The following is a 57,671-nucleotide window of genomic DNA, read 5'->3' on the forward strand; positions in this document are numbered from 1 at the left end:
TGATGTGGATTGGGACACCAAAATCGGATACGAAAAGATGCAGCAACTGGCCGATTATGCAAAATCAAAAAACGTAGGCTTATTGCTTTGGTACAACTCGGCCGGAGATTGGAATACTGTAAAATACACGCCAAAGAATAAATTAACCACCCACGAAAACCGCTTAAAAGAATTTGCTTTATTGCAAAAAATGGGCATTAAAGGGATCAAGGTCGATTTTTTTGGTGGTGATGGACAATCGATGATCCGTTATTACCTGGAGATTTTCGATGATGCGGCAAAATTTGGTTTAAGTGTAAACTGTCATGGTGCAACCTTGCCCCGCGGATGGCAACGTACCTACCCGAATTTGGTTACGATGGAATCAATCAAAGGCATGGAATTTATCACTTTCGATCAGAATAATGCCAATGAGGAGCCATTACATGCCACAACCATTCCATTTACGAGGAATATCTTCGATCCGATGGATTTCACACCAATGAATTTATCTGTAATCCCAAAAATTAAACGGAAAACAACCCATGCATTCGAATTGGCCCTGCCAGTAATTTTTCAGTCAGGTGTTCAGCATTTGGCCGAATCTCCTGATGGAATGGCTACAGTACCTGCGTATGTAAAATCCTATTTGCAAAACTTTCCTTCCAGCTGGGACGATACCAAACTTATTGACGGATACCCAGGTAAATTTGTTGTAATGGCGCGCAAGGCAGGCTCAAAATGGTATATAGCAGGGATAAATGGTGAAGGTAATGGCAAAACGGTTCAGATTGATTTATCTAAATTTAACGGTAAAAAAGCTACAATGATCACTGATGGGGAAGCAGATTTTTCATTCAGTCAAAAAGAAATCCGCAGTAAAAACCAGGCGTTTAATATGAAAGCTTTTGGCGGCTTTGTAATTGTTGTAGAACAATAAAGAATATGAAAAAACTAATATACCTGTCCTTATTATTGCTGTCAGTAATTTTAAATACGCAGGCGCAATCAAAAAAAGAAATTTATCTTTTTGCCTATTTTAAAGGCAATGGAGAAGATGGCTTGCACCTTGCCTATAGTACCGACGCCTATAAATGGGCAGCCCTTAAAAATGATCAATCCTTTCTTACCCCTACCGTAAGCAATGATAAACTGATGCGAGATCCTTGTATTATCCGCGGGGCCGATGGCTTGTTTCACATGGTGTGGACGGTTAGCTGGAAAGATAAAGGAATCGGTTACGCCAGCTCAACAGATTTAATCCATTGGAACGAACAGCAGTTTTTACCTGTTATGGCGAAAGAAGATGGTGCAAGAAATACCTGGGCTCCTGAAATTACCTACGATAACAGTACCAAAACCTATATGATTTATTGGGCCACAACCATTAAAGATAAATTTAATGAAACAGCTTCAACTGAAGAAAGTGGATACAATCACCGGATGTATTATGTTACCACAAAAGATTTTAAAACCTTTTCGGAAACAAAATTACTTTACGATCCGGGCTTTAATGTAATTGATGCCACGATTGTAAAAGAGGGTAAACAGTTTATCATGTTTTTAAAAGATGAAACCCGCGAGCCAGCACAAAAGAACATAAAAATGGCACATGCCGATCAGTTAACTGGTCCATACAGCAAAGCAGGGAATCCAATTACCGGAAATTACTGGGCCGAAGGACCAACCACATTAAAAGTAGGTAACAATTGGTTGGTATATTTTGATAAATACCGAGACCATAAATATGGAGCGATACAATCTACAGATTTAAAAAGCTGGAGTGATGTTTCTGATAAAATCTCATTACCCAAAGGTTTAAGACACGGTACCATTTTAAAAATTAAAGAAAAAGAACTTAAAACCTTGCTAAGTCAATAATATGTTCAAAAATTTCAAATTATACGGATCGGTTTTAGTGCTTTCTGTTGCCCAGCTTGTGGCAAAAGCACAAGAGAAAATAATTGTTTCAAAAGGCAATCCCATTATTACCGATAAATACACGGCTGATCCTGCTGCCTACGTTTATGGCGATTCGGTTTATTTATATACCGGACACGATGTGGCACCGGCACCAAAAAATAACTACGAAATGCACGAGTGGTTGTGTTACGCTTCAGCAGATATGATTACCTGGAAAGAACATAAATCGCCACTGAATGCAAAAGATTTTAGCTGGGCAAAAGATGATGCATGGGCTTCGCAGGTGATTGAAAGGGATGGTAAATTTTATTGGTATGTGGCCATTACGCATGGAAGTATCCACGGCAAATCTATTGGTGTGGCAGTAGCAGATAACCCAAGGGGACCATTTAAAGATGCTCTAGGAAAAGCTTTGATTACCAACGACATGACCACTGCCGTGAAGATAACCTGGGATGATATTGACCCGACGGTTATTATCGATGATGATGGACAGGCTTATTTATTTTGGGGCAATCAACAATGTTATTATGCCAGGTTGAAAAAAAACATGATTGAACTGGATGGCCCGATTCAAAAGGTGAATCTACCTGAATTTACAGAAGCTCCCTGGATACATAAACGGAAAGGTTGGTATTATCTATCCTATGCCTCGCAATTTCCAGAGAAGATTGTATATGCCATGAGCAAAAATATTAACGGTCCTTGGGAATATAAAGGTATTTTGAATGAAATTGCCGGAAATTCAAATACCAACCACCAATCGATTATTGATTTCAAAGGTAAATCGTATTTTATTTACCACAATGGCGCAATTAACAACGATGGTGGAAGTTATAGGCGTTCAGTTTGCATCGATTACTTAAATTACAATACCGATGGAACGATGAAACGTGTAGTGATGACGTCTGAAGGTGTTAAAAAAGCAAAGTAATATACTATTTATTATTTCCGTGGTTTGTGTACTCACAAACCACTTACCTCAGGCGTACGTCTTGCTGTACTTGCTTCAGCATCTTCAGTACCAATAACAATACTTTATAAAATAGATTCTGAAACATGTTCAGGAGGACGGATAAACATATACAACTCCGTGGTCTGTGTCCTCACAGACCACTCATCTCAATCATACGTCTTGCTGAAATCGTTTCAGCATCTTCAGTACCAATAACAATACGCTATCAAATAGATCCTGAAACAAGTTCAGGAGGACGAATATACGTTAATGCAATCCCGTGGCCTGTGTCCTCACAGACCACTAATCTCAGTCGTACGTCTTGCTGAACTCGTTTCAGCATCTTCAATACCAATAACAATACCTTATCAAATAGATCCTGAAACAAGTTCAGGAGGACGAATATACGTTAATGCAATCCCGTGGTCTGTGTCCTCACAGACCACCAAGCAAATAACTTAAACACTTCTTGCTGAAATCGTTTCAGCATCCTTAGCACCAATAACAATACTTTATTCACCCACACAATTAGCTTATCTCACCAACCTCACCTCGTATATGTTTGCAATTGCCGATCCCCGATCGGCTACGAATTTCACTTCCAAATCAGTAGTTAAAAGTTCTTTTGAAATTTGATATTCTTGAGTGTAAAATTCATCTCCCTTACTTCCATCTAACTTTACATTACCTATTATGCTACCGTTGATCAAAATAGAAAAACTCCTATTCTTTTCCTTTCCGTAATAAGTTATACTGAGCTTATTTGCAGATAAATCATTATTTTTAAGTACATAACTAAACCATGCTTTACCATTTCTAAAATGCCTCTCCCGGTAGGTTCCGTTATCGGTTTGTTCGCCCTTAAAATTATGATCAGATTCAGGTTGCTGCTCGCCTGGGTTAACCATATCTACTGTTTGTTGTTCAATCTTTAATTGTTTTTCTTCAGCAATTTTAATCGCATTTGCGCGCTCTGACAATGCCTCAGCACTACTATACGGAAAATAAACCACATAGCGTTTATCAGACAAAGTGTAAAAAGGAACTAACTTTAAAGATTTGTATTTTGGTTGATAAATCGCATTTTGAGCGTTGAAAGTTAAACTCTTTTTATCGGTTAGGATTATTTCGCTTTCCAAGGCATTTTTAGTTCCGGTAACCAGTGGCGCATCGCTGATTGGGAATAAAGCACCAGAAGCAATATGCCCCATTCTACTGCCGTCGGCTGTTAAATTGGGCTGATTTAAAGTATCTATAGAAGCCGCAAGTACAATCGGTCCGTGGAGAAAGGCCACCCAATCAGAGCCATCGGGCATAAACTCGGTAGTGGTATGCATCGGTAGCGAAATATTTAGCACATCGCCTGTAGCCCAAACACGGTCGATACTTGCATATCCATTTGCTTCACTTTTAGCATTTACTTTTTTCCCGTTCACCGAAAATGTCATTTTTCCTTGCGCTAGCCAGCCAGGCTGGCGGATATGCAGCGCAAAACGCTGTTTGTTTTTCAACTGAAGTTTAACCGTACTATTCTCAGCATCTGGAAAAAGTGTTTGCTGTGTAAGTTTGATGCTTTTTTCTGTCCAATTTAAAGTTGAAGGAATAAAAAGGTTTATATATAAATCGTTTTTATTGTGTGCGTAAATCAATTCTCCATATTTGCCATGATTTTCCAATCCCGAGCCAACACAACACCAAAAACTTTCCTGCGGACTTGAATAGGTTCGGTAATGCCCCGGACGCATGGGCGTAAAATACACAAAACCACCTTCAGGCCTTTGCGACGAAAGGATATGATTATAAAGTGTACGTTCGTAATAATCGAGATAGGCGTTAGAAGGATCAGCCAAAAACAACTGTTTGGTTAGCTTCAACATATTGTAAGAATTGCAGGTCTCCGGGCCCTCACGCGATTCAATCATCGAAGAAAAGTTATTGGCCGGGTGAAAATGTTCCCTCACACTGTTTCCACCAATGGCAACTGTACGGTGCTCTACTACGGTTTTCCAAAAGAAAGCTGCAGCGTCCGCCCAGTCGGTATTTTTACTTTGCAAAGCAATTTCCTCAAAACCAATTACCTTAGGAATTTGTGTATTTGCATGCAAGCCATTTAAGGCATCAGTATTTTTTAGCAACGGATTTAGGATAGATTGGTCCGAAAACTGTTTTGCTAGTTTAAGATATTTTTGATCACCCGTTATCGCATAAACATGTGCAAAAGTTTCATTTAAGCCTCCATGCTCGCTTTTTAACAATTCTTGTACTTGCTGATCAGATAAGTTTGAAACCAGATCTAAACACCAATCCGTTAATTTAATGAGCATCTGCTTTGCCTTTGCATTGCCCGCAACCGCATAAGCATCGTAAAGGCCAGCGTAAATTTTATGGATGTTGTACAAAGGAACCCATTTTCCATTTAAAGAGAAACTTGATGATTTTATATTTCCAGCTTTGATCTCCTTCCACATTTCTTTCCCCCCTGGAATGCCCGCTAAATAACCATCGCCATTTTTTAGTTGACACTTCTCCAGTTCAGCTATCATATACGCTAACCGTTCCTTCACCCTGGCATCGCCAGTTGAAGCATACATTAAAGCCAAAGCCGATAAATAGTGCCCGCCAATGTGTCCATCCAACCCGGTATTTTCCCAATTGCCATAAGATGTGGCTTTCGGCTGAAGCCCTGCCTCTCTTAAATAAGGAGCTAAAAGCCGATCCGGATTTAAAGCAAGCATGTATTTTTTATCCGTTTCCTGAGCAAGCTTAAATGGTCCATCGAGCAGCCTTATTTCTGTTAAACTGAAGGGCTGCAGGTTGTTTTGTGCAAAGGCCGTTGAGTAAAAAGCGATAAATACGACAGCAGTAATTATTTTTTTCATCTTATTTAAATTGGCAATAAAAACGGGTACTATAGAATTTATGTTTTTTGAATGCTAAATGTGTTATTTCTGGTAAACAGGATAGTTAGCCATAAACTACTTGTTAGATTTTTTATGACTAAGTTTTTTTGCCGTTACTTCTATCTGCTTTAGAAAATCCTTTTCTACCACCGAAAGCTCGTTTTTTGTTTTTTCTTTGTATTTCTCATATTCATCATTTGCTTTTTTTAGAGCTTGCTGGTGACTTACAGTCCCTTTATTTTTTAAAACATCGTTTCCTGTCATTCTAATAAAGTCATCTAAGCGCTCATCCAGTCATTCATATACATAGGTCTTCGATTCAATGCCTGTAATTCTGCAAGCTCTAAATAGGCCGTAACCATTCTATTAAGTACATTTAGTTCATCTGTATTTAAATAGTTCTTGGCAATTTCTGTTTCTTGTTTTGTTGGGTTAACTCCTTTAATGTTTGTCAACCCAAGATTTGGTTTCATGTAATCAATGCGTTGATAGATAATCTCAGCTGCTGTATGTCCATGTGCGGCCCAATGCATTTTATTTTGAACAGTTTGGAAAAACTGGACTGATATTTCCAGTTTAGGATCATAATCAATACTTGTAGCATAAATATCGAGTACTTTTCTCCAAAATATTTTCTCCGAAGAACGGATGTCGCGAATACGGGTTAATAATTCATCAAAATAATTTCCACCACTTTCCTGCTTCAATAAATCATCATTCATTGTAAAACCTTTTACAATGTACTCCCGTAATCGGACAGTTGCCCATTGACGAAATTTTGTTCCCTGCAAACTTTTTACCCGATAACCTACAGAAATAATCACATCAAGATTATAGTAATTTGTTGGTTTGGTAGAAAAATCGGAAATTCCGATTTTTCTCATAGATTCGTCGATTTTTAGCTCATTCTCATTATAGATATTTAATATATGCTCATTTATGGTAGAGCGCGACTTTTGAAATAATGTAGACATCTGCTCAATAGTTAACCAAACCGTTTCATCTTCTAATCGGGTTCCTATTTTTGTTGTTCCGTCTTCTGTTTGATATATAATAATTTTGGTTTCTTCCATTATTAACTTTTACCTTAAGTATTTAATCAGATTTTATTGGTTAAAGTTAAGTTATTAACTTTAGTTGCAACTAAACCACCATTCAATCATTATTTAACTGCAAAGCCGAAGTTTTGTATACTAAATTTGAAATTGGAAATCCTCCATAAAACCTAATATTACCAGGTAAGTTTAGCATTATGCTTATGCTAATTCCCATCAGGTTTTACTACACTACTTTTAGGGCTCTCCGGCCAATGCCAGTTGGAAGGGTTATCAGGTTTTGCAGGATCAAATTTTGGCAAATCATCTACCAAATATTTTGCAATGCCCAATTTTTGCTCCTTAATGCCTAAAATGATGCATTGAGCGATTTCATAGGCACCGTAAGGATTAAAGTGCGTATTATCGGCCAATGCCTTATCCTGACCGGGATAACTGTTGGCTGGATAGTGAACAAATGCTTTTTTTGATGGTTCTTCGCCTAAAGCATTAAAAAGTGTCGATGTCATGGCGTTCAAGTCAATAATCGCAACTTTCTCTTCAGCGGCTACCTTGCGCGCTGCCTCAGGAAAATCCCCTAAAGAATTTACAATTTTCCCGTCAGCACCGAACGATCTTCTGCTTGTTGAAGTAACCACAACCGGGATTCCACCCTTTTTCTTCACTTCTGAAATATAGGTTTTTAACCTTTCTGTATACGATTTGTAAGCACCATCATTTGGACCTTTATCCTTTTGATCGTTATGCCCGAATTCTATAAACAGGTAATCTCCAGGCTTCATTACACTTAAAATCTTTGCTAAGCGTTTACTCCCCAAAAACGAACCAAGTGTTAAGCCCGATTCGGCATGATTGGCGATGGCAACTCCAGGTTTAAAAAAACGTGGAATCATTTGTCCCCACGATGCCCAGGGTTCATCATCCTGGTTTACCACAGTTGAATTTCCGGCCAGAAAAACAGTAACCTCATCTTCAACTTTTGTAATATCGAGTGCTTGTAATGCAGTTTGATGATCAAATTCCAGTGTAAGTTTATCATCCCAGTCGAGTTTACTGAGTTCACGAGGTTTTAGCGAAACCACTTGCCCGTCGTTAATGTGTTTATCTTTAACGTTTACAATAAAAGTTTTTGTTACCGATTGGCCAGCAGCGGTTGTTACATTCTCAAGCATCAATCTTCTTGATTCGGCCTTTACCGTGCTTAATGCACCTGTTTTTGGATCGCCAAAAGTTACCGTGATTTTATAATTGCCTTCGGGAACTGCTACCGAGAAATAAAATGGCTGATTACTTTTTACCAAATCCGATGTTAAAGAATTCTTTCCCCCGCGGTCAATCCCCTCCACTTTCGAGTCAAAATCAAAACCATAGCCTTTTTCTTTGGTGTAAGCATCGGTAGGTAAAACTTGCGTATATCCCTTGGCAACCTTTCCAGGTCCGAAATCAAATTTATAACCTGTTTTTTGCTGTGCCTGTACTAAATTGGCCATTAAACCAAGAAAAATAAATGGTTTAATAAACTTTTGAATGCTCATATGGTTTGTTTTTATTCAATCTGTTTTGGAATGAGATAATCCAGATTGCTTTCTTTTAAAATTTGGTTAAATAAACGTCTATCAGACATTTATTAACGAATATATAAAAACAATTCCCATTTAAACCCTAAGTGCACAGAACATTTAAAAATTTAATTTTATTTGTTCATAATCCTCTCAAATAAAGCAGCATTTGGAAATTATTAATACGAATTTTGTTCAAAAATTCATTTAAAATAAAAGGAGATTATTAAAAAATCTGCTCACTTCATTCATCATTCCCCCACAGGAGGGAATCTTAAAGCTAATTACGATTTCAAGTTTACTACAATTTGAATATTCAATAGAAAAATCATCCTCTCTACCAGAGCATTGGGAAGTAAAGAGATCATTAAACTATGTTATCAAATAAAAACCATTATTCCAACCAAACCATTTGTGTAAACGCACCATTGGTTGCAATATCCCAGGCCTCTACCCTAGCCCATTTACGGCCTTTCAAATTTACCGACCAACTAAAGTCCTTTTTACCAAAAGCCTTGGTATTGTTCAAATTAATGCGATCGCGGTATACCTTTACCCCATCACCCGAAACTATTTCTACAAAACTTAAAGGAAATGTCCAGTTGAGTTGCATGTTTATTGTTGCTTTACTGCTATTATCAATCTTCAAAGTTTCTCCAGCACCTTTTCCGTTAATATTAAAGCTTGGAATCAATACTTCACCAGTTGATACAAAAAACTTTCCCTTTTGCATTACATCTAAAACTGGCTGCCATCCGTCGGTATAATTAGGCACTTTATCCAACTGTAAATAATTTACATTTAAGTGCGCATACATTTCATTTTGCCCGGTAATGGTAAAGATATCCGCCTCAGAGATTACATGTTTTTTTAAACCCCAATTGGCCATATCATCCATCAGGTTCAATACCCTTTTACTTAAAGTGGGTAACGACAAATCGCCGGGAATAGCCTTCCATGCAGCACCCAGAAAAGTTTCCGATTTAAAAAAATCTTCTTCCTTGTATTTGTCCGGATAACCGGTAGATGCTTTGGTTCGCGCATGGGCAGTCCAGGCTAAACCATGTTCCTGCTCCAATAATTTAAGCATTTCTGCTTTATCATTAATGCGATAAACTTTACCATATTTTGGATCATTACTTTCGAAAGGCTGATCAGTTTTCCTCGACATAATCCAGTAAATCGGTTTAGGAAAAAATGCCAGCCAATGGCCGCCATAAAAATTATTTGCTTCTTCGCCAGGCAGCAATAAAAAATTAGGATCAGATAACCTTTTCGTTTCCTTAAACAACGCATCCAATTCTTTTAACCTTATAGAATCTGGTCCTTTTGGATGACCAGGGCCATGAAATTCAGCCAGCTTTACAATATTTAAACCCGTTTTCTTAAGTACCTCAACAAATTCGGGTTTTTCAGGAATGGGTTTCCCACTTAGCACCACATCCGAAATAAATTCATTATGAAAGTGGCTCGCCATTGTTTTATAGCCTGCTAAAGGTGCGTAAGTATCATTATGGGTAAATTTTTTAACCTCAGCTAAAGTTTCAGCTGCCTTGCCTGTGCTTAATAAACAGAAAAAATTAAGTCGCTGTTTCGTATTTGGCGGTGCATTAAACCATGGCACATAACGTTTATCGCCCAACGGATCTTGACGGATGCCTATTCCATAATCAGCTATTAAATTTAAATAATTACTCCCTTTCCAGGTAAATTTTAGGTTAAAAGCCTCATCTAAGGGATAAAAATATTGATGTGGCGCAGGAAACAATGCCAAACTACCGCCATTATTTTCGCCAATTACCGTACGGTATTTTACCTCCAGGTTTTTACTTTGATCGGTTTTAATTCCTTTTTCATGTTGAATGTTCCCCTTCACATCACTCCAGGCTACATTTGCCCATACTTCCTTTTTACTGGTTAAACCTGCATCATATAAAATAGCTGTTGAATCTTTTTCGGTAGATACCACCGCAGCAACATTAAATAAAGGACTTCCATTGTAAAAAGTAATTTCCAAATTGCCCTTAAATGGTTCACTATAAATACCGGCTATTTTTACAACAGTTTGCGCACCATGGGTAGCCACACTGGTAAGTCCTTTATTAAACTTAACAGCATTTGTGGTATACGGCCTGGTTGGCACGCGATCGAAAAACACATCCCATCCACCGCTCGAAGAGCTTAATGTACGTTTACCTACACGTAAAATAAAGGCAGGATCGAGATTAGCGGCAATTTCTTTAAAAGCATTCTTTTTACCCAGCAGCAAACGTTTAAATAATGGTTTTGAAGGGTCGAGATCTAAAACCATCTTTCCAAAGTTACCGTTACCTACTGGCCAGGTAAGCATGAGTTCCTTTTTATTTGAGGAAACCAGGGTTCCATTTTGTTTAAAAGATTTTAAATTAACCTGACCTTGTGCATTTATTACGCAGGAAAAAAATATTAAAAAGGAGAAAACAGCAATTTTCATAGGGAAAATAAGGTTTTTATTGGTTAGCGGATGAAGGGAAAGATAATGATTATGAGCAAAATATCTATTGTTCATTAAAAATCCAGTGCTTCTTGTTCATTATTTCTTTTTTTTAAAATAGTTGATAACATTCCTTATCTTGATATTAATTTAAAGCTGAGCAAATTGAATCACATACTTGAAAGAAATAATGTAAAAATTTTGGGTGAAGGCACCCAGGTAATGTTGTTTGCACACGGCTTCGGCTGTGCCCAAAGTTCATGGAAATTTATTACGGATGCTTTTCTTGCAGATTATAAAGTAATTTTATTTGATTATGTGGGTTCTGGAGATTCAGACATGAGCCAATACGACAAGCAAAAGTATGCAACTTTAGAAGGTTACGCATGCGACGTAATCGACATTATTGAAGCACTAAACCTAACGGATATTATTTTTGTTGGGCACTCAGTAAGCAGTATGATTGGTATGATTGCCGCTTTACAGATTCCTGAAGCCTTTAAAAAACTAATTTTCATCGGTCCTTCACCAAGATACCTGAACGATGGAGATTATATTGGTGGTTTTAATACCAGTGACATTGAAACCATATTTGAACACATTGCCGAAGATTATGTTGGCTGGAGTAAACAACTTGCACCAGTGGTGATGGATAATCCATCGAAACCGGAGCTATCAGACTTTTTACAGGAATGTTTCGAAGCAACTGACCCAAGCGTTGCACTTGCTTTTGCAATGGCCACTTTTAAAGCCGATTATAGAGATAAGCTAAAAAACCTTGAAATACCAAGCCTTACGCTACAAAGTTCAAACGATATAATTGCTCCCCTTTCTGCAGGAGAGTTTATCCATAAAAATACGCCAGACAATTTTTTGGTTGTAATGAAAGCTACCGGTCATTTTCCTCACATCAGTGAACCTGAGGAAACAATCAAAGAAATAAAAGATTTTATCGAAGAAATTAGCTTAAAATCAGCATCCGATCACTTATACGCCTCTTAACAATCAATTAAATATCAAAAGGGTAAAAGACCTGCAATATTTGTGTTAACGCTTTAGCATGTTCCAAATGATTAACAGCTGGTACTGGATCGTTATATTTTCTTTACCCCAACCATCAATTTAATTTAAGCTGCTAGATCAACTTCCCTATTTTCTGTTCATAAGCTGCACTTATTAATCCTGATTCTTCTAAGTTAAAGTTGAGGAAGAATTAAAAACTCCTGCCAGCTTTATCTCTTATTATAGCAATGCTTCATTTTTCCTATCAAATTATAGTAATCTGCTCAATTAATATTAGAAATCAAGCATTCAAATCATTGCTTCCTCGATATAAAATTTCAGAACACAAGTTTGTGATACACAGTACAATTATCAGATTAATATCACAAAAATGACAAAATAAAACCAGCAGGAATATTTTGCCTAAAAACTAATGAACAAAATGAATAAAATCTATATTTGCAGAAAACCATTCGCATTTTCAGCACGTATATACGCCCGTTCATCTAGGAAATTTGCTTGTCAAACCCTCAGATATAGCCCAAAAAATGAATTTAAGCTTGATTTCAATTAACACACAAAAAAACCATTATACACAAAAATCGAAAGAATAAAATGAACAAAATTAAAACTATCGCCATTGCATCACTAAGCATCCTGTCTATTTATACTGCTAAAGCACAATCTTTTAAAGAACCTGTTGGCTATAAACTTAAAAATGGCATGAACATCATTATTTCAGAAAATGACCGTTCACCAAAAGCGTATTCGAGCTTCACACTTGATAATAAAGCTTTCACTGATAAAAAAGACGGAGTTGTTGAATTGTTAAATGCGGTATTAAACGAAAACGTAACTAAAAACTCAAACATCAGTTTTAAAGATAATAGCGGTAAATTGGCTACCTCAAATGCAGATCTTGAAAAAGATTTAACCGCAATGGCAAATTTAATTGAAAACGCGACTATAGATAGAAGTACTTTCAATACTGCAAAAGCAAAATTAATTGCCAGCTTAAAATTGCAGGATTATGATTACGATCAAACTGTAAACGAAAAATCTATCAACGCATTAACACTTGCTGATGTTCAGGATTTTTATAAACAAATTACTCCAGAAAAAACTTTTCTAACAATTGCTGGTGATGTAGAATTAAGCACAGCAAAATCATCTGCTAAAAAAGCTTTTGGCAACTGGAACAAATCAGAAATTGTAGCTTCGGCTATTTCAAAATAGTATTATAATGTCGTCTATTAGCCCTTTGATTAGTCTCAAAGGGCTTTTTTATGCCCAAAATGTTACAGAAAACCTCATTTATTGCGATTTTTTTTACTGTATCATTCAATATATTAGCCTTCTGAATATTATTTTGATGAAAAAACGCTATACCTTACTATTAATTGCCTTTACAAGTTTATCTGCATCAGCACAAACCGTGGTAAACCGCAATACAGATATTGATAAAATGGTAAAATCTGTAAATCAGGATTCCTTAAAATCATATACCAGCAAAATGGTTGCTTTTGGAACAAGAAATACGCTGAGCGACATTAAAAGTAAATCGAATGGAATTGGTGCAGCGAGAAACTGGGTTGTAACTAAGTTTAACCAGTTTGCCAAACAAAGCGATGGACGGCTTACCGCATATTTAGATACCACAACCTTTAAACCAGATGGCAAAAGAGTAGATCAGCCAACGTTGCTCGGCAATGCAGTTGCCGTATTAAAAGGTACCGATCAAAATGACAAACGTGTGTATGTAGTAAGCGGGCACCTTGATAGCCGTGTTACCGATGTAATGAACAGAACCAGCAATGCACCCGGTGCCAACGATGATGGCAGTGGTGTAGCAGGTGTAATTGAGGCCGCACGGATTATGAGCCAGTACAAATTTGCTGCAACCATAATTTTTGTTGCCGTAAGCGGAGAAGAACAATCGCTATTGGGTTCAGGATTTATGGCTGCAAAAGCAAAAAAAGAAAACTGGAATATTGATGCCATGCTGAACAATGATATGATTGGCAGCAACAACAGCAGCGAAACCCAAATTATCGACAATACTAAACTGCGCGTATTTAGCGAAGGTTTACCCAGCTACGAATTGGATAAAAACGCGAAAAGCATCCGTCAGTTCGGTTTAGAAAATGATGGGAAAAGCCGTCAGTTAGCCCGATATGTTAAAGAAATTGGCGAACGCTACGTAGATCAGTTAGAAGTTAAATTAATTTATAGAAACGATAGGTTTTTACGTGGAGGCGATCATACACCTTTTGTAGAAAATGGATTTACAGCTGTACGCATTACTGAAATGAACGAAAATTTTGATCACCAGCACCAGGATCTGCGAACAGAAAAAGGTGTAAAATACGGCGATTTACAGGAATTTATGGATTTCGAATACCTCCGTAAAAACACAGGGGTAAATATCGCAGTACTGGCCAATCTGGCAAAAGCACCCACCGCACCCACCGAAGTAAAAGTGGATGTTAAAAACCTGAGTAATTCTACCTTTTTATATTGGAAAGCACCTGTTAATGGCAATGTTAAAGGTTATTATGTTTTAATGCGCGAAACCAGCAGTGCAGTATGGGAAAAGAAATTTTTTACCACCGCAACAGAAATGAAATTACCTTACAGTAAAGACAATTATTTATTTGCCGTACAAAGCGTTGGAAATGAAGATAATGAAAGCCTGCCTGTAGTACCTGGGATTGGCAGATAATAAAACTTTTAGGTTTTACCATTGTTTAAACTCAAATTTACGGCATGAAATTTAAACCACTGGCTTTTATTGTTAATATCGCCATTACTTTGAGCATTGGCGCTTTAGGCGGATGGGCAACTTTTCAATCTGTTAAAACATGGTACCCGACGTTAAATAAACCTTCTTTTAATCCGCCAGACAAGCTTTTTGGACCAGTTTGGACAACATTATATATTATTATCGGTATAGCTGCTTACCTGGTTTGGATAAAACGCGATAAAATTGTTCATTTTCCCCGTACCGTTGCGATCTATTTTATCCAGTTAATTTTAAATTTAGCCTGGTCATTTATTTTCTTCTACCTGCATGAGGTAGGATTTGCCTTAGCCGAAATTATCCTATTGTTGATTATGATTGTGATTAACGGCTTGGTTTTCTATAAAATAGATAAATGGGCAGGGCTGATTTTTATTCCATATTTACTTTGGGTAAGTTTTGCCACTATTTTAAATTATAACATTTTCATTTTGAACTGATTTTAGAAAGAAAACACCTATTTTTAGGGAGTGGTAACTTTTAAAAGATTTTTGCTGATACTTTTCGTTTTGTGCTGTAACCAATTACAAGCGCAAAAAGTAGGCCTTGTATTTAGTGGAGGTGGTGCCAAAGGTTTATCGCACATCGGTACCTTAAAAGCCCTTGAAGAAAATCATATCCCGATAGATTATATCACCGGAACATCAATGGGTGGTATTGTTGGTGCCATGTATGCTGCAGGTTACAGTCCGGCACAGATAGAAAAAATAGCCTTAAGCAGCGATTTTCAGAATTGGATAAATGGCCGTTATACGAGCGATTACACCTATTATTTCCAAAAAAATGCTCCAAATGCTTCAATGTTGACGGCAAAAGTGGCTATAGATACCGGTTTTCATTTTAGTTTCCGCTCCAACCTCATTAACGATATCCCTTTAAATTTCGCCTTTTTGGAGCTTTTCTCGCAGGCATCTGCGGTGTCTAAAGATAATTTCGATAACCTTTTTGTGCCTTACCGCTGCATGGTGGCTGATGTACTTTCGCAAAAAAGTATTACGGTAAGCAAAGGCAGTTTAGCCGAAGCTGTAAGGGCAACCATGACGGTTCCGATTATTTACCGCCCGATTAAACTGGATGGCAAATACGTGTTTGACGGCGGTTTATACAATAATTTTCCTGCTGATGTAATGGAAAGAGATTTTAAACCCGATTATGTGATCGGTGCCAATGTTTCTTCCAAAACATACAACGAATACCCAAAAAACATCGATGATCGTTTAATGAACCGCTTTTTGGTGTACATGTTTCTTTCCAAATCAGATTCTACCATGATCGGGAAAAACGGCGTTTATATTCAGCCAAATCTTGCAGCTTACAGCGTTACCAATTTTGCTCCTGTAGAAGAATTAATTAAAAAAGGTTACGATGCTACAATGGCCGATATGCCCAGAATTAAGGCTTTAATCAGCAAAAGGGTTAGCGATGAAGAACTGGCCAAAAGAAGGGAAATGTTTAATGCCAGAAAACCAGAACTTAAATTCAGTAATGTTACCGTATCGGGTGTTAATGCACAGCAAAAAAAGTATGTGGAGCGGCTTTTTAAAAGCGATAAAAGCACATTCGACCTAAAGGATATCAGGCGGGGTTATTATAAACTGGTTGCCGATCAAACCTTTGAAACTGTTTACCCCAAAATATCCTACCAGGCCGCAACCGATAGTTATACCTTTGAGGTGGTGGCACAGCCTAAAAAAAGCTTTAAATTGGATCTTGGCGGAAATATTTCAACCCGGCCGATCAGCAATGTATTTCTGGGAGCACAGTACAATTACCTCGATAGAAAATCATACACCTTCGGAACCAGTTTTTATTCGGGCCGTTTCTACGAATCAGTACAATTGAACGGACGCATAGATTATCCAACGAAATTGCCCTTGTTTTTAGCAGCCGAATTAACCTATAACCACTGGAATTTTTACAACACCAGTCAGATTTTTATCGAGAACCCCCACCCCATCTACATCGAGCAATCCGATCGAAAAATTGATCTCATGGTAGGGATGCCTTTAAATTATAATACCAAAATTGTACTCCATTCTACATTTATTAACAATAGCGATAATTATAGTCCAAACAGTACATTCGGTGTTGGCGATGTATTGGATGAAACAGTTTTTAATGGCTTTAGAGGTTCCTTTAATCTCGAAAAAAATTCCCTTAACAGGAAACAATATGCCACAAGGGGCCAAAGCTTTTCGTTAAGCTTAAATTATACCACAGGTCGCGAAAACTATAACCCGGGCAATATTTTCCGTTCTACACCAGGTTTTGTAAAAATACCGGGCAGCAGTCATTTGCGCCAATGGGGAAGTATTAAACTCACACAGGAAAATTATTTTCTGCACCTTAAAAAATACACTTTGGGTTATATTGTAGAAGGGGTAATTTCCAATCAGCCTTTGTTCAGCAATTATTACGCAACACTTCTTACCGCTCCGGCGTTTTATCCGTTACAAGATAGCAGATCCCTCTTCCTTGATAAATTTAGGGCCACTACTTATGCTGCCGGTGGTATAAAAAACATTTATAATGTTAAAAAAAATCTTGATTTTAGATTGGAAGGTTATTTATTTTTGCCTCACAAGGAATTTGAACTGAATAATTTCCAGGATGTAGATTATGCCAGGGCCATCACAAAAATACGTTATGCAGGCACTGCAGGCTTGGTTTACCATTCACCGCTCGGCCCTGTCAGTTTAAGTTATAATTTATATAATGACGCTGTTAAAAGAAATGGTGTATTATTGCATATCGGTTATTTAATTTACAATAAACGTTCTATCGAATGAAACGAATCTTACTTTTATGTACACTGTGTTTAATAGGTTTCCTGGGATCAGCACAAACCGCAGCCATTAATAATTTTCTGATAAAAGAGAATTTGCTTAAAAACAATAAACTGGCCATTATAGCAGCAGATTCACTGAACAATCCAAACGAAAATATAAATGGCACTTACACCTTTAGTGTGAGTGGATTTACGCAGATATTGAAGTTTAACGATGGTATCGCTGTGCTTCCGTTACCTATCGATAAATCTACTTTTGTTTACATTAAACACCAGAACGATACAGGAACACACAGCAAACTGGTTTATGTATATAAGAAAGATACAGATTTAACTCCTTACGCCATCAATAGCTTATGGCTTTTTATCATTCCGATTGCACTCATTATCATTGCTTTTGCTTTCCGTAAACTCATCATATTTGTGGTGATTGTGTTTTTGGTATTTGTATATTTTAACCACAGCAACGGATTAAACCTTTCTACGTTTTTTGAAAGTATTTTTGATGGCCTAAAGAACCTCGTCTGAGAAAGAGTTGTCAACTTTAAGGCTTAAGCCCACTTACGCTCAGGCTCGTTTTTAACGAGCGTGTAAATAATAATCGTTTATAACGATACGTCACACAAAACGAGCAAAAGGGCACTATTAGCCGGAATTTCCGTTAATCCTCAACACCGACAGACAGTAATCTTAAACCATTTTTTAGAAAAGCAATGCTTGTGGTGCTTCGGATATACCCGTCCCGCCCTTTGCTTAATCCCGATGAAACTAATCTATTATTATTAAAATTCATTTAAACATCGGGATAACGCTGTCGGTCGGGTTTATTGAACAGCGGAAAATCATTAGCAGATCAATAAGTGGTTAGTGGAAACCTGAACCACTGCAACAAGGTTATTTTATCCTCAATTGTAGCACTTATTAGGCCTTTTAAACGTGCTGCTAAATAAAAGCTTTTGTAACTGCTTTCTACAAAAGAAATGTTGCTTTAGCAAACGATAATTAATTTCGATTTACTAATATTTTTAGTAAATTTGAGTTATGGAAAACCTATATTTAGTTTGTTTAATACCACCAGCTTCAATAGTGGAGGATATTGACGAAATGAGGATTTATATTTCGGAGAAATTCAAAGTATACGAATCATTAAAACGGCCTGCACACATAACTTTATATCCTCCTGTTAAATTATCATCACTAGAAGCCGAGAAAAGATTTTTTAAAGCACTTGAAGATGCCGCTTATGGCATTCCTTTTACGCAGGTACTGCGAAACTTTAGTTCATTCCACGAAAAAACATTTTACCTTGATGTAGAACAAAATGAGGGTTTAATGAAGCTGGAAAAACAGATTACTAAAGAATTACAACCTTTAAAACTGATAGAGAATAAGGAGAAGTTCAATCCGCATCTAACCTTGGCTTTCAGGGATGTAAAACTACCCGTTTTTCAACAGCTTTTAGCCGAATTTAAAGACAGAAAATTCAAGCGAGAATTTCAGGTTTCATCATTTTCAGTTTACAAACATCAAGACAAAAGATGGCAACCTTTTAAAGAATTTGCGTTGAAGAATCCCGATTCAAAAGCCAGGCCACTAAGCCTGTTTGATTAATTAAAACGGCATCCCGATCCCGAAGTTATATTGTAAAAAACGATAAGTATCAGGACCATGTGTTGAGTTATAATTGTCTTTAAAATCTCTCGCTCCGGATAAGAATTTACTGATCACCCATTGATCTGATCCAACAAATTGCGGATCTTTCAGCTTTAAGCCCACATCAAACCTGAATACAAAATACTGCACGTCATACCTTAACCCCAAACCTGTACCAATAGCCAATTGCTGTACAAATTTGTTAAATTTAAACACTGTCTGCTCATCAAGTGTTGGGGTTCCAACCAAAATTGATTCGCCTTTACGGAGATTCCATACATTACCGGCATCAACAAATGCAGCACCTTTTAAGGTGGCGCCGAAAAAATTCTTGGCTACAGTAAACCGGTACTCAAAGTTTGTTTCAATACGCATGGTACCTAACTGATCCAGGCCATAAAAAGCTCTTCTTAAAGTATCACTTCTTAAAAGTCCTCTATCATAGTTTCCCGGCCCTATGGTTCTCGCCTGCCATGCCCTGATCCCACTTGATCCTCCTGCAAAAAACTGTTTCTCAAAAGGAATACCTGTTTGCACTGAATTGCCATAAGCATAGGCAACACCTGCATTTAAGCGGGCAATAAACTGCCGTTCGCCACCTAAGTGTTTATACCACCTGATATCAACTTCAGGGCGCATATACTGGTTAAATGGCAAACCTAAAATTTTAGCAGGATCGTTATTGGCAGGATCATTTTTGGCTCCGGTAAGCTTGGAAATACCTTGCAGCATATTACCTGCAATATCCATTCCTGCCCTTAAATAGACGAAAGACCTGAATTCATTCAACTTATTTGCATTTAAAGTATAGGTATACTTCATGCCCAATGTTAAATCCTTACGGCCAAGCAAAGTAGAATAATAAAGGTTATTTAAAACAGTTTGCGCATCTACATTAGGATCTAAGTTTCCAAAGCGGTATTCGAAATTTAAAGGGGTAAAAGAGTGTAATTTAGATTTAGTTTCCACCCAATCGTAAGTAATAGAATTGATAAAAATCCTTCTTACCGAAACATCTTTTTGCAAAGCATAAATGTAACTACTTGAAAATGTGGTATGTGGCATTCCGTTACCCCCAAGCGTAGGATTATAGAAAGGAATCATCAACCTCGGCACCGTAATACTGGCGCTGATCGAAAAATCGCGCTGATAAATATCGCTGAAAACCTTTGCTCCATTCCCAATTCTGGATTGCAACCCACCTTTAAGTTGTAATTCAAACCTTTCGGCCCCTCTAAACAGGTTGTTATTTGTGTAAGTATTACTAATGTTAAACCCCACCGTACCGCCATTAAAAGGCACCTCACCTTCTACCCGGTTGCTCATTACTTTCTGAGGGATAAGCTGAATTACGGCATTTACCTTATTCGAAGTGCTATCTCTTCTAAAATAATCAATTTTAACATTTTTGAAAATATTTAGCTCATATAAGCGATCGTAGGTTAAGTTCTCGTTGCGAATGTCGTAAAGTTCACCTTGCTTTAAAAAATCGTATCTCACAATCGGATTTCTTCTATATCGCTTAGAGAAATCGGTGAATACTATTCCGTTTAACGTATCCTTGCTCAATTTATAACGAACAGAATCCGGAAAACCATCCGGATTTGGTGCAATAATCATATGTGTATAACCGATATTGAACTGTTTATGCGGTCCATCTGCGGGATCGGTAACATTTAAATTCAAATCAATTTTATTGGTTTTAGAGCTGGGTTCGGCACCATAAACATCAAAATTTACATAAGGCCTTAAAAAATAGAAATAGCCGTTTTCTTTCATAATACGATAAATCTGTTCCCTTTCATAAGTTAATGAATCCTCATCGTATTGCATGCCTTTGTGCAAATGGCTCACCAACGCCTTATTCGTTTCGTAAAGATTTTTAATATTCGCATTTGGGATCGAATCTGTAAGCTTATCTATAAAATAAGCAGGCCCTGGTTTAGCACTGAATATAACTTCTGCTTTTTTATCTGCTACTTTTATGGCTGCAGCTACTTCTGCCTGCCGGTAACCTTTACTTTTTAAAAATTTCTGGATCTGGGTTCTCGAAATTTCTACCAAAGTACTATCCAGAATAGCGGGTGGCGTACCAAAAGGCTTAATATCGTTGGTTTTATACCTGCCATCTTTCGTATTGAAAAGGTTATATAACGGTACCTGAATACTTAGCTTGGAGGCAGGTCGGAGATCTTTCTGTACGTAATTATAAGCTTGCTCCTCAAATTTCGCATCTATGCTATCAATAGTAACCTTTTTCACGATCGATTGATAGTCGGCAATGTATTTAGTTGATGAACAGGCCTGAATTAAAACAATAATAAATAGTAATATTGCAGTGCTTTTCAGTTTAATATTTATTGAGTTTTGGTATGCTTTCAAAATCACAGATTAGTTTTATAAAGTCGTTACATCAAAAAAAACACCGTAAAGAACATGGGTTATTTATAGTTGAAGGTATTAAATCCATAAAAGAATTTATTCAGTCAAGCTTCCAGATCCATACGTTATTTTACAACAGCGAACAATACAATTTGTTACCCAAATTGCCTGCAAATATAAACTTATTTGAAGTAAAGAACGCTGAATTAGACAAGATTAGTGCGTTACAAACCCCGCAAGGTTTTTTAGCATTGGTTCACATCCCTAAAAACGAGGAAATAGACCTCAATGTATTAAAAAATCAGTTTACTTTAGTGTTGGATGGTGTTCAGGATCCGGGCAACATGGGTACCATTATCAGAACTGCAGATTGGTTTGGTTTTAAAAATATAATCTGCTCTTTAGATTGCGTAGAAGTATTTAATCCAAAAACAGTACAGGCCACTATGGGCTCATTGGCAAGGGTAAATATTTATGAAGCAGATTTACCGGGGCTGTTGGCTAAAAACTCCATACCTGTTTTCGGGGCTTTGTTAGATGGCGAATCGATTTACAAAACCCAATGGGGAAAAGAAGGATTGGTAATTTTGGGCAATGAAGGGAAAGGAATATCACCAGAGGTAATCAAAAAAATAAATAAGCCGGTAACCATTCCGAGAATTGGAGAAGCAGAATCGTTAAACGTGGCTGTAAGTGCTGCAATCTTTTGCGCTGAGTTAGTGAGAGTTCGAAATTAAAACGATTTTTATTGAGATATTATTTGCGGGCTAACTAATAATTGCTATTTTTGCAGCCTTGAATTTAAAAGGTCGAGTGGCCGAGTGGCTAGGCAGAGGTCTGCAAAACCTTCTACAGCGGTTCGAATCCGCTCTCGACCTCCATTTGTACAAATAAAATAATTAAAAGGTTATTACCATGGCAGTTACCAGATTAAAAAGAAAAGACAGAAGGAATAAAAATACAGCTCACCAAGAGGTAGCATTTTTAAAAAGAGCAACTAACATTGAGTTAGGAAGCCGCTCTACTCAACCTAAAAACGATCAATTGGCTAAAAACAATGCTGTTTTAGCTGGTTTAGCAAAATAGTTTTTAGGAATTCTTCTTAAAAAATTTAAAGCATCCTTCTGATCAAAGGATGCTTTTTTTTGTGGCATTATTTTTCCGAACAAAAGATAAAAAGCAAAAACATTTTTCATAACTGAAAAAGACAACTGAAATCATGATTAGCATTCCCAACAGAATAAATTTAAACACTTCATCAAAATCAGGTTAATTGTGTATCTTGACAACGCAAACAAACCATTTAACAAGTGGTAGTTAGCAATTAATTGACCTGAAGATAAAAACATAGCAAAAATACCACTGCTAAAAAATTATTTTCAATGCAGTTATTACCATATAAGATAAAAATCATGGGTTAGTTATAACCCTATTAGCACCAAAGTACATCCCAGCTTAAGGTTGCTAAAAAATTATATAATTAGCGTTAAAATAAACCGCTTTAAATGGGAACAATCAAATACATTGCGAAAACCATTACAGAAACTGCAGAAAGCATTAAATGGATTGCCACCAATGGCAATATCACATTCAATGCAGCTGGTGAAATTATTCACCAAAGCAGAGATAAAGTAACGTATGGAGAATATGAACCGATTGAAAATAATGATGTAGATTTTAAGATCACCTTTTCATTAAATAAAAGCTATCAGAGCGTAGTTCCCTTGGGTATATTAGATTTTAACAATGAATATGAAAATCCATACTTTGCATTTGATTACTCACTGAGCTTAAATGATATAGACTCACTTCAATTTCAGATTACTGATGCTGATGGAAATGTTATTTATCAGTTGAGTAACTTAGCTCCTGTTGTGGTTATTGCATCTAGAGTACCGCAGATCAACAATAAAATCAAAGACTTGTTGCCTGCTTACCCATCCAAAACATTTGATTTCGGTGCAATTCTCGATCAATTTAGCCTTCTACCTGCCGACTACACAAAAGTTGGATCATACGTGTTGTATTGGGACGGTTTTGATAATAATGAAGTTTACGACAGCACACGTTTTAACAACAAAACCCTAACTGCCCAAGTAACAGCTATTAAGGCCGGTAAGAGAAAAAACATAAAGTTGGAATTTTCCACCCGATACGAAGAGGTAGATTGGGTTGATGTAAAAATAGACCGGAAAAAAAACCGGATTGATACTACATTAAGGGTTAACCTGCAAGATGGTGGAGCAAAAGGTTTGAATTGCTGGAAAAATACTAGGAACTTTAATCCACTCTCCAATAAAAGTGAAATATGTGATTGGGATAAAATACCCGAAAACTCGATAATGTTTTATGGCGAACAACCCATAAAAAAAAGAACAAGAACTTTTGAAGAATTAAGAAATTTAGCATTACGGGGAATTAATAAATATTGGAGCAGGAAATACGAAACAACGGGAGGTGTGGGAACTATTATCAACGGTGAGAAATGGGAGATAATGACAAATACCTTACAGGATATTAATGGAATGACTGCGCCTGAAATTATATTTTTCACCAATGATGAAGAAACAAATTTCACACGTTCACGTAACTGGGAATTATCTAGGAAACTCTTCTATATAGTAGGATATACATATGATAATGATTGGAAGACAAGTAAAGAAAGCATAAGATATTTGAACAAAGGATGGTATTTCAAGAAAGAATCAAATGCTGATGAAGAATTCTTAGAAACATCAGCACATGAAATTGGTCATCAACTGCTTTTAAAATATGGAGGTCATATCCTTTCTAAAACACACAAGGGCACCTCTAATTGGAGTATGATAATCCAAGAACCGAATCAAGACACTGCTTATCCTAAAAATGGGGAAATTGATTTAATGAAATACGCTGACGATTATTATCCTGTGGATTATTATCAAAGAGTAATCATAGCACCAGAAGACTTACTAGGACTTATATGGTTAACTAAAATTAAGGTAGGATTATGAAATGGATAATAATTGTTTATTTATTCATTTTTATGAGCTGTAACTTTTCAAGTTCAACTAAAGATAATTCAAGGAAAATTACTGATTACTATCATGGGATTGTTCTGAATGAGCAATTTGAAAAAGTAACAGGTGTGAGCGTAATGATTTTAGAACCTGGAAGTCATGCTGTTGCTACAGATAAGGAAGGCCATTTTGAAATAAAAAACAAAAAATTCAACAAAATCAATATTCAACTAGAAAAAAGCATAATTTTCGCTAAAGAAGGCTATATAACAGATACAGTATCCACATTATTAATTGGCCCAAATCATTTAGGCAAGAAAAAAAGTATCAATAACTATTTCATTCATGAAATACCAGATACCATAATTTTAAGGAGGAAACTTTTCTAACTGTTTAGAATTTTATAATCCATTCGCAATATTAAGTTCATTATTATTAAGCAATAAGGCACCGTAATACAATGTATTTAAGAAAACAAAATGAAAACCATAAATAGATTATTATCAAAGCGTAATCATATCACTAAAAGAATTATTAGAACTTTTTATGGTTAACTAAAATAAACCAATTTAGATCTCAGCTAATAAGAAAAATAGCTTTTACCAATTAAACTAAACCAGTGCCTTACAAATATTTTTGATCAACCCTGGCCCCTCGTAAATGAAGCCTGTATACAACTGAACAAGACAAGCACCAGCCGCTAATTTTTCTTTTGCATCTTCTGCCGAATGAATTCCACCAACACCAATAATCGGAAATGCTTTATTTGATTTTTCTGCAAGATAACGGATAACCTCTGTAGACCTTTCTTTAACCGGTTTACCACTTAAGCCACCTGTTTCGGCTGTTAAATCCTTTTCAGTGGCCAGGTTTTCTCGGCTTATAGTTGTATTGGTAGCAATAATGCCTGCAATTTTGGTTTCGGCAACAATTTCGATAATATCATCCAATTGGGCGTTGGTTAAATCAGGTGCAATTTTTAATAAAATCGGACGTGAGATATCATTTTTACGGTTGCGCTGCTGTAAGGTATTTAAAATCTTTTTTAAGGGTTCTTTTTCCTGGAGTTCGCGTAAACCAGGTGTATTAGGTGAACTTACATTCACTACAAAATAATCTACCACATCGAACAAACGATCAAAACATTTTATATAGTCGCTTACCGCATCTTCATTTGGTGTTGCTTTGTTTTTGCCAATGTTTCCGCCAACAACAATATCAGGATGTTTATCTTTTAGCAAGCGTAAACGCTCAGCCATTACATCTACCCCTTTATTATTAAAACCCATCCGGTTAATTAACGCTTCATCATTAGGTAAGCGGAACATCCGTGGTTTATCGTTTCCGGGCTGAGGCATTGGTGTAACTGTACCTACCTCTATAAATCCGAAACCTAAATTACTAAGCGATTCTACATATTCGCCATTTTTATCAAATCCAGCAGCCAAACCAACAGGGTTTCTGAATTTAATCCCAAAAACTTCGCGTTCCAAACCTTTAATATGAACATCGAAACTGCTACGGATTATGGTTTTACCCAATGGAAATTTATCATTAAACCATTTTAACCGCTTAACTACAAAATAATGTACGTTCTCAGGGTCAAATTTGAAGAATAGTGGTTTAATTAAGCGATACATGCCACGAAGATAAGAACTTAATATAAAAAATGGAAAAAAGGTTAATTGGCTCATTCTTTCATTAGTCTATACGGCCAAATCCAATCCTGAGTACAACATTGGATCAGAGTTGATGCTCAATAGTTTCATAACCATGCCAGATAAGCAACCTGGCCAATAACTATTAGACTATAAACCATCAACTCTAGGCAATGGCCTATTTACCAATGACTAATAAGCTGCGGTAAACTGCTCCTGGTGATGTGCATTATTCTCCAATTCATCAGCAATAACAATGGCTAAATCTTCTACTGATAAAATAGAACGACCTTCCTCATTAAAAACCGGACTTGTTTTACCCAAACGGTATTTACCAGTTCTACCTGTGGTAATTCCCTGGTGCATTTCAATAGCCGGACTAAAAAACAACCAATCCAATTCTTTTTCTTCTTTCAGGATATTAAAATAATCTCTTACAGCGGTTGCTCCTGGTTTATAGTCTGCCGGAAAGTCTGGTCCGTCTACAATCTGGTGGCCGTCAATCTGCAAAGTACCTGCACCACCAATAAAAATATAACGTTTAACGCCCGATGCTTTTACAGCAGCCTGTATAGCTTTTGCGCCTTCTACGGTATCATTATATAAATTTGGATTGGTCCAGCCTGCATTAAAAGCACTTACCACGGCATCAGCCCCTTTTAATGCTTCCGTTAATTGCTCGGTATCCAAAACATCAACTGTTACCTTTTGTACTTTATCATCGGTGTTTTCAATTTTAGTGGTATCGCGTGCAATGGCGATTACTTCATTACCACGGTTTACCAGCTCATTTAAAATGGCTTTGCCTACAAATCCTGAGGCTCCAATTAGTGCTACTTTCATGCTCTTTTAATTTTAAATTAGTATTAAATGTTAAATTGTAATATTATTTATTACAGTTTTAGTTAAATTTTTTTATTTAAACCCGGCACTAAACTCTTTTAATGATTTTGTTGCCAAATTCTTAACCAAAGCATTTTCTGCCTCAGCATATAAATTATTTAAATGCTTGGTAATCTGTTTACCTACCGGACAATCAGGATTTGGTTCATTTTTACTTTCGCCCAATAAACTTTTCTGCTTTACTGCTTTATAAACATCGCCCAGGTTAATGTCTTCAGGATTTTTAGCTAAAGTAGAACCTCCACCCTTCCCTTCTTTACTTTGCACAAAACCATGTTTATGCAAATTGGCTAATTCTTTTCTCACTAAAACAGGATTACAATTGATACTACCCGCAATATATTCAGAGTTCAATAGCTGTCCTTTTACCTGATCAAGAAGAGTAAGAATGTGAAGCGAGATAGAAAAGTGACTGCTGTTCATACTGTAATTATTTTTATTACAGAACAAAGTTATGATAATTTTTACCCGTTTTAAAAAATTAACATCATTTAACCCTATCCTGACAAATGACCTAACCGTTCTACAATAAATTTTTGAAGTTATAAAGCGCAGAAAAAGCGGAATATCGAGCATCAATTAAACGGCACTTCCTAATAAACAGAATGAAAAAAGTTTTTGTTTCGCTAAAACTGTTTTTTTGTGGGTTTTCTGAAAAACCAAATACAACTTAAAATTGCTGGTTACTCCTATTTGACTTTCAAACTGAAAAAAGCCTTTAAATTTTGTACTTTTGCAGCCGAAATGATTTCAATAAATAATTTAACATTCCTGATTGGCTCGAGGGCCTTGTACGATGACGCAAACTGGCACATTAAACCTGGCGACAGGGCTGGTTTAATTGGCGCCAACGGAACAGGAAAATCAACACTGCTAAAAATAATTGTAGGCGAATATGCACCTAGTTCGGGTACAGTTTCCATGTCGAAAGATTTGAAAATTGGTTACCTAAACCAGGATTTACTTTCTTACGATTCGCACCATAGTATTTTACATGTAGCCATGGAGGCCTTTGAACGCCAAAACCAGTTGCATGATGAGATTGAAGAACTTCTAAAGAAAATCGAAACGGATTACAGCGAGGAGGTTTTATTTAAACTTAGCGATAAACAGCAAGAATTTGAAGCTTTAGACGGATACAATATCGAATATAGGGCAAACGAAATTTTAGCTGGTTTGGGCTTTAGTACTGCAGATCAACTCCGCCCGCTAAATACCTTTTCAGGAGGTTGGCGTATGCGTGTAATGCTTGCCAAAATACTGTTGCAAACTCCCGATATCCTGTTACTGGATGAGCCTACCAACCACATGGATTTACCCTCTATTAAATGGTTGGAAAACTATTTAATGGGCTTCGAAGGAGCAATTGTAATTGTTTCTCACGATAGGTATTTCCTCGATAAAATTGTAAACCGCACGGTCGAATCACGTAAAGGGAAATTAACGGTATATGCCGGCAATTACAGTTTCTATGTAGAAGAAAAGGCTTTACGTGGTGAGATTCAAAAAGGCGAGTTTAAAAATCAACAGGCCAAAATTAAACAGGAAGAGCGTTTAATTGAGCGTTTTAAAGCCAAAGCAAGTAAAGCCAAGATGGCACAATCGCGCATGAAAGCTTTAGATAAAATGGAGCGTATTGATGATGTGGATGATGATAACCCAACAGTAAATTTTGCTTTCAAATTTACTAAACCATCGGGCAGGCATGTGGTACGCATAGAACACGCCAACAAAAGCTATCCAAATGTGCATATTTTGGACGATGCCGAAGGTGTGATTGAAAAAGGGGATAAAATTGCCCTGATTGGTGCCAACGGTAAAGGTAAATCTACTTTATTGAGAATGATTGCCGGAACAGAAAAATTTGAAGGTTTTTGTGAAACCGGTCATAATGTAACCACTACTTTTTTTGCTCAGCACCAGTTAGAATCACTGCACCTTGATAATTCTATTTTAGAAGAACTGCAAGCCTTTGCACCAAAACACAGCGATACTGAGTTGCGTAGTATTTTAGGTTGTTTCCTATTTACGGGCGATGATGTTTTCAAAAAGATTAAAGTACTTTCAGGAGGTGAAAAATCACGCGTGGCATTGGCTAAATCATTAACAACTGATTCGAATTTCCTTATTCTGGATGAGCCTACCAACCACTTGGATATTCAATCGGTAAACATCCTGATCCAGGCCTTAGAGCAGTTTGAAGGTACTTTTATCGCAGTATCCCATGATAGGTATTTCTTAGATAATGTGGCTAACAAAATCTGGTTTATCGAAGGCGAAAAGATTAAACAATACCCCGGCACTTATGCCGAATATGAAGAATGGAACAGTAAAAGGGTGATTCCGGTAGCGAAGCCGATTCCGGTTAAAATGCCTGAAAAACAAAAGGAAGCACCAAAACCAGTTTCGCCGAATACTGCTAATCAATTAAAAAAGCTGAACGATGAACTGCAAAAAATAGAAAAACTGATTGCTGATTTAGAGCAAAACGTTAAAAATATTGAAGCTGAACTGGCAGATGAAAATGTTTATGGTAAAGCCGATAAATTAGCTGAAGCCAACAAACGTTATTTGGCGGTCAAACAGGATTTAGATAACAGCCAGACTAAATGGGAAACTTTAGCTGCTGAAATTATGGAGCTGGAGGGTTAGTTTTAACCATCAATAGCTATAAAGCCGTTCTGATTCACATCAGGACGGCTTTTTTGTTTTTTTTTTGCCACAAAAGCACAGAAACACGGAGAGTAATGTTTATTGTGATTCTTCGTACCTCAGCATGACAGCATGTTTAGGGTTGCCGCAAGGCGCAAAAAACACCGTGTTAAAATGATTTAAAACCGAAGAGTTGTCAACTTTCTCTCCACCTTGCTATTCAAGTTGACAACTCTTAATAAATCAATTGAACCTCAATAATCCTCCGTGTCTCCGTGTCATGATATAAAAGAGTATTCCGTATAATCCGTAGCTAATTTCAACCTTGTGTTTGGCCACTTCCCAATAAAACTCTACTTTTAACCATGCAGAAAATACTAATTACGGTTTTATGTTTCATCTCTAGTTTGGCTTTTGCACAAAACAATAACAAGTTTACCAACGAGAACAAAATTTATCTACCGAATATTAAAACTGTACTTTGCTACAATAGCAATAAAGAGCAAAGTTTGCCCGTAATTATGCTCAACTCTTCAGAAACAATTAATTTCTCATTCGATGATCTGTTAGCAGGTACTAAAAACTATTGGTACACCATTGAGCATTGCACAGCAGAATGGCAACCTTCTCAGATTTCGAGCATCGATTATTTAGGAAGTTTTAACGACGACCGCATCATCAATTACCGTTATTCATCTAATACCACACGTAAATATACCCATTACGAAATCAGCCTGCCCAACACTCAAATTCAGCCTAAAATTGGTGGCAATTATGTGTTAAAAGTATATTTAGATGGCGACAAAAATAAACCTGTTATTTCGCAGCGTTTTTATGTTCTGGATAGTCAGGTGGCTGTAGCGGCAGAGGTAACCAACTCATTACAGGTGGAGAACCGGAACTACAAACAAAAGATCAACTTCACAATTAACCACACTTTTCCAATTACAAACCCTTATCAGGATGTAAAAGCCGTGGTGATGCAGAATTTTAACGCGAATACAATCCAAATTAACACCAAGCCTTCATTTGTAAGGCCAAATCAACTGGTTTATAACGACCTTAATACCAATGATTTTTGGGGCGACAATGAATTTAGAAAATTCGATACCAGGAGTTTGCGGTACAAAGCGGATAATGTTAAAGATATTTATCGCGATAATGAATCGGTAAATGTAATGCTATTTCAGGATGCTCCCCGTACTGTTGGTGCTTTTGCCAATCAATACGATGAAAACGGCAACTTTTTTATCCGAAATACAGATGGCCGTGACGACAGAACAGAATCAGAATACATGGGGGTTTTATTTACACTGAATGCCCCTGCCCCCAGCGCAAATGGTGATGCTTACGTGGTTGGCCGCTTTAACAATTACACCATGAGCAATGAAAATAAATTGCTGTATGATACCAATAGAAAACAGTTTTATGGCAACATTATGCTTAAACAAGGCTTATACGATTATGAGTTTGCCTGGTTTAATAAGGATACCAATGTAATTGAAACCAGGGCTTTTGAAGGTGCTTTCTTTCAAACCGAAAACAGCTACCAGATTTTTGTTTATTATCGCCGCCCTGGTGCCCGCTGGGATACATTAATTGGCTATACCAACCTAAGTAATAAGGTTACAGATAGAAGGTAAATAGCATTGCCTAAAGCTGTTCTTACAGGTAAATCCTTAACTATTCTATCGAAATAACCTGATAATTCTTATGCGGCAAAAACATCCACCTGTAATACGCTTAACTACAAGTTGGAAATAACGACAAACATATCCTGTCATCTTAACCCTCGAAATAAAGTGAGTTTTAATTGTCAACTTGACTTTTAATATTGTATTACTTACCTTTATTGTTACATTAATTTTCTTTGTTTAAAATGTGGTTATTTACATTAGTATTTCAGTAAGTAACCAGATAAACACATTTGATTAGTGTTTCTAACCGAAAACTATGTTCAAAAAATTAATTGCCGCTGCATTAATAATCAATCCATGCGTACAGCTTTTTGCGCAAGGCCCTAACAGTTCCTATACCCAATCCATCAACGGAACAAAACTAAAATTCGATATGCAGGCCATCCCTGCCGGAAAATTTAAAATGGGAAGCAAAACCGGAAAAGCCGACGAGCAGCCTGTGCATGAGGTTAAACTCGATGCTTTCTGGATCGGTAAACATGAGGTAACCTGGGATATTTTCGAGCCTTTCTTATACCGCGATTATGAAAAAAAAGCCAGCGAAGGTGCCGTTCCTCCCGAAGTTGATGCCGTAACCAGACCTACAAAACCTTATCTCGACATGACTTTTGGCATGGGCAAAGAACACCAGCCTGCAGTAGCCATGACCCAATATAATGCCATCCAGTTTTGCAAATGGCTTTATGTACGAACAGGCATTTTTTACCGTTTGCCAACCGAAGCAGAATGGGAATATGCCTGCAAAGCCGGAACTGAAACCGGTTATTCTTTTGGTGATGATGCCACTAAACTGGGCGATTATGCCTGGTACAAAGATAACAGCGACAATAAAACGCACCAGGTAGGTTTGAAAAAACCAAATCAATGGGGTTTGTTTGATATGTACGGGAATGTTAGCGAATGGACCTACGACCAGTACATTGGCGATTTCTACGGACAGAGCAAAGATAAAACAGTTGAAAACCCCGTTGCCGTACCAGAAAAACTTTACCCAAATGTTGTGCGGGGTGGCTCGTATGATGAAACCCCAGGCAATTTAACTTCTACGGCCAGGTTAGCTTCCGATCCATCATGGAAACAACTGGATCCTCAGATTCCCAAAAGCAATTGGTGGTTTCCTGAGGCGCCATTTGTGGGTATGCGATTGGTACGCCCTGTTAAAACGCCATCAAAGGCAGATATAGATGCTTATTACAATAAACAACCTATAAAAGATTTTTAAAAAATAAAACCTAACCAAAATAAAAACCTTTACACATGAAAAAACCAATAAACCAACAAGATCGCCGCGATTTTTTAAAGACAACTGCCATGCTTGCAGGCGGGGCAATGATAAGCAGTATACCATTAGCGGGGGCATATGCTTCGGGCTCAGACACCATTAAAATTGCCTTAATTGGCTGTGGCGATCGTGGTACAGGGGCGGCTTTCCAGGCTTTAAGCACTAAATTTAATATTAAACTGGTAGCCATGGCCGATGCTTTTCAAGATCGGTTAGATAGCAGCTATCAATCTTTAAGTTCGAAATTTGCAGCTAAAATAGATGTTCCAAAAGAACGCCAGTTTGTAGGTTTTGATGCTTATTTAAAAGCAATTCCTTTGGCCGATGTGGTGCTGTTAACCACTCCGCCGGGTTTCCGTCCTATTCATTTTGAAGAAGCGGTAAAGCAGAACAAACAGATTTTTATGGAAAAACCTGTTGCTGTTGATGCACCTGGAATAAGAAGGGTACTTGCGGCGGCTGAAGAAGCTAAGAAGAAAAAATTAAATGTTGTGGTTGGTTTACAACGCCGCTATCAAACCAATTACCGCGAATCGATGAAACGGATCAACGATGGTGCAATTGGCGATATTATGTCGGGCCAGGTATATTGGAACAGCGGTGGCGTATGGGTTCGCCCGCGTAAGCCAAACCAAACAGAGATGGAATACCAAATGAGAAACTGGTATTATTTTAACTGGCTTTGTGGCGATCATATTGTAGAGCAGCACGTTCACAATATTGATATTGCCAACTGGATAAAGAACGGACACCCGGTATCTGTACAAGGTACAGGAAGCCGTGCCTGGAGAACAGGTAAGGATTATGGTGAGATTTACGATAACCACTCTATTGAACTTACTTATGCAGATGGCGCGGTGATTAACAGCCAGTGCAGGCATTTTGAGGGCATCAGCAATCGTGTTGATGAATCTTTCCAGGGTACAAAAGGTAAAATTTATCTTTCAGGAAGCAATCAGGCCATTATGAAAGATTACAGTGGAAAAGAATTGTATAACCACAATACCAAAGGGAACGCCAATCCTTATCAAACAGAACACGATGAACTTTTCGATGCTGTTTCAAAAGGGGAATATAAATTTAGCAATGTAGATTATGCAGCAACAAGCACCTTCTCTTCAATCATTGGCCGTTATGCTACTTATTCTGGTCAAACCATTAAATGGGATGAAGCTTTAGCCTCAAATATCAGTTTAATGCCTGAACGTTTTGCGTGGGATGCCAACCCTAAATTAATGCCTGATCAGAATGGTTTATACCCGATTGCTATGCCAGGACAAGGAAAAGTGATCTAACCATAAATTAATGCGCTATAGATCTCTGCTTTTCTTTTTACCGGTTATTTTCGCTTTTCCTTTTAAAAAGGAATTAAGGCAATATAAAATTAGCGGTTATGCACAGGGAACAGATTATGCTATAATGTACTATGCCACTGATAGCCTGGCTACCAAACAAGGAGTAGATAGTTTATTAAATGAAATTGATTTATCAATGTCGCTTTATAAAAAGGGATCATTGATAAATCAGTTTAATTCGGCAGAGCAAGCGATCAAAACCGATCATTTGATAAACGATGTGCTTAAAAGGAGTTTCGAAATTAACCAGGATACCAAAGGGATTTTCGATATTACCGTTGCGCCTTTGGTACAGGCCTGGGGTTTCGGACCGAAAGATGCAAAAGCGGAACCAGATCCTTCGACTATCCAATCGATACTGGCATGCGTAGGCATGAAAAACCTTAAACTTAAAAACGGGATACTGAGTAAATTAAAGCCATGCGTGCAAATCGATTTAAACGGAATTGCACAAGGTTATAGTGTAGATTTAATTGCTGCTTATCTCGAAAAAAAGGGAATTAAAAAGTATGTGGCCGAACTTGGTGGAGAAATCAGAATTTCCGGACCTAAACCAAATGGAGAAGCCATGAAAATTGGCATTGAAGGTCCGGATAAAGATGGAACTCCGGTAATCAGGCATATTGCTGCTATAAATTCGGGAGCCATTACTACATCTGGCAACTACCGTAAGTTTCATCAAAGTGGAAAGAAAAAGATTTCACACCTGATTGATCCTAAAACGGGATATCCGCTCGATAATGAGATGATCAGCGTTACCGTTTATGCCAACGATGCCATCACTGCCGATGGCTATGATAATGCCTTAATGGCGATGCACCTCAAAGATGCAATGGCTTTTGTAGCAAAAAGAAAAAACCTGGAAGCTTATTTTGTATACCACCAAAAAGATGGCACAGTTGCCGATACGTTATCCGCAGGATTTAAAGAACTAATTACACACTAATACCAATCAGTTTAGAACCAAACCGATGAAAAGAAGTGAATTTATAAGAAACAGCTTGCTTACGGCAGGAGCAATTACCACCGGAGCCGGAATTACCAATACATTCGCCACCGAAAAACAGCAGGCATTATTAAGCGATAAAACTTTTAACCTTGATTATGCGCCCCATCAAGGCATGTTCGAAAACCATGCGGGCAAAAGTTTTTTAGATCAGATCCAATTTATGTACGATAAGGGTTTCCGATCTATCGAAGATAACGGCTTTTTAAACCGCCCGGTTGAAGAGCAGGAAAAAATAGGAAACTTATTGGCAAAACTGGGCATGCGCATGGGTGTTTTTGTGGTTGATGGTGGCGATAACTGGAAAACTTCTTTAACAACCGGTAAAAAGGAATTTAAAGATAAGTTTATCGAAACCTGTAAAAAATCTGTTGAAGCCGCTAAACGTTGCAACGCAAAATGGCTTACTGTTGTACCGGGCTTTTACGAACGCAATTTGCCATATGGCAATCAGTTTGCCAATGTAATTGATGCCATGCGTGCAGGTGCTGAAATTTTTGAGCCTCATGGATTGATTATGGTTTTAGAAACCTTAAGCGATACTCCGGAACTATTTCTCCAAAAAACAAACGAAACTTATGCCGTTTGTAAGGCAGTTAAAAGCCCGTCGTGTAAAATTCTGTATGATATTTACCATATGCAGCGTACGGAAGGTGATTTAATTAAAACTATCGATCGCTGCTGGGATGAAATTGCCTACATCCAAATTGGTGATAACCCGGGCAGGAAGGAACCTACTACCGGAGAAATCAACTATAAAAACCTGTTTAAACACCTCCACCAAAAAGGTTATAAAGGAGTTATGGGTATGGAACACGGTAATTCTAAAGGTGGCAAAGAAGGTGAGCTGGCTGTTATTTCTGCTTATAGAGCAGAAGATAATTTTTTATAGAGATAAGTTTTGTAAGCCTAATTATTCATATCATCGGTAATCTGTGTGCTTACAGACAACTTGTTAGAATTTCATAGAAATGGTTAGTGAGTATATACAGTTGCGTTCGCATTAAGATTCACGTATGCACGGGAATGACGCATGGGTATAGATAGAGACCATGGCGTTCTCACTAATTACCAAGTTCAAAGATTTCTCCATTCCGTTGCACTTCAGTCGAAATGACGGCCGACAACTAACAGTGCTTCAATGAAACCCGCGTTTATGCGATTGCCAATTTCGTATCATCCGTGGTCTGTGTGCTTACATACCACTTGTTACGATTTCAGAGTAAAGATAAGTAAGGACATATAAAATGGCGTTCGCATTAAGATTCCCGTATGCACGGGAATGACGCATGGGGTATAGATAGAGGCCATGGCGTTCTCACTAATTACCAAGTTCAAAGATTTCTCCATTCCGTTGCACTCCAGTCGAAATGACGGCCGACAATTAACAGTGCTTCAATGAAACCCGTGTTTATGCGATTGCCAATTTCATATCGTCCGTGGTCTGTGTGCTTACATACCACTTGTTATAATTTCATAGAAATGGTCCGTGAGGACACGGACCATGGTATTTGATGCAGAAATCCGTGTTAATCAGTGTTCATCTGTGGTTAAAAATATTAACCTATTAATAGCGTCCGTGGTCTGTGTCCTCACAGACCACTTGCTACGATTTCATAGAAATGGTCCGTGAGGACACGGACCATAGCGTACAAACTAATTACCAAGTTCAAAGATTTCTCCATTCCGTTGCACTTCAGTCGAAATGACGGCCGACAACTACCCTACTTTCAAAATCCAAACTGATACGCTACCGGCATTACAATGAAACTCAGCCCAGCCGTTCTCATCAATGGTTACTTGCCCTTCTCTATAGCCTAGGGCATCAATAAATGTTTTTCCGGCAAAGTGTTTTCCAACCTCCATTGCCTTAAAGCCTTCTTCTCCGGTGCTTAACAATACCGCTACACCACTGTTTTCATGCTCTTCGTCGCCAGCGCGTGTCCAGCCTACGCAAATGCCATGATCAAAATAATCGCGTTGTTCACCGTAGGCCAGTTCGGCACGAATTTTACTCATTGTTTCTACAGCCGGAATTGCCGCCAATTCAATATGCACATCTTCACCTTCATTGTTTTTATCATCATAAATTCCACCATATAAATCAGGGAAGAATAAACAAGGAATCCCTTGCATACGCAATAAAATGATGGCATAAGCCAATGGCCTGAACCAAAATTCTACATAAGATTCTAAGGCCTGTAAAGGTTGTGAATCGTGGTTATCGACGAAAGTTACCGCAAGATCTGGCTTGGTTTGAACCAGGGTGCCTTCAAAAATGGTGCGCATATCAAAAGATTCATCTTTGCTGGCCATAAAGAATTTGTGGTGCAATAGGGAATCAAATATCTGTGTACGACCGCCAGTTGCTTCAATATAGGCCAGCTGACCTTGAATATCGACTACATTCCAATCTTCGGCAACAATAAAAAACTCGCGGTTAAACTTATGGTTTAAATGGTCAATCCATTCTACAATAAAGTCTGAGCTAATGTGTTTAACGGCATCTAGCCTAAAGCCATCCACTTTTGTGGTTTCAACCACCCACTCGCCCCAATATTTCAATTCTTCAATTACAGCCCTATTGCGGTAATCGATATCATTAAACATTAAATAATCGTAATTGCCGAACTCTGTAGATGGAACATTCTCAAAACCTTCACCTAAATAGTTCTGAATAGAATAAATTGCTGTTTCCTTTCTGTCTTCGGCCCAATCTACCCCGCTAAAACACATATGATCCCAGATAAATTCTGAATATTTGCCTTGCCTGCCGGGGAAAGTAAATTTCGTCCATGCTTCTATTTCAAAAACATCACTTGTAAATTCATTTCTATTGTCAGGATTTACCGTTTTCACTTTAACTTTTTCCAGCTCATCGCCACCGGCTTTGTGGTTAAATACGGCATCGGCCAGGGCTGCTATTCCATTATCATGCAGGGCATTTATCGCTTTAAGATATTCTTCTTTGGAACCATGTTTGGTTACAACACTACCTTTTTGATCAAACTCCCCCAAATCAAACAAATCGTAAACGGCATAACCTACATCATAGGCTGCATTGTTCGATTTGTAGGCTGGTGGCAACCAAACGGATGTTACGCCAATTTCTTTTAAATGATTGGCTTCAGTAGCTACTTTTGTCCATAAATTTTGTTCCTCGTTATAGTACCAATGGAAAAATTGGATCAGGGTCTGGTTTTGCATTAATTCGATTTTTTTGTAAGGATAACATGATAATTGTGGAATTGTTTTCGGCATTAACAGGCAACAATTCTGCGTGCGCTACGCCCCTGATGCTGCCGATACAGGCACCAAACGAGTTAATTTGGTGGTTAGCTGTTTAAACTGCGTGATGAATCTTCTACAAGTTTTTACACTAATTAAACAGATCAGTAAGAAAAATATCTTTTCAACCCATTGGCATCCATTTGCAATGCCATTTTAACACACAATTTATTTACTTTTGCGCTTAAATGAGCCTTAAAAAGAAATTTGCCAAAGAAAGCTTTACCATCATGAACGAGTTGGTATTGCCGAATGATACCAATACATTAAATAACCTGATGGGTGGGCGTTTACTGCATTGGATGGATATTGCCGCAGCAATTTCGGCACAAAAACATTGCAACCGGATTGTGGTTACCGCCTCTGTTGATAATGTTTCTTTTAAACATCCAATAAAACTGGGCGATGTAATAACCATTGAAGCCAAGGTAACCCGTGCATTTAATACTTCAGTAGAGGTACGTTTGGATGTTTGGGCAGAAAATATTCCTAGCGGTGCACGCCAAAAAAGTAACGAAGCATATTATACCTTTGTTGCTTTAGATCAGAGCGCGCGCACCATCCCTGTACCAGAATTAATACCCGAAACACCCGAAGAGGTAGATTTGTATGATGGTGCTTTACGCCGCAGGCAGTTGCGCCTGGTTTTAGGTGGAAAAATGAGCCCTGATGATGCAAGCGAACTTAAGGCACTTTTCTTTAAAGCATAATTTTTACATTAAATTTCTTTGCCCTTAGTTTGATTGTTTTATTTTAGCAGCTTACCTACGCTGAAAAATATGACAACTTATACCATTCTTATTATTTTAAGCGGATTAGTAATTTTCTCTTATCTGTTTGATTTAGTGGCGAGTAAAACTAAAATACCATCAGTTTTATTGCTGCTATTGTTGGGCATTGGCTTACGTTTTTTAGTAGACTACCTTAAAATACAAACCTTTAATTTCCTTTCCATTTTACCAACGCTGGGTACGGTTGGCTTAATTTTAATCGTTTTTGAAGGCTCGCTCGAACTCAAATACGATCAACATAAAAATAAGATCATTAAAAGTGCATTTCTATCTGCCTTAACCATATTATTGGGTACCATTTCGGTAATCACAATTATAATTTATCAAATTAGCCATCAAAACCTCTATACCTGTATTGCAAATGCCATTCCTTTTAGTGTAATCAGCTCTGCTATTGCCATACCTTCTGCCGCAGCTTTAAGTAATAAAGACAAAGAATTTGTGATTTATGAATCTTCGTTTTCTGATATTCTAGGGATCATTATCTTCAATTTCGCAATTACAAACCACTCCATTACCACCTCGGCATTTATTGGGCTTGGGCTGAGTACATTTCTAATTCTGTTATTATCTGCCATTGCCTGTGTGGTACTGTTGTATATCATGGGGCGTTTGGTACACCATATTAAGTTCTTTTTAATTATTGCCATACTGATCCTTGTGTATGCCATCGGCCAATCGTATCACCTTTCTTCACTGGTTTTGATCCTCAGTACAGGGCTTTTTCTCAACAATGCCGATACCATCCGGAATGTATGGTTCAGAAGTATATTTTTATATAAAAACTTAACTGCCGATTTATCGCAGCTTTATCAGTTATCGGCAGAGAGTGCCTTTATTTTACGCACCTTTTTCTTTGTTATTTTTGGTTTTACCATGAATATTAACGACCTGAACAATAAAATTGTGCTGGCCAACGGCTTTTTCATTCTGGCCTCTATATACACCATCAGGATTTTCTTTCTTAAGGTATTTAAAAAGGAAAGCCTTACCCCGATTTTATACATTGCACCCCGCGGGCTGATCAGTATTTTACTCTATTTCAATTTACCGGCAAGTTTAAAAATACAGCAAGTGGGTACACCATTTTTGTTCCTTGTTGTACTCGGATCGAGCATTGTAATGACCTTAGGGATTACCTTGAGCACAAAAAAAGGTTGATTTGTTGATTGATTTGGGCACTCAATTGTTTTTATTGAGCAACCCAATCATAAGATCGTAGGTGAACGAAGCCACGCGGAATGGAGAGATCTTTAAAATATCTTATTGGAATTAAAAGCTTTCTGCACTGTGGTTTAAAGTCGGTTTTTTGCATCTGTCATCTCCACTCAAATGTCTTTTTTCGCGAAAGATGATCCTTCTAGATCCGGAAACGCGAGGTGATCGGCTAATGAAAATAAATCACCTATGGTTTAAATGTAGATGAAATATCTTTCATTCTGCGCAGCTCTGCCAAAACATTTGGGTTAGCCTGATAATAAATGGAATAGTAGCTGAGCTCGTTTAATTGATTACCTGGATGCTGTTTGAAATTAAAGCGGGCGATATTGGGATTAATGGCATGAATGGGAAGTGCAAGGGTATTTACAAGTGCGTTAAACACTACCGAAATAATGGTTTTTGAAGCGTATCCTGCTAAATCTGGCTGTTCGTGCCCCCATTGATCTATCATTTTGCCCCGCGAATCGGTTTTGTATTCCGTTCCGGGTTCATCGCCAACCTTTAAAAAACTTGTGCCTTTATATCCTTTTTTAATGGTTCTGATCTGTACTGTTTTAATTTCTTTAATAGGGACATTTATATATTCGCCATCGTGGTTTAAAACAACATCAAGCGAATCTACTTTGTACAAAATCCCTTTATACTTGCCGTTTTGGGTTTTAAGAATGGCAATATGTGGTTTTATAATTTGAGCCATTGCAAAATTGGCAAACAGGAAAAAGACGAAAGTAAAATAGAGCGTTTTCATATTGATGTTTTAAGGTGAATCAATATAGTAAGGTTTCTACCGGATTACAAATTTTTTACTCACTGAATTAATCCAAAATGCTGATGATAATGACGTAGTCTAAATAATTTCATCACTCGAAATATAAGTAATCGCATTTCGACTACGCTATTATTACCAGCACCTGGTTGAGAGGGCTTCACCTCAACCAAAGTATTGCAAAATGTAAAGATTTATTTTATGAGACTCCCCAGGATAAGCACCTTAGTTAATCAACCCTGGATTTTAGATTATTGACTGGAACCTAACTCCCCATTTCTAAAATCTTATCAAATTCTGCTGCCTTTAAAGGCATTACCGATAAACGGCCCTGGCGCACCAAAGAAATATCAGTTAAACTTGGCTCAGCTTTAATCTGCTCCAATGATACCGGATTTTTCAGACTCTCCACAGGTGATAAATCAACCACTACCCAATTTGCATCATCGGTGGTAGGATCCTGATAAAATTCTTTTACAACCTTTGCAATTCCAACAACGTTCTTGCCTTCGTTACTGTGGTAAAAAAGCACTAAATCGCCCTCTTTCATGGCTTTGAGGTTATTCCGGGCCTGATAGTTACGCACGCCATCCCAAAAGGTACGGCCATCCTGATTAAATTTTTCCCAACTGTATTTAAAAGGCTCTGATTTTACTAACCAATGGTTCATCTGTGTTTCTTTATTTAAAAGCCCAAAACTAACAAAACGGAATGGATTAGAAAATAGGTTGGAGAATTTCGCACACGCGGGACACGTGCGCCAGCGAGTGGGAAGGATTCAAATTCAGCGTATCTTGTGTAATCGAAAATGCTGCGTTACGCTTGTGTAAAATAAGGACGAATCATGTTGGTGTACAGCTGATGATTTAGCACATATTCTCAGTTCGCAGGCGGTGAGCAATATTATATTTTATTTCTAAATACTATTTAAACCCATATCTTTAGCTTATAACTCCCTCATATGCCAAAGTATTTCATGTTTGCCTTTATCCTTTACATAGTGTTAAGTTCAAGATCAATTTGTAATGCTCAAGAGCTTCTGCCGTTTCGCCAAGACTCTCTCTGGGGATTTCGTGATGAGGCTGGAGAAACTAAGATAGTTCCTCAATATAAATATATAACAAAGTTTAGTGGCCAATATGCTATTGTTAGCGATGGTCGACTGCTTGGAGCAATTGATAAAGCCAATAGGTTAATTATTCCAATTCAACATGAGTATTTAGCCAGTTTGGGGACGGATGATTTCCTGTTTGGTGATAAATCAAAGTACTTCGGTGAGTATATAATGGGTGTAATCCATAAAGATAATTCAGTAATCATTCCTAAAGCGTACAGCTACATCAGTAAAACCAATGGATTGTATGCAGTAACAAAGAATTTGGATAGCGTAATTAGTAAAACCTCCATGGGCGATCTACGTTCAGTCAAGAAGCTATACGGTCTGATTGATAATGATGGAAAGACTATAATCCCTTGTGAATATAGTTATTTGCTATGGGCCAATAATAAGCTTCTAGTCTTGACGAAAGATGATAAAAGTGGGCATCAAGCATTATTTAATAGAAAAGGCAAGCAACTCACTGGCTTCGAGTATAAAGTCTTTGGAGATTTCAAAGAAGGTGTTGCTAAAGCCAGAATAGGGAATAAATATGGTTTCATATACCCTAATGGAAAATTAGCTATTCCAGTTAAGTTCCAGTATTGCGAAGATTTTATTGGTGGTTATGCAATAATACAAGAAGGAGATAATTGGGGCGCTATAGATAAGCGTGGCAATATTGTTATCAAACCTAATACAGACTACAAATCTGTGGTTGAGCACTTAAAAAATAAATATGGAAGAATGCAGGTGATTGAAAAACCTAAAGTTGACATATGATTAGGTTTTACTAGTGTTCCCATTGCCTCGTGCTTATTACATAAAACATAACGTTGCATGGTTCTGCGAACTTTACTGCAACGACCGTCGCTCCATACGCATGTCGGTACGCAAATTTCTTATTGCAAGTTCCTGTAGAATGCGATATATTCGCTACACTAAAAAGAACAGTATGCGCTCATCTAAATTTTTCTTTACTACAGTCTTTGCTTTCACAACAATGGTAGCTTTCAGTCAATCGCCTAAACGAGCCCTTAAGAAACTCGGTGCAGAGCCTGTTTACTTTATGGATAGCATTAATGTTGATAAAAGTGAGTTGATGAAGTGTGATCCGAGCAGTATAGCACTTGTTACGGTTTTAAAAGGCAAAGAGGCAATAGATATAATTGGTGAGGATGGCAAGGACGGAGTTGTATATATAGAAACAATTTCATTCGCCAAATCAAGATATTGGAGATACTTTCGCAGCAAATCAGCCGAATATAGTGCTTTAGTACCTGTCGCTGGTCAAGATACTACTATTCAGTACATACTAAATGGTAAAGTTCTGGATAAGAATTTCGAGGGAAATTTAGCTGTAATCGATGATAAGGTTTTTAAAGAGATCAAAGTATTAAGCAAAGAAGAACTTCAGAAACAATATAGTATCCAGAATAAAGAGGCAGGCGTTTCCATCAAATCTGAGGCACCAAAGGATCTTCATAACGGAAAGAAGAAGTTTTAAATATCAGTTTACATTAGATATTGAGTCACTATTATTCTGTAAATACCCCATATAACAAGGAATACACGTTTTTAGCAATAAATCTTCATCAGGGGGTTTTAGGTTTAGCATCGGGAATAAAGTATGTTAGGCCAGTTAACAAAATGCCAAAGATGCGCCCCCCATTGAAACAATAATTTGTTTTGCAGCAACAAATTTAAAAAGACTCACTTCTGGCACCTCTGCCCGTAGCCTTATAAAAGAGATAGTGATTGGCGCACAAAAAAATAGAGTATTCAGACTCTTTGTAATTATTACTATTAGTTTTATAAAATTTTATAGCAAGCTGGAAAACCTTCATTTAGTGGGCTTGTTTGTGAGAGAATTACCAGTTGAATTGGAAGAATTGCCAAATTTGGAAAATATTTCTTTCGCGGTAGGCGATGTAGTTCTATGCCCCAAATCATAGAAGTTTTAAGGTCATGATAACACCTCACAGGTTTACTGTTGGCCTCGGCTATAATATCAAATGCCAAGTTTAAAAAACTAAAAGAAAATCTGTCAAATGTGGAAGTGTCTATCCATCCATAAAATTCTGAGTTTATTGAACTTTGACCCTAATCATTTGCCCTTTAACCCTAATCATTTGCCCTCCGACCCCAATCGTTTGACCTCCGACCCCAATCGTTTGCCCTCCGACCCCAATCGTTTGCCCTCTGACCCCAATCGTTTGACCTCCGACCCCAATCATTTGCCCTCCGACCCCAATCGTTTGACCTCCGACCCCAATCATTTGCCCTCCGACCCTAATCGTTTGACCTCTGACCCCAATCGTTTCACCTCCGACCCCAATCGTTTGACCTCCGACCCCAATCGTTTGCCCTCCGACCCTAATCGTTTGCCCTCTGACCCCAATCGTTTGCCCTTCGACCCCAATCGTTTGCCCTTCGACCCCAATCGTTTGCCCTTTAACCCTAATCATTTGCCCTCCGACCCCAATCGTTTGCCCTCCGACCCCAATCGTTTGCCCTCCGACCCCAATCATTTGCCCTCCGACCCCAATCGTTTGCCCTCGGACCTAAATCGTTTGCCCTTTAACCCTAATCGTTTGCCCTCCGACCCCAATCGTTTGCCCTCCGACCTAAATTATTTGACCTTTAACCAATGACGGATTTAACGCATTCCCTGCATCATGCTATTTGCACCTCGCTATTTGAATTATGCTATATGCTCCCTGCTATCTGGCATAGGAAATAATGGAAGGAGAAAACGTTAAAGGTTTAGCATTACCTTTCCTTCCATCACTGAATTGAGGCAGCACACACTTTCCGCCCCCTTTGGCGGAACTTGTGCTGACGACCAAAAAGCTTTAACGAATTTATCCGACATCAGTTCCAAGCCTTGGACTTTTGTTACTTTTGGGCCAAGCCAAAAGTAANCTGACGACCAAAAAGCTTTAACGAATTTATCCGACATCAGTTCCAAGCCTTGGACTTTTGTTACTTTTGGGCCAAGCCAAAAGTAAGAGCCCCCTCGGTGGCGGTGAACCGAGGCAAGCCCGAGCGGAGCGAAAAACAGCAACCGCATTACGATTCCCGCATGCGCGGGAATGACGACCGGTTAGAAACTTACAACAAAGATTGCTTCAGCTCGCTCTCCCCAGCTTCGCAATGACGGACTTTATGCGTTCCCTCATAGTTTTAAACAACAGGAAAGGTGCTGAAATAAATTCAGCATGACGATCGCCTTAAGCAGGGTGGCTAACAGTATCTGCACATCGCTATATGCTCCATGCTATAGGGCATAGGAAATGATGGAAGGAGAAAACGTTAAAGCTTTAGCATTACCTTTCCTTCCATCGTTGCATCGAGGCAGCACACACTTTCCGCCCCCTTCGGCGGAACTTGTGCTGGCGACCAAAAAGCTTTAACGAATTTATCCGACATCAGTTCCAAGCCTTTCAGTTATGCCTTATTGTTTGTTGTTTTTATAGGTAGTCATGCTTTCGCTGCGCTCAGGTTTGTTACTTTTGGGCCAAGCCAAAAGTAAGAGCCCCCTCGGTGGCGGCTGATCTGTACCGATTTTATATCGGTAACCGAGGCAAGACTGCGAGAATGGCAAGCCCAAGCGGAGCGAAAACATTATGATTAAACTACTCATAACCATTTTCAAAAACAATCACCTGTTGCTTTTTCAAACTCACTACAGCAACCCCATCATCCCCCATTTTAACTGTACCCGCAGGGAAATCTTTTACTACAAAAGTTTTAAAAGGCAATTTAATCCTTAAAACACCTCCTTGTTCAGCAGAGATTTTGACCCACGTTGGAACACCATTTTCTTTTTTTGCGCTTACAATAAAGGCGCCTTCGGTACGCAGATTATTAAATGAAACATCTTTCCAATTTTGGGGTACTGCCGGAAAAACCTGGATGTATCCATTTCTACTCTGCAACAACAATTCGTGTACACCCTGTGCAAAAGCAAAATTACCTTCCAATGTAAAAGGGCGATAGGTAAAACCCGAATACTGACCGCCTTTCTGATCGCCATTTAAATGAAAGCTGTTCGGCGAACAAAAATTAGCAGCAAAAATCTCCAATTGTTTTACCGCTTTATCGGCCTGGTATGCCCTTGCATATAAAGAAGCCATCCAACTAAAAGAATATCCGCACCATGCCCTTGTTCCAATCTCTTCCAAACGTTTTAATGAGTTATCGATAATGGTTTTATCATCCGGATGGTTTGCATCCAATAAATCGAGGGGGTAAATGGCCATATATTGCGACATGTGCCTATGCGAACTTGTTAAATTTGAACCCGGTGCTATCGTAAAGCCCGTTTTATTTATCTCATAATCGGGCAGCTCATTTAATACAGCCAGCCAGTGTTTATTTTCTTCAGTTTTGCCATTTGCTTTACTTACTTCAGCCGCTGCTTTAAACAAAAATTTGGCCAGGGATAAATCGAAATTGCTCCAGTTTAAAAACCAGGCTTTAATGCTGTTATCATTATATTCAGGACTAGAGCTTAGCGGTAATGTTCGTTTGCCGTTTTTTAAGCGGGTTATATTTTCCAGGTAGGTTGCCGCATCATGGATATAAGGATAAGCCCTTGCTTTGAGGAAACCATCATCCATACTGTATTTCCATTGCCAATAAAAATGCTGCGAAGTCCATGCGCTAACAGTAGGTGAAAGTGAATACTGGATCCATCCCCCCATCGGATCGCCATTTAAAGTAATTACCCCCGGTACGTTTAAACCCTCAACACCAAAATACTGTTTGGTATAACTCAGGTTCTTGTTCCTGATTTTCCACAACCAATCTGTAAAAGTAGCACCTTCGGCCAGGTGGTTTGCAGTATAGGTAGGCCAATAGCTTAGCTGGGTATTTAAATCATTGTGGAAATCACCTTTCCAGGGTGGCAAACTGCCGTTATCAGCTGTCCACACCGCTTGCAGGGTAATGGCTGGTGCACCCTTTCTGGCTACGCAGCCCAGCTTATACATTTCTAAAAAATATTGTTTTTGAATGGTAGTATCCGGAACGGAAATGTTCGATTTTGCCCAAAACGTTTTCCACCATTTGGTATGTGTATTCCAGCCTGTTGGCTGTTTCGCATTAGCTGTAATGCTTGGTAAGCTTGCTACTTTATCGTTGCTGATTGTCCATGAACCGATTAACTTGCCCTTTGCTAACTTTTTCCACTGCACCAAAACTTCGTAATAATGGCCTTGATAAGTAGGTTGATGGTACCGGATACTATTGGCCGTGTTGGTTACTGTACCTTTGGCATAACCCAGTTTTTGCAAGCCTTCACCAGCATGGCTGTTGTCGCCTTTTTCAGTTTGGGTGTTGTTGTAATTGTGAACAATCAGTGCTGGTAATATCGCGGTAGATTTAAGTTTTTCTAAACTGAAATAACCCTGTTGCTGGGCAGCATGAATATAGCAGTTAAAAACAGTTCCGTTTTCGAACTTCACGGTATTTAAGGCCGTTTCAATATCCAGCACATTAGATACCACTTTACCGAATTTTGAAATGTCGAACTCCATTGCCGCAGCAGGTAACTTGGTGGGGTAAGGACTGGTATCATAAGGCTCATCGCCTATTTTTTGAACAGCAGCATAATTATTTTTATGCACCTGTTCTTCTACCCATTTAAAGGTAAGTTTCGACATATCGAGTGCCTTGCGTTCATCCCATAAATCTGCCCGATCTAAAGAAAGGCGGAGTTTATTGTTTTTCTCCCAGATTAAGGCCCCCAACATCCCATTGCCCAAAGGCATGGCTTCATCCCATTTATCGGCAAGTTTAGTAAAAGAAAGATTATAAGGCGTTAATGATTGTGTGTAGCCCGCCAGCGAAAGGCAGAGCAGCAACAGGATGATTGTAATTTTAGTTTTCATTTGGTTTCAGAAAAACGAGTGCTCATAATAGCTATCGAATTCTAAAATAATGATATTAACTTACAATAAAACACTTAAAAATTACGCAAACGTTTGATGGTGAATATTGCGGAGGTTTTTGTTTAAGAAAGATTAGTGAACAATTTTAAAAACAAGTTCTTTCAGGAGTTCCCCATCTTCAACATTGCCCGTACTATCCAAACCTTTACTTTTTAAATCGTACTCGCGCAGCAAACTGATTACCTGGAAAACTTTACCCGTATTATAGTTTCTGGCAGCAACTTCATAATCTTTAATAAAAAAGGGTGGCACCCCCAGGGCAGATGCAGCATCGGCCTTGTTCGGAATATAGTGGTATTTTAAAAGCTTGGTAAAATACCCCCCTAAATTGGCCAGTACCATAACCGTTGGATTGGCTTTCGGATTGCTTGCGAAGTAATTGATTATTTTATTGCATTTCAATACATCGCGGATGGCAAGGGCTTTCTGCAACTCAAAAACATTATACTCTTTACTAATGCCAATATTTTTCTGAACAAGATCGGTAGTAATGGTTACCTCTTTCGGAACATTGAGCATCAACTTTTCAATTTCGTTGGCTATTTTGGAAAGATCTGTTCCTAAATATTCGGCCATTAATGCCGATGCCTGCTGATCAACCTTATAGCCTTTTTCTTTAATAAAATCTTCAATCCAGGGCACGAGTTTATAATCGCGCACCGGATCAGACTGAAAAATCAATCCGCTTTTATTAATGGCTTTGTAGATTTTTTTACGCTTATCGAAATTGGCATATTTATAAGCCAATACCAAAATGGTACTCGGCAAAGGTTTCTCGAAATAGTTGAGTACAAACTCGCCCTCTTTACTCCCCGAATCTTCTTTGCCCCACTTTAAATCCTGTGCCTCTTTAACAATTACCACCTGGTATTCAGCCATCATCGGGTAACGTTTTGCAGCACCCAGCACTGTAGCCATATCGGTATCTTTCCCATATAATACCGTTTGGTTGAAACCTTTTTCGGCATCATTTAACAGTTTATCTTCTATATAATCGGTTACCTGATCGATATAGAAAGATTCTTCACCATGTAAAAGGTACACAGGTTTAAACTTTCGGGCTTTAAGATCTTTAATAATTTCGGCAGCAGTCATTGCCCGTAAAATTACGATTTAGGTTTAAGGATTTGGATAAATGTTTATAATTAAAGATGTGAGATTTTCGACGGGAGATATGAGATTTGAGACAGAAGATTTCCTTGCATATCTTAGAATTAATTTAACTTTGGCACAATAATAATTGATAGATTGTTCCATTTTTAACGGATAACTTCCAACTGTTAACTGAAAACTGACTACTGCCAACTGAAAAATGTTTAACCCTACTCCGCTTAACCTCCCTCCGTATCCATTTAAAATTACCCAAAAGGATGAAGTGGTTTTTATTTTCGATGAGTTGAGAAAGAAACACCTGGTGCTTACCCCTGAGGAGTGGGTGCGACAACATTTTATACAGAACCTGATTTTAGAAAAGAAATTTCCGCGCACCCTGATCCAAATTGAAGGTGGTTTGGTGCTGAACCAATTGCAAAAACGGAGCGATATTTTAGTGTACAATACAGCTGGCGAAAAGCTGATGTTGATTGAATGTAAAGCCCCAAAGGTTAAGATTACGCAATCGGTTTTCGATCAGGCATCACGTTATAACTCTATTCATCAAGCCAAATGGATTGTACTAACCAACGGCTTACAGCATGTTTATGCAAAAATGGACTTGCAGAAAGGCAAGTTTAACTTCGTACAGGAAATGCCTGAATATCTGGGACTATAATAATAACGGTCTCTTTCCCGTGAAGGCGGGAATTTTAAAGCGTTCGCATTACGATTCCCAATCAAGTTGGGAATGACGACCGCATTATAATGCTGGTCGGTGAGACACCGACCAGTAGAACCAAAGTTTAAAGATTTCTCCATTGCGCTACCGATGAAAAATCGGTGAGCTCCAGTCGAAATGACGATTTATTGAAAGGTTTTCGATTACGCTACCATAGACAGCATCCATTAGCACGGTCGTCATTCCCGCGCAGGCGGGAATCTTAAAGCGTTTGCATTACGATTCCCAATCGAGTTAGGAATGACGATATCGCACAACAATGACGACCGCATTATAATAATTTTACCACAGATAAAAAGGATGAACACAGATATTAAAATCCGTGTTTATCTGTGTCCATCTGTGGTTAAAAACCCTCTCACCTACCAACTTGTGTTTCACCAACAGAAACATAACTTGGGGTAGCACTTACCTAAACACTATACTCTTTCTTCCAAAGTTGCTTATTGCCGCTATAAATCGCTTCATTACACATGGCTACACATATGGCGGCCTGGGTGCCGGTATTGATATTCGATGCTGGTTCTTGCTTGGTAATTACCGACTTATAAAATTCATCAAGAGCATAATTGGTACCATCTAAGGTTGCTTTATCCAAAATCGGGATTCCTCCATCTTTATTCACTACAATTTTTGTTGCTCCAGTTACGCCATCAACTATACCTAATTCTTTTTTGGTGCGCTCTTCGGGGTAAAACAAACCGGTGTTGGTAAGCAAAGAAACCGATCCGTTGGTACCTTTTATTTTAAAGAGGTAACCATCATGGGCATTGCCACAAGTGGCACCAAAATTTCCGATCATCCCCTTTTCTTTGTATCGCAGAATGGCCTGTATATTATCATAGGTTTCGCGCCCATCTTTAAAAACATCAATCCCGCCTGATCCCATAATTTCATCAGGCTGTGTTTCGAAAGCCCAGTTGATAAAATCGATTTGATGGGAGAGCAGTTCGGCAGCCAACCCGCCAGAATATTCTTTATACATCCGCCAATTGATTTTACGCTCCAAAGCAGGTTCTGGCACGGCCCTGCGCCAGTTGCCATTACGGTCCCAACGGCAATCTATCTGACTAACCTTACCCAAATAACCACTCTGAATCATATCTTTCACCTTAAAATACAAAGGCGAATAACGGTATTGATAGCCCACCTGAAAAACCTGATTTGGATATTGCTTTACCAGCTTTTTAAGTTCGAGTGCCTGGGCAATATTGTATGTCATGGTTTTTTCTACATACACATGTTTGCCTGCAAGCACTGCATCTTTAGCAATTTTAAAATGCTCGCTTAAAGGCGTGGCAATAAAAACCGCCTCAATGGTTTTATCATCCAAAACTTTATGGTAATCTTTTACTGCTTTCGCATCTGCAGGTACATACTTTTCGGTTTCTTTTAATCTAAAATCGAGTACATCACAATAAGCCTTAATGTTATACTTAGCAGGCATGGATTTAATTACAGACAGCACCCCTTTGCCCCTATCGCCACAACCAATCATGGCCACATTAATAATTTCATCAGCCATTAAACTGGCAAAGCCCTGATTACCCAGAAGCAAACCAGAACCTAACAAAGTAGTATGTTTTACAAAAGATCGACGATGCATGTTTATATTAATATTATTTCTTTATTCGTAAATATATTTAACCATAGATTAATACAGAAAACCAAAATTAGTCACCCTGATCCGATAGCTATCGGATCAGCATAACGATCGCGTTAAGAAATTAGGCTAAAACAAATCAAAACGCATAAATATTAATCGAACTCAGTTTATAAATTCTTGATTTTAATTGTTCTGAAATCTACCTTATTGCCATGATCTTGCAGCAGGATATGTCCTTTTAGTGCTTCGCCAAAGTTTTTCCAATCTTTATATTTACTGATGGCAACCAATTTTTTAAATTCTTCTGATCCGCGTGTATATTCCAACACTTTTACACCATTTAAATAATGCTCTACTTTGTTGTTGGGGTACACTACCAAGCGGCCGTTGTTCCAGCTACCAATTGGGCGCAGGTAACGTGCTTCTTTTTTAGCCGTCATTAAATCGTATAAAGAGGCCAGCGTGCGGTTTCCATCCCTGCCCAATTTGGCATCGGGGTGCAATACATCATCCAGAACCTGGTACTCGAGCCCAATGGCTGAACCTGTATTTTTTTCGCTCAGGGTAACAAAGTATTTAACCCCGCTATTTGCCCCAGGGGTAAGTTTAAACTCGAACGACATATCGAAAGCAGCATATTCATCTTTGGTTACAATATCGCCCCCATTGGTTGATTCGGCTCCGCCTGATGGCTCTACGCTGATTACTCCATCGGCTATTTTCCAGCCCTTTGCAGGGAAGGTACTTTTATAGGCACCAATCCAACCGGCATTGCTTTTACCATCGAACAACAGTTTATATCCTTCTGATTTTTCGTAGGCAGATAATGTATTTGGTGTTAAATTAACTGTATAAATCCCTTTAGGAAAGGTTTTGGCTTTTAAGCCTTCGGTTTGGATATTGATGTTTTTGAAATAAACTTTCTTGCCATCGTTTTCTAAATTGCTACCAATGCCATGTACCTGTAAACCGATAAAACCAGTTTTATCAAGGGTATCAATCACATAAGCTACGGGAGTTCCGTTAACCCAGGTTTTGGTTTCATTACCAATGCACTCAATTTTATAATGGTTAAATTCGTTCTTTTTGTACAAAGGTTTTGCTGATGGATTAAGCTCCAAAGGATATAACCACAATCTTCTGGCTTCATCATAAATTCCGCCTGTCCATGCCCTAGGTGTGGGGTCTATTTCCACCTGCCTGCCAAAAACCAATCCTTTGCCATTATTTCCTTCCGGTTTAATATGGCTACGGGTTTGAATGCCTGAGTTGGTGGTTTCACCTTCTAATTTCACATCCAGTTCCAATACAAAGTCGCCATATTCTTTTTCAGTAATCAAAAATGAATTTGGTGTGCCTTTGGTCATTGCACCCACTATCATTCCATCTTCAACTTTGTATGGGGCGGCACCTGCAACGGCTTTCCATCCGGTTAGGGTTTTGCCATCAAATAATGGTTTTGCTTTTTGCGCTGCTGCTGATAAACTCATCAGGGAGAGGGCAAGGATACTATATTTTTTAATGTTTAACATGATTAGATTTTTCTTTCCGTCATTGCGAGGAAGAATGTCGAAGCAATCTTTCTTGCGGGATCGATTACTTTACCTCCTACCGACGATATATTGATTAATATTTAAATACTTTTCCGTTTGCCATTACTTCTTGTTTGCCTTCATCAAAAACTGCTTTTGCTCCGGTTCTTACTGCGGCATTTGTCATGATATTGGCAATAGAATGCGAATAACCTGCTTCTACCGGTGCATTTGGTGTTTTACGGCTGCGTACACATTCCATCCAGTTGCGCATGTGGCCGGAGGTTAATGCATCGCCCCCCATATTTGCGCCTGTAGCGGCCTTAACTTCGGTTTTACTTAAATCAAATTCAGGTAAAAGGTTGGCTTTTAAACCCATCGCTGCTGCTTCTTGTTGCCTTAACCCACCTTTTGGTGATACTTTATTGGTAATTAAATTTAACTCACCACCGTTCGAATAATATACCTCACCTACATCGCCTACACTGTTTTGCATCCGGGAGGTAAAGGTAACCTGAAAACCATCTGTGGTATCGGGCTGACCGTAATCAAACACGGCAACCATCGAATCCCAATTTCTGCGACCATCTTTCCAGGTGTAAATGCCTCCGTTTGCTACTACACTCCGTGGGTGTTTTAAATTGGTAAACCAATGAACAGTATCAATCTGGTGCGACATCCACTGGCCTGGCATGCCTGATGAATAAGGCCAGAACAACCTGTATTCTAAATATTTCCTTGGATCAAAAGCCTCATTGGGCCTATTGAGCAAAAAGCGTTTCCAATCAATATCTTCTTCTTTAAGTTTCGCTACCAAATCCGGTCTGCGCCACCGGCCGGGTTGGTTTACATTCCAAACTAAATCTACGGCGGTTATCGGTCCGAATTTACCATCCTGAATAAATTTTGCCGCATTGGTATAATTTTCTCCACTCCTTCTTTGCGAGCCAATTTGTACAATTTGTTTGCTTGCTTTAACTGCTTTAAATGCTGCTTTGGCATCGTCCATAGTTTCGGCAAAAGGTTTTTCCACATAAGCATCACAACTGGCTTTTACAGCTTCGATGGTATGTAAAGCATGCTGAAAATCGGCTGTACTGATAATTACCGCATCAAGATCTTTGGTGGCATAAAGCTCGTCATTGTTGCGGCAGGCTTTAATATCGTGACCAAATTTTGCTTTTAAATGGGCAATTCCCAAATCTCTGCGGTAGTTCCACAAATCAGAAAGGCCAACAATATCAAAATTCAGCTCCTTGTTGTGGTTCAGGAAACAAGGTAAAAGCGTGTCTTTAAAACGATCAGAAAATCCAACAACACCTACACGAACCCTATCGTTTGCACCAATAATGCGCCCATAACTTTTGGCACTCATGCCCATTGTACCCGCATAGGTTGCCGCAGCAAATATTGCAGATTGTTTAATGAATTTTCTTCTGGAATTTTCCATTTGAGGATATTAGGTTAGATTATCACTTAAATAGTTAACGGTTTGGTAAACCGTTTTAACAAAATCTAAAATATGGTTAATAAAAACAAACCTTAAGTTTTTGCAAGTAATATTTTTGAAACCTTAAATTAAAATAATGGCTAACTATTGCAGTAACCTTAAATAAATGGCCAAGAAACCCTTTTTAAACGGATAATGCATTTCTATCGCGATAAGGAAAACGTTTGAAATAATTTATTCCTTTTCCTTAAAATAACGAAAAAGCCCTTCAGAAAAATAATCTGAAAGGCTTTATAATAAGACTTGTTATCCTGACCCTAACACTCGGGACGGTATGACGGTTGCATCGGCTGAAATTTACAATTATCCTAAAACCGCCAGGCTTTCTTCAATAATTTTGATTTTCGCTTCAGCATCGGCTTTTTTATTGCGCTCATTGGCAATAATTTCGGGTTTTGCATTTTGTACAAAACGTTCGTTGCTCAGTTTCGAATCAACCGACTTTAAAAAACCCTGTAGATAAATTAAATCAGCATTTAGGCGTTCGCGTTCTGCTTCTACATCTATACTCTCGGTTAAAGGAATAAAAAACTCATCTTTACCCGCCATAAAAGCAGTTGCGCCAACAATTTTATCATTAACAATTTCTGCTTCTGATACATTGGCCAATTTGAAAACAATGTTTAGCCATTTCTCATAATCAAGATCAGAGTTTACCTTAATATTTAAAGGCAATGCTTCTTTTGGAGAAATCTGTTTTTGATTTCTTACATTTCTAATTTCGGCAACAACAGTTTTAATTACCTCAGCATCTTTTAATAATTTCTCATCAAATGCTCCGCCTTTCGGAAATTCGGCTACAATACAGCAATCCATTTCTCCACGTTCGGCAAACAGATCATCATGCCATAATTCTTCCGTAAGGAAGGGCATATTTGGATGCAATAATTTAATTATATTTTCGAAAAATCCTATCGTGGCTTTGTAACTCTCAGCATCTATTGGCTGTTGGTAAGCGGGTTTAACCATTTCTAAATACCAGGCACAGAAATCATCCCAAACGAGTTTGTAAGTGATCATTAATGCTTCTGATAAGCGGTATTGTTTAAAGTTAGCCTCAATTTCTACCAATGCCTCATTAAAGCGGTTTTCGAACCACGATATGGCCTGGGTATTCGGGTTGGCTAAGTTTTCGTCAACTTCCCATCCTTTTACCAAACGGAAAGCATTCCATATTTTACTGGCGAAATTACGTCCTTGTTCACAGTAACTTTCATCAAACATTAAATCGTTACCAGCAGGCGATGACATTAGCATTCCTACACGTACTGCATCAGCACCATATTTCTCGATCAACCCAATAGGATCAGGTGAATTACCCAACGATTTAGACATTTTACGGCCTAATTTATCGCGCACAATACCTGTTAAATATACATTGGTAAAGGGCTTTTTGCCCATAAACTCATGTCCGGCCATAATCATACGTGCCACCCAGAAAAATAATATTTCGGGTGCAGTAACCAGATCGTTGGTTGGATAATAATAATTGATGTCTTTATTTTCAGGGTTTTTAAAACCATCGAAAACAGAAATTGGCCACAACCACGACGAGAACCAGGTATCCATTACATCATCATCCTGCCTTAAAAAAGGCTCTAGCTGATGCTTAAATCCAGCTTTTTCAGTCTCTGAGCAGCTTTCATCCAAGTGTTTTTTCTTCCAGAATTCTTCTAATGCCTCATCTTTAGTTTTGGCAACCACCCAGTTTCCTTTGTCATCATACCAGGCCGGAATTCGCTGTCCCCACCACAACTGGCGACTGATGTTCCAATCCCGAACATTCTCCATCCAATGGCGGTAAGTATTCTCAAATTTATTCGGAATCAGGTTTACCTCACCATTCAGCACATCATCCAAAGCAGGCTGTGCCATTTCTTTCATCTTCACAAACCATTGCATCGAAAGTTTAGGTTCGATAGCGGCATCGGTACGTTCTGAGAAACCAACCTGAGATTTATAATCTTCTACTTTATATAAATGACCAGCTTCTTCGAGCATTTTGGCAATTTTTTTACGGGCAACAAACCTGTCTTCGCCAACTAAAATAACTGCCAGTTCATTTAAAGTTCCATCATCGTTTAAAATATCCGTAACTGGCAAATTGTGTTTAACACCCAGTTCATAATCATTTAAATCGTGTGCTGGCGTTACTTTTAAACAGCCTGTTCCAAATTCAATATCCACATATTCATCCTCAATAACCGGAATTTCGTGGTTAACCAGCGGAACAAAAACTTTTTTACCTTTTAAGTGCGTAAAACGTTCATCGTTCGGGTTGATACAGATTGCGGCATCTGCCATAATTGTTTCAGGACGCGTGGTGGCTATTGTTAAAAACTGATCTTCCGTTCCCGAAATCAGGTATTTAATGTAATAGAGTTTCTGGTTTACTTCCTTGCGGATTACTTCTTCATCAGAAACAGCTGTTTTACCAGCAGGATCCCAGTTAACCATACGGATACCGCGATAAATCCACCCTTTTTTATACAAATGGATAAATGAATCGATAACTGCTTCAGAAAGATCTTCTTCCATGGTGAAACGGGTACGGTCCCAATCGCAACTTGCACCCAGTTTCTTTAACTGATCTAATATAATGCCGCCGTATTTCTCTTTCCACTCCCAGGCATACTTTAAAAATTCTTCGCGGGAAAGGTCTTTTTTATTGATCCCTTTTTCCTTTAACATTGCCACTACTTTTGCTTCGGTAGCAATAGAGGCATGATCGGTACCAGGTACCCAGCAAGCATTTTTACCTTGCATACGGGCCTTACGGATTAACACATCCTGAATGGTATTGTTTAGCATGTGCCCCATGTGCAGTACTCCCGTAACATTGGGCGGCGGAATTACAATGGTGTAAGGCTCGCGCTCATCGGGTTCGGAGTGAAAAAATTTCTTTGATAGCCAATAGCTATACCATTTATCTTCTGTTTCTGCAGGATTGTACTTGGTGGATATGCTCATGAATGATATTAAAAGCTCAAAAATAGCTATTTAAGCTGAAAGACCAAAGGAGCATAAGCCAAATGGCATACTTATGGGT

General features: G+C 38.2%; 41 protein-coding genes, 1 tRNA gene and 1 pseudogene (1 of these 43 running past the window's edge). 26 read left to right on the forward strand and 17 right to left on the reverse strand.

Annotated elements, in window-relative coordinates:
• The 3 genes in view from ASE74_RS06995 to ASE74_RS07005 are tightly spaced (at most 5 nt apart) and all read left to right on the forward strand, a layout consistent with a single transcriptional unit that may run on beyond the window.
• Positions 1-919, forward strand: partial view of a glycoside hydrolase family 97 protein gene (locus ASE74_RS06995; RefSeq protein WP_055906205.1) — the 3' end only. 1,013 nt of this gene lie to the left of the window's left edge; only the last 919 of its 1,932 coding nucleotides appear in the window; its start codon lies off the left edge, out of view; its stop codon occupies positions 917-919.
• Positions 920-924: 5 nt separating this feature from the next.
• Complete coding sequence (locus ASE74_RS07000; RefSeq protein ID WP_055906208.1) at positions 925-1,860, forward strand: glycoside hydrolase family 43 protein; 936 nt, start codon at positions 925-927, stop codon at positions 1,858-1,860.
• A gap of 1 nt (position 1,861) precedes the next feature.
• Positions 1,862-2,836, forward strand: a complete 975-nt coding sequence (locus ASE74_RS07005) for a glycoside hydrolase family 43 protein (RefSeq protein ID WP_082458678.1) — start codon at positions 1,862-1,864, stop codon at positions 2,834-2,836.
• Positions 2,837-3,390: 554 nt separating this feature from the next.
• Here ASE74_RS07005 and ASE74_RS07010 read toward each other — a convergent pair.
• From ASE74_RS07010 to ASE74_RS07025, 4 genes and pseudogenes are all read right to left on the reverse strand, one after another.
• The gene (locus ASE74_RS07010) at positions 3,391-5,736 is read right to left on the reverse strand and encodes a glycoside hydrolase family 127 protein (RefSeq protein ID WP_055906211.1); all 2,346 of its coding nucleotides are present in this window, start codon (positions 5,734-5,736) and stop codon (positions 3,391-3,393) included.
• 96 nt (positions 5,737-5,832) lie between these two features.
• Positions 5,833-6,830 (reverse strand): annotated as a pseudogene (locus ASE74_RS07015) (virulence RhuM family protein).
• A 188-nt stretch (positions 6,831-7,018) separates the two neighbouring features.
• Positions 7,019-8,347: a rhamnogalacturonan acetylesterase gene (locus ASE74_RS07020; protein WP_082458679.1), complete on the reverse strand. Its 1,329-nt coding sequence runs from the start codon at positions 8,345-8,347 to the stop codon at positions 7,019-7,021.
• 418 nt (positions 8,348-8,765) lie between these two features.
• Positions 8,766-10,844: a hypothetical protein gene (locus tag ASE74_RS07025; RefSeq protein ID WP_055906214.1), complete on the reverse strand. Its 2,079-nt coding sequence runs from the start codon at positions 10,842-10,844 to the stop codon at positions 8,766-8,768.
• Between the two features lie 165 nt (positions 10,845-11,009).
• Between ASE74_RS07025 and ASE74_RS07030 the strand changes: the two genes are divergently transcribed.
• From ASE74_RS07030 to ASE74_RS07060, 7 genes are all read left to right on the forward strand, one after another.
• The gene (locus ASE74_RS07030) at positions 11,010-11,846 is read left to right on the forward strand and encodes an alpha/beta fold hydrolase (RefSeq protein WP_055906217.1); all 837 of its coding nucleotides are present in this window, start codon (positions 11,010-11,012) and stop codon (positions 11,844-11,846) included.
• A gap of 615 nt (positions 11,847-12,461) precedes the next feature.
• Positions 12,462-13,082: an insulinase family protein gene (locus ASE74_RS07035; RefSeq protein ID WP_055906219.1), complete on the forward strand. Its 621-nt coding sequence runs from the start codon at positions 12,462-12,464 to the stop codon at positions 13,080-13,082.
• Between the two features lie 136 nt (positions 13,083-13,218).
• Positions 13,219-14,568, forward strand: a complete 1,350-nt coding sequence (locus tag ASE74_RS07040; protein WP_055906629.1) for a M28 family metallopeptidase — start codon at positions 13,219-13,221, stop codon at positions 14,566-14,568.
• Positions 14,569-14,612: 44 nt separating this feature from the next.
• Positions 14,613-15,086: a TspO/MBR family protein gene (locus ASE74_RS07045; protein ID WP_055906222.1), complete on the forward strand. Its 474-nt coding sequence runs from the start codon at positions 14,613-14,615 to the stop codon at positions 15,084-15,086.
• A gap of 51 nt (positions 15,087-15,137) precedes the next feature.
• Complete coding sequence (locus tag ASE74_RS07050; RefSeq protein WP_235526024.1) at positions 15,138-17,435, forward strand: patatin-like phospholipase family protein; 2,298 nt, start codon at positions 15,138-15,140, stop codon at positions 17,433-17,435.
• Entirely contained in the window at positions 17,432-17,962 is a 531-nt protein-coding gene (locus tag ASE74_RS07055; RefSeq protein ID WP_055906229.1) for a hypothetical protein, read from the forward strand. Before ASE74_RS07050 ends, ASE74_RS07055 begins: the two co-directional genes overlap by 4 nt.
• A gap of 513 nt (positions 17,963-18,475) precedes the next feature.
• On the forward strand, positions 18,476-19,045 hold the full coding sequence (locus tag ASE74_RS07060) for a 2'-5' RNA ligase family protein (protein WP_055906232.1): 570 nt from the start codon (positions 18,476-18,478) through the stop codon (positions 19,043-19,045).
• On the opposite strand, the gene ASE74_RS07065 is transcribed toward ASE74_RS07060, so the two are convergent.
• On the reverse strand, positions 19,046-21,469 hold the full coding sequence (locus ASE74_RS07065) for a BamA/TamA family outer membrane protein (RefSeq protein ID WP_055906235.1): 2,424 nt from the start codon (positions 21,467-21,469) through the stop codon (positions 19,046-19,048). It abuts the gene before it with no gap.
• On the opposite strand from ASE74_RS07065, the gene ASE74_RS07070 reads away from it, so the two are divergent.
• The 5 genes from ASE74_RS07070 (at position 21,460) to ASE74_RS07090 (ending at position 24,857) form a co-directional block, all read left to right on the forward strand.
• On the forward strand, positions 21,460-22,206 hold the full coding sequence (locus ASE74_RS07070; RefSeq protein ID WP_055906238.1) for an RNA methyltransferase: 747 nt from the start codon (positions 21,460-21,462) through the stop codon (positions 22,204-22,206). The genes ASE74_RS07065 and ASE74_RS07070 overlap by 10 nt on opposite strands.
• A 70-nt stretch (positions 22,207-22,276) precedes the next feature.
• A tRNA-Cys gene (locus ASE74_RS07075) sits at positions 22,277-22,350 on the forward strand.
• A 34-nt stretch (positions 22,351-22,384) separates the two neighbouring features.
• Positions 22,385-22,555, forward strand: a complete 171-nt coding sequence (locus tag ASE74_RS07080) for a hypothetical protein (protein WP_055906241.1) — start codon at positions 22,385-22,387, stop codon at positions 22,553-22,555.
• 419 nt (positions 22,556-22,974) lie between these two features.
• The gene (locus ASE74_RS07085; protein WP_055906244.1) at positions 22,975-24,462 is read left to right on the forward strand and encodes a hypothetical protein; all 1,488 of its coding nucleotides are present in this window, start codon (positions 22,975-22,977) and stop codon (positions 24,460-24,462) included.
• Positions 24,459-24,857 carry a hypothetical protein gene (locus tag ASE74_RS07090; protein ID WP_055906247.1) on the forward strand — a complete coding sequence of 133 codons (399 nt, stop codon included), beginning with the start codon at positions 24,459-24,461 and terminating at the stop codon, positions 24,855-24,857. The genes ASE74_RS07085 and ASE74_RS07090 overlap by 4 nt, the downstream gene beginning before the upstream one ends.
• Before the next feature lie 222 nt (positions 24,858-25,079).
• Here the strand turns inward: ASE74_RS07090 and ASE74_RS07095 are convergent, their stop codons facing one another.
• From ASE74_RS07095 to ASE74_RS07105, 3 genes are all read right to left on the reverse strand, one after another.
• Positions 25,080-26,108 carry a quinone-dependent dihydroorotate dehydrogenase gene (locus ASE74_RS07095; protein ID WP_055906635.1) on the reverse strand — a complete coding sequence of 343 codons (1,029 nt, stop codon included), beginning with the start codon at positions 26,106-26,108 and terminating at the stop codon, positions 25,080-25,082.
• A gap of 210 nt (positions 26,109-26,318) precedes the next feature.
• Positions 26,319-26,969, reverse strand: a complete 651-nt coding sequence (locus ASE74_RS07100; protein ID WP_055906250.1) for an NAD(P)-dependent oxidoreductase — start codon at positions 26,967-26,969, stop codon at positions 26,319-26,321.
• 72 nt (positions 26,970-27,041) lie between these two features.
• Positions 27,042-27,452: an Rrf2 family transcriptional regulator gene (locus tag ASE74_RS07105; RefSeq protein WP_055906638.1), complete on the reverse strand. Its 411-nt coding sequence runs from the start codon at positions 27,450-27,452 to the stop codon at positions 27,042-27,044.
• A 321-nt stretch (positions 27,453-27,773) separates the two neighbouring features.
• On the opposite strand from ASE74_RS07105, the gene ASE74_RS07110 reads away from it, so the two are divergent.
• From ASE74_RS07110 to ASE74_RS07135, 6 genes are all read left to right on the forward strand, one after another.
• Complete coding sequence (locus ASE74_RS07110; protein WP_055906641.1) at positions 27,774-29,681, forward strand: ABC-F family ATP-binding cassette domain-containing protein; 1,908 nt, start codon at positions 27,774-27,776, stop codon at positions 29,679-29,681.
• Positions 29,682-30,046: 365 nt separating this feature from the next.
• Entirely contained in the window at positions 30,047-31,324 is a 1,278-nt protein-coding gene (locus tag ASE74_RS07115) for a DUF5103 domain-containing protein (RefSeq protein ID WP_055906253.1), read from the forward strand.
• A gap of 310 nt (positions 31,325-31,634) precedes the next feature.
• Positions 31,635-32,600 carry an SUMF1/EgtB/PvdO family nonheme iron enzyme gene (locus ASE74_RS07120; RefSeq protein WP_055906255.1) on the forward strand — a complete coding sequence of 322 codons (966 nt, stop codon included), beginning with the start codon at positions 31,635-31,637 and terminating at the stop codon, positions 32,598-32,600.
• A 35-nt stretch (positions 32,601-32,635) separates the two neighbouring features.
• Entirely contained in the window at positions 32,636-33,955 is a 1,320-nt protein-coding gene (locus tag ASE74_RS07125) for a Gfo/Idh/MocA family protein (RefSeq protein WP_055906258.1), read from the forward strand.
• Positions 33,956-33,965: 10 nt separating this feature from the next.
• Entirely contained in the window at positions 33,966-34,961 is a 996-nt protein-coding gene (locus ASE74_RS07130; protein WP_055906260.1) for an FAD:protein FMN transferase, read from the forward strand.
• 25 nt (positions 34,962-34,986) lie between these two features.
• Positions 34,987-35,913 (forward strand): hydroxypyruvate isomerase family protein, encoded by a 927-nt coding sequence (locus ASE74_RS07135; protein ID WP_055906263.1) that lies wholly within the window; start codon positions 34,987-34,989, stop codon positions 35,911-35,913.
• A gap of 827 nt (positions 35,914-36,740) precedes the next feature.
• Here ASE74_RS07135 and ASE74_RS07140 read toward each other — a convergent pair.
• On the reverse strand, positions 36,741-38,228 hold the full coding sequence (locus ASE74_RS07140) for an alpha-amylase (protein WP_055906645.1): 1,488 nt from the start codon (positions 38,226-38,228) through the stop codon (positions 36,741-36,743).
• Positions 38,229-38,497: 269 nt separating this feature from the next.
• Between ASE74_RS07140 and ASE74_RS07145 the strand changes: the two genes are divergently transcribed.
• Both ASE74_RS07145 and ASE74_RS07150 read left to right on the forward strand, forming a co-directional pair.
• Positions 38,498-39,019: an acyl-CoA thioesterase gene (locus ASE74_RS07145; protein WP_055906266.1), complete on the forward strand. Its 522-nt coding sequence runs from the start codon at positions 38,498-38,500 to the stop codon at positions 39,017-39,019.
• Positions 39,020-39,088: 69 nt separating this feature from the next.
• Positions 39,089-40,261 carry a cation:proton antiporter gene (locus ASE74_RS07150; RefSeq protein WP_055906269.1) on the forward strand — a complete coding sequence of 391 codons (1,173 nt, stop codon included), beginning with the start codon at positions 39,089-39,091 and terminating at the stop codon, positions 40,259-40,261.
• Between the two features lie 244 nt (positions 40,262-40,505).
• Here the strand turns inward: ASE74_RS07150 and ASE74_RS07155 are convergent, their stop codons facing one another.
• Positions 40,506-41,069: a hypothetical protein gene (locus tag ASE74_RS07155; RefSeq protein ID WP_055906272.1), complete on the reverse strand. Its 564-nt coding sequence runs from the start codon at positions 41,067-41,069 to the stop codon at positions 40,506-40,508.
• 283 nt (positions 41,070-41,352) lie between these two features.
• Complete coding sequence (locus tag ASE74_RS07160; RefSeq protein WP_055906275.1) at positions 41,353-41,757, reverse strand: EVE domain-containing protein; 405 nt, start codon at positions 41,755-41,757, stop codon at positions 41,353-41,355.
• Positions 41,758-42,048: 291 nt separating this feature from the next.
• On the opposite strand from ASE74_RS07160, the gene ASE74_RS07165 reads away from it, so the two are divergent.
• Both ASE74_RS07165 and ASE74_RS07170 read left to right on the forward strand, forming a co-directional pair.
• Entirely contained in the window at positions 42,049-42,966 is a 918-nt protein-coding gene (locus ASE74_RS07165) for a WG repeat-containing protein (RefSeq protein ID WP_200912275.1), read from the forward strand.
• A 220-nt stretch (positions 42,967-43,186) separates the two neighbouring features.
• Entirely contained in the window at positions 43,187-43,690 is a 504-nt protein-coding gene (locus ASE74_RS07170) for a hypothetical protein (RefSeq protein ID WP_055906278.1), read from the forward strand.
• 2,131 nt (positions 43,691-45,821) lie between these two features.
• On the opposite strand, the gene ASE74_RS07190 is transcribed toward ASE74_RS07170, so the two are convergent.
• Both ASE74_RS07190 and holA read right to left on the reverse strand, forming a co-directional pair.
• On the reverse strand, positions 45,822-48,080 hold the full coding sequence (locus ASE74_RS07190) for a glycoside hydrolase N-terminal domain-containing protein (RefSeq protein ID WP_055906289.1): 2,259 nt from the start codon (positions 48,078-48,080) through the stop codon (positions 45,822-45,824).
• A gap of 132 nt (positions 48,081-48,212) precedes the next feature.
• Positions 48,213-49,235, reverse strand: a complete 1,023-nt coding sequence (gene holA / locus ASE74_RS07195; protein WP_055906292.1) for a DNA polymerase III subunit delta — start codon at positions 49,233-49,235, stop codon at positions 48,213-48,215.
• A 217-nt stretch (positions 49,236-49,452) separates the two neighbouring features.
• On the opposite strand from holA, the gene ASE74_RS07200 reads away from it, so the two are divergent.
• Positions 49,453-49,911, forward strand: coding sequence for a type I restriction enzyme HsdR N-terminal domain-containing protein (locus ASE74_RS07200; RefSeq protein WP_055906295.1), 459 nt, complete (start codon positions 49,453-49,455; stop codon positions 49,909-49,911).
• A 475-nt stretch (positions 49,912-50,386) separates the two neighbouring features.
• Here the strand turns inward: ASE74_RS07200 and ASE74_RS07205 are convergent, their stop codons facing one another.
• The 4 genes from ASE74_RS07205 to ASE74_RS07220 form a co-directional block, all read right to left on the reverse strand.
• Positions 50,387-51,580 carry a Gfo/Idh/MocA family protein gene (locus ASE74_RS07205; RefSeq protein ID WP_055906298.1) on the reverse strand — a complete coding sequence of 398 codons (1,194 nt, stop codon included), beginning with the start codon at positions 51,578-51,580 and terminating at the stop codon, positions 50,387-50,389.
• 167 nt (positions 51,581-51,747) lie between these two features.
• A complete protein-coding gene (locus ASE74_RS07210; RefSeq protein WP_055906301.1) occupies positions 51,748-53,112 on the reverse strand; it encodes a DUF1080 domain-containing protein in 1,365 nt (454 codons plus the stop codon).
• A gap of 94 nt (positions 53,113-53,206) precedes the next feature.
• Positions 53,207-54,562, reverse strand: a complete 1,356-nt coding sequence (locus ASE74_RS07215; RefSeq protein WP_055906304.1) for a Gfo/Idh/MocA family protein — start codon at positions 54,560-54,562, stop codon at positions 53,207-53,209.
• A 363-nt stretch (positions 54,563-54,925) separates the two neighbouring features.
• The gene (locus ASE74_RS07220; RefSeq protein ID WP_055906307.1) at positions 54,926-57,592 is read right to left on the reverse strand and encodes a valine--tRNA ligase; all 2,667 of its coding nucleotides are present in this window, start codon (positions 57,590-57,592) and stop codon (positions 54,926-54,928) included.
• Between the last annotated feature and the right edge of the window lie 79 nt (positions 57,593-57,671).

The sequence above is a fragment of the Pedobacter sp. Leaf216 genome, from assembly GCF_001421515.1.
Taxonomy (GTDB): Bacteria; Bacteroidota; Bacteroidia; order Sphingobacteriales; family Sphingobacteriaceae; genus Pedobacter.

Bases quoted from the DNA above. Each gene is read 5' to 3' on its own strand.
- ASE74_RS07000 (WP_055906208.1), top strand. From the start codon at position 925: ATGAAAAAACTAATATACCTGTCCTTATTATTGCTGTCAGTAATTTTA.
- ASE74_RS07005 (WP_082458678.1), top strand. From the start codon at position 1,862: ATGTTCAAAAATTTCAAATTATACGGATCGGTTTTAGTGCTTTCTGTT.
- ASE74_RS07010 (WP_055906211.1), bottom strand. From the start codon at position 5,736: ATGAAAAAAATAATTACTGCTGTCGTATTTATCGCTTTTTACTCAACG.
- ASE74_RS07020 (WP_082458679.1), bottom strand. From the start codon at position 8,347: ATGAGCATTCAAAAGTTTATTAAACCATTTATTTTTCTTGGTTTAATG.
- ASE74_RS07025 (WP_055906214.1), bottom strand. From the start codon at position 10,844: ATGAAAATTGCTGTTTTCTCCTTTTTAATATTTTTTTCCTGCGTAATA.
- ASE74_RS07035 (WP_055906219.1), top strand. From the start codon at position 12,462: ATGAACAAAATTAAAACTATCGCCATTGCATCACTAAGCATCCTGTCT.
- ASE74_RS07040 (WP_055906629.1), top strand. From the start codon at position 13,219: ATGAAAAAACGCTATACCTTACTATTAATTGCCTTTACAAGTTTATCT.
- ASE74_RS07045 (WP_055906222.1), top strand. From the start codon at position 14,613: ATGAAATTTAAACCACTGGCTTTTATTGTTAATATCGCCATTACTTTG.
- ASE74_RS07055 (WP_055906229.1), top strand. From the start codon at position 17,432: ATGAAACGAATCTTACTTTTATGTACACTGTGTTTAATAGGTTTCCTG.
- ASE74_RS07060 (WP_055906232.1), top strand. From the start codon at position 18,476: ATGGAAAACCTATATTTAGTTTGTTTAATACCACCAGCTTCAATAGTG.
- ASE74_RS07070 (WP_055906238.1), top strand. From the start codon at position 21,460: ATGCTTTCAAAATCACAGATTAGTTTTATAAAGTCGTTACATCAAAAA.
- ASE74_RS07080 (WP_055906241.1), top strand. From the start codon at position 22,385: ATGGCAGTTACCAGATTAAAAAGAAAAGACAGAAGGAATAAAAATACA.
- ASE74_RS07085 (WP_055906244.1), top strand. From the start codon at position 22,975: ATGGGAACAATCAAATACATTGCGAAAACCATTACAGAAACTGCAGAA.
- ASE74_RS07090 (WP_055906247.1), top strand. From the start codon at position 24,459: ATGAAATGGATAATAATTGTTTATTTATTCATTTTTATGAGCTGTAAC.
- ASE74_RS07095 (WP_055906635.1), bottom strand. From the start codon at position 26,108: ATGTATCGCTTAATTAAACCACTATTCTTCAAATTTGACCCTGAGAAC.
- ASE74_RS07100 (WP_055906250.1), bottom strand. From the start codon at position 26,969: ATGAAAGTAGCACTAATTGGAGCCTCAGGATTTGTAGGCAAAGCCATT.
- ASE74_RS07105 (WP_055906638.1), bottom strand. From the start codon at position 27,452: ATGAACAGCAGTCACTTTTCTATCTCGCTTCACATTCTTACTCTTCTT.
- ASE74_RS07110 (WP_055906641.1), top strand. From the start codon at position 27,774: ATGATTTCAATAAATAATTTAACATTCCTGATTGGCTCGAGGGCCTTG.
- ASE74_RS07115 (WP_055906253.1), top strand. From the start codon at position 30,047: ATGCAGAAAATACTAATTACGGTTTTATGTTTCATCTCTAGTTTGGCT.
- ASE74_RS07120 (WP_055906255.1), top strand. From the start codon at position 31,635: ATGTTCAAAAAATTAATTGCCGCTGCATTAATAATCAATCCATGCGTA.
- ASE74_RS07125 (WP_055906258.1), top strand. From the start codon at position 32,636: ATGAAAAAACCAATAAACCAACAAGATCGCCGCGATTTTTTAAAGACA.
- ASE74_RS07130 (WP_055906260.1), top strand. From the start codon at position 33,966: ATGCGCTATAGATCTCTGCTTTTCTTTTTACCGGTTATTTTCGCTTTT.
- ASE74_RS07135 (WP_055906263.1), top strand. From the start codon at position 34,987: ATGAAAAGAAGTGAATTTATAAGAAACAGCTTGCTTACGGCAGGAGCA.
- ASE74_RS07140 (WP_055906645.1), bottom strand. From the start codon at position 38,228: ATGCAAAACCAGACCCTGATCCAATTTTTCCATTGGTACTATAACGAG.
- ASE74_RS07145 (WP_055906266.1), top strand. From the start codon at position 38,498: ATGAGCCTTAAAAAGAAATTTGCCAAAGAAAGCTTTACCATCATGAAC.
- ASE74_RS07150 (WP_055906269.1), top strand. From the start codon at position 39,089: ATGACAACTTATACCATTCTTATTATTTTAAGCGGATTAGTAATTTTC.
- ASE74_RS07155 (WP_055906272.1), bottom strand. From the start codon at position 41,069: ATGAAAACGCTCTATTTTACTTTCGTCTTTTTCCTGTTTGCCAATTTT.
- ASE74_RS07160 (WP_055906275.1), bottom strand. From the start codon at position 41,757: ATGAACCATTGGTTAGTAAAATCAGAGCCTTTTAAATACAGTTGGGAA.
- ASE74_RS07165 (WP_200912275.1), top strand. From the start codon at position 42,049: ATGCCAAAGTATTTCATGTTTGCCTTTATCCTTTACATAGTGTTAAGT.
- ASE74_RS07170 (WP_055906278.1), top strand. From the start codon at position 43,187: ATGGTAGCTTTCAGTCAATCGCCTAAACGAGCCCTTAAGAAACTCGGT.
- ASE74_RS07190 (WP_055906289.1), bottom strand. From the start codon at position 48,080: ATGAAAACTAAAATTACAATCATCCTGTTGCTGCTCTGCCTTTCGCTG.
- holA (WP_055906292.1), bottom strand. From the start codon at position 49,235: ATGACTGCTGCCGAAATTATTAAAGATCTTAAAGCCCGAAAGTTTAAA.
- ASE74_RS07200 (WP_055906295.1), top strand. From the start codon at position 49,453: ATGTTTAACCCTACTCCGCTTAACCTCCCTCCGTATCCATTTAAAATT.
- ASE74_RS07205 (WP_055906298.1), bottom strand. From the start codon at position 51,580: ATGCATCGTCGATCTTTTGTAAAACATACTACTTTGTTAGGTTCTGGT.
- ASE74_RS07210 (WP_055906301.1), bottom strand. From the start codon at position 53,112: ATGTTAAACATTAAAAAATATAGTATCCTTGCCCTCTCCCTGATGAGT.
- ASE74_RS07215 (WP_055906304.1), bottom strand. From the start codon at position 54,562: ATGGAAAATTCCAGAAGAAAATTCATTAAACAATCTGCAATATTTGCT.
- ASE74_RS07220 (WP_055906307.1), bottom strand. From the start codon at position 57,592: ATGAGCATATCCACCAAGTACAATCCTGCAGAAACAGAAGATAAATGG.